The organism is Pseudosporangium ferrugineum, assembly GCF_003002065.1.
GTDB lineage: Bacteria > Actinomycetota > Actinomycetes > Mycobacteriales > Micromonosporaceae > Actinoplanes > Actinoplanes ferrugineus_A.
This window is the reverse complement of sequence record NZ_PVZG01000007.1, coordinates 1-55,790: the sequence shown is the minus strand read 5'-3', so window position 1 is coordinate 55,790 and position 55,790 is coordinate 1. Positions and strand designations below refer to the sequence as shown.

Annotated in this window: 61 protein-coding genes (1 of these 61 running past the window's edge); 23 read left to right on the top strand and 38 right to left on the bottom strand. The window is 71.1% G+C overall.

Annotation, left to right across the window (positions count from 1 at the left end; all coding sequences use genetic code 11):
* On the bottom strand, positions 1-36 hold the 5' end (the start) of the coding sequence (locus CLV70_RS41050; protein ID WP_158277771.1) for a hypothetical protein. 357 nt of this gene lie to the left of the window's left edge; 36 of the gene's 393 nt are visible here — the first part of the coding sequence; its start codon is at positions 34-36; its stop codon lies beyond the left edge, outside the window.
* Positions 37-111: 75 nt separating this feature from the next.
* Here CLV70_RS41050 and CLV70_RS41045 point away from each other — a divergent pair, with 75 nt between their 5' ends.
* Entirely contained in the window at positions 112-939 is an 828-nt protein-coding gene (locus tag CLV70_RS41045) for an EI24 domain-containing protein (RefSeq protein ID WP_245908276.1), read from the top strand.
* A 15-nt stretch (positions 940-954) separates the two neighbouring features.
* Here the strand turns inward: CLV70_RS41045 and CLV70_RS16330 are convergent, their stop codons facing one another.
* The 3 genes from CLV70_RS16330 to CLV70_RS16320 all read right to left on the bottom strand — a co-directional run bounded on the left by CLV70_RS16330 (position 955) and on the right by CLV70_RS16320 (position 4,343).
* On the bottom strand, positions 955-1,971 hold the full coding sequence (locus tag CLV70_RS16330) for a LacI family DNA-binding transcriptional regulator (RefSeq protein ID WP_106127372.1): 1,017 nt from the start codon (positions 1,969-1,971) through the stop codon (positions 955-957).
* Positions 1,972-1,975: 4 nt separating this feature from the next.
* Positions 1,976-3,403, bottom strand: coding sequence for a GH1 family beta-glucosidase (locus CLV70_RS16325; RefSeq protein ID WP_106127371.1), 1,428 nt, complete (start codon positions 3,401-3,403; stop codon positions 1,976-1,978).
* 178 nt (positions 3,404-3,581) lie between these two features.
* Complete coding sequence (locus tag CLV70_RS16320) at positions 3,582-4,343, bottom strand: maleylpyruvate isomerase family mycothiol-dependent enzyme (protein ID WP_106127370.1); 762 nt, start codon at positions 4,341-4,343, stop codon at positions 3,582-3,584.
* A 66-nt stretch (positions 4,344-4,409) separates the two neighbouring features.
* Here CLV70_RS16320 and CLV70_RS16315 point away from each other — a divergent pair, with 66 nt between their 5' ends.
* Positions 4,410-5,498 carry a UDP-N-acetylmuramate dehydrogenase gene (locus tag CLV70_RS16315; protein ID WP_106127369.1) on the top strand — a complete coding sequence of 363 codons (1,089 nt, stop codon included), beginning with the start codon at positions 4,410-4,412 and terminating at the stop codon, positions 5,496-5,498.
* A gap of 10 nt (positions 5,499-5,508) precedes the next feature.
* Here CLV70_RS16315 and CLV70_RS16310 read toward each other — a convergent pair whose 3' ends face one another.
* Entirely contained in the window at positions 5,509-6,021 is a 513-nt protein-coding gene (locus CLV70_RS16310; protein WP_245908275.1) for a CAP domain-containing protein, read from the bottom strand.
* Between the two features lie 98 nt (positions 6,022-6,119).
* Complete coding sequence (locus tag CLV70_RS16305; protein WP_106127367.1) at positions 6,120-6,812, bottom strand: sensor histidine kinase; 693 nt, start codon at positions 6,810-6,812, stop codon at positions 6,120-6,122.
* 191 nt (positions 6,813-7,003) lie between these two features.
* Here CLV70_RS16305 and CLV70_RS16300 point away from each other — a divergent pair, with 191 nt between their 5' ends.
* From CLV70_RS16300 to CLV70_RS16255, 10 genes are all read left to right on the top strand, one after another.
* Positions 7,004-7,702, top strand: coding sequence for a response regulator transcription factor (locus CLV70_RS16300; RefSeq protein WP_106127366.1), 699 nt, complete (start codon positions 7,004-7,006; stop codon positions 7,700-7,702).
* Positions 7,703-7,789: 87 nt separating this feature from the next.
* The gene (locus CLV70_RS16295; RefSeq protein WP_106127365.1) at positions 7,790-10,180 is read left to right on the top strand and encodes a chemotaxis protein CheW; all 2,391 of its coding nucleotides are present in this window, start codon (positions 7,790-7,792) and stop codon (positions 10,178-10,180) included.
* 1 nt (position 10,181) lies between these two features.
* On the top strand, positions 10,182-10,619 hold the full coding sequence (locus tag CLV70_RS16290) for a chemotaxis protein CheW (RefSeq protein WP_106127364.1): 438 nt from the start codon (positions 10,182-10,184) through the stop codon (positions 10,617-10,619).
* Positions 10,619-11,491: a hypothetical protein gene (locus CLV70_RS16285; RefSeq protein WP_106127363.1), complete on the top strand. Its 873-nt coding sequence runs from the start codon at positions 10,619-10,621 to the stop codon at positions 11,489-11,491. Before CLV70_RS16290 ends, CLV70_RS16285 begins: the two co-directional genes overlap by 1 nt.
* A gap of 16 nt (positions 11,492-11,507) precedes the next feature.
* Positions 11,508-12,686: a protein-glutamate methylesterase/protein-glutamine glutaminase gene (locus CLV70_RS16280; RefSeq protein ID WP_106127362.1), complete on the top strand. Its 1,179-nt coding sequence runs from the start codon at positions 11,508-11,510 to the stop codon at positions 12,684-12,686.
* Positions 12,683-13,528 (top strand): CheR family methyltransferase, encoded by an 846-nt coding sequence (locus CLV70_RS16275; protein WP_106127361.1) that lies wholly within the window; start codon positions 12,683-12,685, stop codon positions 13,526-13,528. The genes CLV70_RS16280 and CLV70_RS16275 overlap by 4 nt, the downstream gene beginning before the upstream one ends.
* 15 nt (positions 13,529-13,543) lie before the next feature.
* Complete coding sequence (locus tag CLV70_RS16270) at positions 13,544-13,921, top strand: response regulator (RefSeq protein ID WP_221478700.1); 378 nt, start codon at positions 13,544-13,546, stop codon at positions 13,919-13,921.
* Positions 13,918-14,400, top strand: a complete 483-nt coding sequence (locus CLV70_RS16265) for a chemotaxis protein CheX (protein ID WP_106127360.1) — start codon at positions 13,918-13,920, stop codon at positions 14,398-14,400. The genes CLV70_RS16270 and CLV70_RS16265 overlap by 4 nt, the downstream gene beginning before the upstream one ends.
* Entirely contained in the window at positions 14,397-14,759 is a 363-nt protein-coding gene (locus CLV70_RS16260; RefSeq protein WP_106127359.1) for a response regulator, read from the top strand. Before CLV70_RS16265 ends, CLV70_RS16260 begins: the two co-directional genes overlap by 4 nt.
* Before the next feature lie 7 nt (positions 14,760-14,766).
* Complete coding sequence (locus tag CLV70_RS16255) at positions 14,767-15,249, top strand: hypothetical protein (RefSeq protein WP_106127358.1); 483 nt, start codon at positions 14,767-14,769, stop codon at positions 15,247-15,249.
* Between the two features lie 40 nt (positions 15,250-15,289).
* Here the strand turns inward: CLV70_RS16255 and CLV70_RS16250 are convergent, their stop codons facing one another.
* The 30 genes from CLV70_RS16250 to CLV70_RS16105 all read right to left on the bottom strand — a co-directional run bounded on the left by CLV70_RS16250 (position 15,290) and on the right by CLV70_RS16105 (position 43,021).
* A complete protein-coding gene (locus CLV70_RS16250; protein WP_106127357.1) occupies positions 15,290-16,312 on the bottom strand; it encodes a sulfotransferase family protein in 1,023 nt (340 codons plus the stop codon).
* A gap of 71 nt (positions 16,313-16,383) precedes the next feature.
* Complete coding sequence (locus CLV70_RS16245) at positions 16,384-16,629, bottom strand: hypothetical protein (RefSeq protein ID WP_106127356.1); 246 nt, start codon at positions 16,627-16,629, stop codon at positions 16,384-16,386.
* A 3-nt stretch (positions 16,630-16,632) separates the two neighbouring features.
* Positions 16,633-18,186, bottom strand: a complete 1,554-nt coding sequence (locus CLV70_RS16240; protein ID WP_211303789.1) for a hypothetical protein — start codon at positions 18,184-18,186, stop codon at positions 16,633-16,635.
* Positions 18,176-20,218, bottom strand: coding sequence for a flagellar biosynthesis protein FlhA (locus tag CLV70_RS16235; protein WP_106127354.1), 2,043 nt, complete (start codon positions 20,216-20,218; stop codon positions 18,176-18,178). The genes CLV70_RS16240 and CLV70_RS16235 overlap by 11 nt, the downstream gene beginning before the upstream one ends.
* Before the next feature lie 69 nt (positions 20,219-20,287).
* Positions 20,288-21,379, bottom strand: coding sequence for an EscU/YscU/HrcU family type III secretion system export apparatus switch protein (locus tag CLV70_RS16230; protein ID WP_106127353.1), 1,092 nt, complete (start codon positions 21,377-21,379; stop codon positions 20,288-20,290).
* Positions 21,380-21,382: 3 nt separating this feature from the next.
* Positions 21,383-22,150, bottom strand: coding sequence for a flagellar biosynthetic protein FliR (fliR, locus tag CLV70_RS16225; RefSeq protein ID WP_106127352.1), 768 nt, complete (start codon positions 22,148-22,150; stop codon positions 21,383-21,385).
* Complete coding sequence (fliP, locus tag CLV70_RS16220; protein ID WP_106127351.1) at positions 22,147-22,998, bottom strand: flagellar type III secretion system pore protein FliP; 852 nt, start codon at positions 22,996-22,998, stop codon at positions 22,147-22,149. The genes fliR and fliP overlap by 4 nt, the downstream gene beginning before the upstream one ends.
* A gap of 1 nt (position 22,999) precedes the next feature.
* Positions 23,000-23,383 carry a flagellar biosynthetic protein FliO gene (gene fliO, locus CLV70_RS16215; RefSeq protein ID WP_106127350.1) on the bottom strand — a complete coding sequence of 128 codons (384 nt, stop codon included), beginning with the start codon at positions 23,381-23,383 and terminating at the stop codon, positions 23,000-23,002.
* A 2-nt stretch (positions 23,384-23,385) separates the two neighbouring features.
* Complete coding sequence (gene fliN / locus CLV70_RS16210; RefSeq protein WP_106127349.1) at positions 23,386-24,138, bottom strand: flagellar motor switch protein FliN; 753 nt, start codon at positions 24,136-24,138, stop codon at positions 23,386-23,388.
* Positions 24,135-25,073, bottom strand: a complete 939-nt coding sequence (locus CLV70_RS16205; protein WP_245908274.1) for a flagellar motor switch protein FliM — start codon at positions 25,071-25,073, stop codon at positions 24,135-24,137. Before CLV70_RS16205 ends, fliN begins: the two co-directional genes overlap by 4 nt.
* 114 nt (positions 25,074-25,187) lie before the next feature.
* A complete protein-coding gene (locus tag CLV70_RS16200) occupies positions 25,188-25,652 on the bottom strand; it encodes a flagellar basal body-associated FliL family protein (protein ID WP_106127347.1) in 465 nt (154 codons plus the stop codon).
* Positions 25,653-25,675: 23 nt separating this feature from the next.
* Entirely contained in the window at positions 25,676-26,695 is a 1,020-nt protein-coding gene (locus tag CLV70_RS16195; protein WP_106127346.1) for an OmpA/MotB family protein, read from the bottom strand.
* Positions 26,696-26,697: 2 nt separating this feature from the next.
* Positions 26,698-27,489 (bottom strand): motility protein A, encoded by a 792-nt coding sequence (locus tag CLV70_RS16190; RefSeq protein ID WP_106127345.1) that lies wholly within the window; start codon positions 27,487-27,489, stop codon positions 26,698-26,700.
* Positions 27,489-27,776 (bottom strand): flagellar FlbD family protein, encoded by a 288-nt coding sequence (locus tag CLV70_RS16185; RefSeq protein ID WP_106127344.1) that lies wholly within the window; start codon positions 27,774-27,776, stop codon positions 27,489-27,491. Before CLV70_RS16185 ends, CLV70_RS16190 begins: the two co-directional genes overlap by 1 nt.
* 196 nt (positions 27,777-27,972) lie before the next feature.
* The gene (locus CLV70_RS16180) at positions 27,973-29,190 is read right to left on the bottom strand and encodes a flagellar hook protein FlgE (protein WP_106127343.1); all 1,218 of its coding nucleotides are present in this window, start codon (positions 29,188-29,190) and stop codon (positions 27,973-27,975) included.
* A gap of 3 nt (positions 29,191-29,193) precedes the next feature.
* Entirely contained in the window at positions 29,194-29,715 is a 522-nt protein-coding gene (locus CLV70_RS16175; protein WP_106127342.1) for a flagellar hook assembly protein FlgD, read from the bottom strand.
* A gap of 95 nt (positions 29,716-29,810) precedes the next feature.
* Complete coding sequence (locus tag CLV70_RS16170; protein WP_106127341.1) at positions 29,811-31,697, bottom strand: flagellar hook-length control protein FliK; 1,887 nt, start codon at positions 31,695-31,697, stop codon at positions 29,811-29,813.
* 27 nt (positions 31,698-31,724) lie between these two features.
* Positions 31,725-32,678: a transglycosylase SLT domain-containing protein gene (locus tag CLV70_RS16165; protein WP_106127340.1), complete on the bottom strand. Its 954-nt coding sequence runs from the start codon at positions 32,676-32,678 to the stop codon at positions 31,725-31,727.
* On the bottom strand, positions 32,675-33,373 hold the full coding sequence (locus CLV70_RS41040) for a flagellar export protein FliJ (RefSeq protein ID WP_245908273.1): 699 nt from the start codon (positions 33,371-33,373) through the stop codon (positions 32,675-32,677). Before CLV70_RS41040 ends, CLV70_RS16165 begins: the two co-directional genes overlap by 4 nt.
* Before the next feature lie 285 nt (positions 33,374-33,658).
* The gene (locus tag CLV70_RS16155) at positions 33,659-34,966 is read right to left on the bottom strand and encodes a FliI/YscN family ATPase (protein WP_106127339.1); all 1,308 of its coding nucleotides are present in this window, start codon (positions 34,964-34,966) and stop codon (positions 33,659-33,661) included.
* Complete coding sequence (locus CLV70_RS16150) at positions 34,963-35,637, bottom strand: FliH/SctL family protein (protein WP_245908272.1); 675 nt, start codon at positions 35,635-35,637, stop codon at positions 34,963-34,965. The genes CLV70_RS16155 and CLV70_RS16150 overlap by 4 nt, the downstream gene beginning before the upstream one ends.
* On the bottom strand, positions 35,621-36,646 hold the full coding sequence (fliG, locus tag CLV70_RS16145) for a flagellar motor switch protein FliG (RefSeq protein ID WP_106127337.1): 1,026 nt from the start codon (positions 36,644-36,646) through the stop codon (positions 35,621-35,623). The genes CLV70_RS16150 and fliG overlap by 17 nt, the downstream gene beginning before the upstream one ends.
* 32 nt (positions 36,647-36,678) lie before the next feature.
* Positions 36,679-38,280 carry a flagellar basal-body MS-ring/collar protein FliF gene (gene fliF / locus CLV70_RS16140; protein WP_106127336.1) on the bottom strand — a complete coding sequence of 534 codons (1,602 nt, stop codon included), beginning with the start codon at positions 38,278-38,280 and terminating at the stop codon, positions 36,679-36,681.
* A 1-nt stretch (position 38,281) separates the two neighbouring features.
* Positions 38,282-38,599 carry a flagellar hook-basal body complex protein FliE gene (fliE, locus tag CLV70_RS16135; RefSeq protein ID WP_106127335.1) on the bottom strand — a complete coding sequence of 106 codons (318 nt, stop codon included), beginning with the start codon at positions 38,597-38,599 and terminating at the stop codon, positions 38,282-38,284.
* 2 nt (positions 38,600-38,601) lie between these two features.
* A complete protein-coding gene (locus CLV70_RS16130; RefSeq protein ID WP_106127334.1) occupies positions 38,602-38,997 on the bottom strand; it encodes a flagellar basal body rod protein FlgC in 396 nt (131 codons plus the stop codon).
* Between the two features lie 5 nt (positions 38,998-39,002).
* Positions 39,003-39,350, bottom strand: a complete 348-nt coding sequence (gene flgB / locus CLV70_RS16125; RefSeq protein WP_106127333.1) for a flagellar basal body rod protein FlgB — start codon at positions 39,348-39,350, stop codon at positions 39,003-39,005.
* A 189-nt stretch (positions 39,351-39,539) separates the two neighbouring features.
* Positions 39,540-39,863, bottom strand: a complete 324-nt coding sequence (locus CLV70_RS16120) for a hypothetical protein (protein ID WP_106127332.1) — start codon at positions 39,861-39,863, stop codon at positions 39,540-39,542.
* A gap of 6 nt (positions 39,864-39,869) precedes the next feature.
* On the bottom strand, positions 39,870-40,262 hold the full coding sequence (gene fliS, locus CLV70_RS16115; RefSeq protein WP_245908271.1) for a flagellar export chaperone FliS: 393 nt from the start codon (positions 40,260-40,262) through the stop codon (positions 39,870-39,872).
* A 17-nt stretch (positions 40,263-40,279) separates the two neighbouring features.
* Positions 40,280-41,731: a flagellar filament capping protein FliD gene (gene fliD / locus CLV70_RS16110; protein WP_106127330.1), complete on the bottom strand. Its 1,452-nt coding sequence runs from the start codon at positions 41,729-41,731 to the stop codon at positions 40,280-40,282.
* Positions 41,732-41,881: 150 nt separating this feature from the next.
* Complete coding sequence (locus CLV70_RS16105) at positions 41,882-43,021, bottom strand: flagellin N-terminal helical domain-containing protein (RefSeq protein ID WP_106127329.1); 1,140 nt, start codon at positions 43,019-43,021, stop codon at positions 41,882-41,884.
* Positions 43,022-43,274: 253 nt separating this feature from the next.
* Between CLV70_RS16105 and flgN the strand changes: the two genes are divergently transcribed.
* From flgN to CLV70_RS16065, 8 genes are all read left to right on the top strand, one after another.
* A complete protein-coding gene (gene flgN, locus CLV70_RS16100; protein ID WP_106127635.1) occupies positions 43,275-43,760 on the top strand; it encodes a flagellar export chaperone FlgN in 486 nt (161 codons plus the stop codon).
* Positions 43,760-45,142, top strand: a complete 1,383-nt coding sequence (gene flgK, locus CLV70_RS16095) for a flagellar hook-associated protein FlgK (protein ID WP_106127328.1) — start codon at positions 43,760-43,762, stop codon at positions 45,140-45,142. The genes flgN and flgK overlap by 1 nt, the downstream gene beginning before the upstream one ends.
* A gap of 11 nt (positions 45,143-45,153) precedes the next feature.
* Complete coding sequence (locus CLV70_RS16090) at positions 45,154-46,071, top strand: flagellin N-terminal helical domain-containing protein (RefSeq protein ID WP_106127327.1); 918 nt, start codon at positions 45,154-45,156, stop codon at positions 46,069-46,071.
* Between the two features lie 41 nt (positions 46,072-46,112).
* Positions 46,113-46,511: a flagellar assembly protein FliW gene (gene fliW, locus CLV70_RS16085; RefSeq protein ID WP_106127326.1), complete on the top strand. Its 399-nt coding sequence runs from the start codon at positions 46,113-46,115 to the stop codon at positions 46,509-46,511.
* Positions 46,512-46,591: 80 nt separating this feature from the next.
* Positions 46,592-46,834 (top strand): carbon storage regulator CsrA, encoded by a 243-nt coding sequence (gene csrA, locus CLV70_RS16080; RefSeq protein WP_106127325.1) that lies wholly within the window; start codon positions 46,592-46,594, stop codon positions 46,832-46,834.
* Between the two features lie 40 nt (positions 46,835-46,874).
* A complete protein-coding gene (locus tag CLV70_RS16075) occupies positions 46,875-48,452 on the top strand; it encodes a methyl-accepting chemotaxis protein (RefSeq protein ID WP_106127324.1) in 1,578 nt (525 codons plus the stop codon).
* 96 nt (positions 48,453-48,548) lie between these two features.
* Positions 48,549-49,301, top strand: coding sequence for a hydrolase (locus tag CLV70_RS16070; RefSeq protein WP_106127323.1), 753 nt, complete (start codon positions 48,549-48,551; stop codon positions 49,299-49,301).
* Between the two features lie 74 nt (positions 49,302-49,375).
* On the top strand, positions 49,376-50,242 hold the full coding sequence (locus CLV70_RS16065) for an SRPBCC family protein (RefSeq protein WP_245908270.1): 867 nt from the start codon (positions 49,376-49,378) through the stop codon (positions 50,240-50,242).
* Between the two features lie 7 nt (positions 50,243-50,249).
* Here CLV70_RS16065 and CLV70_RS16060 read toward each other — a convergent pair whose 3' ends face one another.
* Together CLV70_RS16060 and CLV70_RS16055 are read right to left on the bottom strand one after the other, a co-directional pair.
* Positions 50,250-52,055: a PAS domain-containing sensor histidine kinase gene (locus CLV70_RS16060; protein ID WP_106127321.1), complete on the bottom strand. Its 1,806-nt coding sequence runs from the start codon at positions 52,053-52,055 to the stop codon at positions 50,250-50,252.
* Between the two features lie 77 nt (positions 52,056-52,132).
* Positions 52,133-52,357 (bottom strand): DUF7455 domain-containing protein, encoded by a 225-nt coding sequence (locus CLV70_RS16055; RefSeq protein WP_106127320.1) that lies wholly within the window; start codon positions 52,355-52,357, stop codon positions 52,133-52,135.
* A gap of 232 nt (positions 52,358-52,589) precedes the next feature.
* Between CLV70_RS16055 and CLV70_RS16050 the strand changes: the two genes are divergently transcribed.
* The 3 genes from CLV70_RS16050 to CLV70_RS16040 form a co-directional block, all read left to right on the top strand.
* Positions 52,590-54,182 (top strand): S8 family serine peptidase, encoded by a 1,593-nt coding sequence (locus CLV70_RS16050; protein WP_106127319.1) that lies wholly within the window; start codon positions 52,590-52,592, stop codon positions 54,180-54,182.
* Positions 54,183-54,255: 73 nt separating this feature from the next.
* Complete coding sequence (locus CLV70_RS16045) at positions 54,256-54,657, top strand: response regulator (protein ID WP_106127318.1); 402 nt, start codon at positions 54,256-54,258, stop codon at positions 54,655-54,657.
* Between the two features lie 234 nt (positions 54,658-54,891).
* On the top strand, positions 54,892-55,790 hold an 899-nt coding region (locus CLV70_RS16040), incomplete at its 3' end, for a CBM96 family carbohydrate-binding protein (protein WP_245908269.1).

The window sequence follows — 55,790 nt, the reverse complement described above, 5'->3', positions numbered from 1 at the left end:
CTTCGACCCGCCGACCAGCCCCGCGCCGGTGGGCACCTCGGACGGCCCGGCTCCGGCGTCCTCCGGGCTCGCCGGTGGCGGCCTTTTCCGGAGGTCCTAAGCTCGCGGACCGTGGGAGACTCTCAGCTGCGATCCGCCGCCGACCGGGGCGCGACCGCCACCGCCGGCGCCGCGCGTGACTTCTTCGCCGGGGCCGGCCTGCTCGCCCGGGGCCTCGGCCTCGTGCTGCGCAGCCCCCGCCTGCTGGGGCTCGGCCTGCTGCCCGCGCTCCTCGCCGGCCTGCTGTACGCCGCAGCGGTGATCACCCTCATCGCCTTCGTCGACGACCTCGCCGCCGCCGTGACCTGGTTCGCCGACGACTGGTCCGCGTTCTGGCGCGGGCTCGTCCGGGTGGTGGCCGGCGCCGCGTTGCTCGGCCTGGGCGGGCTGCTGTCCGTGCTGACCTTCACCGCGGTGACGCTGCTGATCGGCGACCCGTTCTACGAGAAGATCTCCGGGCTGGTGGAGCACCGGTACGGCGGCGTACCCGACGAGGTGGAGGTGCCGCTGCTCGCCTCGCTCGGCCGCAGCCTGCGGGACTCGCTGCGGCTGATCGGCCTGTCCGTCCTGCTCGGCCTCCCGCTCTTCGTGGCGGGCTTCATCCCGGTGGTCGGCCAGACGGTGGTGCCGGTGCTCGGCGGCGCGGTCGCCGGTTGGCTGCTCGCGGTGGAACTCACCGGCGTGCCCTTCCAGCGGCGGGACAAGCGGCTCCGGGACCGCCGGGCGGCGCTGCGGGCCCGGCGGCCGCTCGCGCTCGGCTTCGGGGTGGCGGTGTTCGCGTGCTTCCTGATCCCGCTGGGCGCCGTGCTGCTCATGCCGGCCGCGGTCGCCGGCGGCACGCTGCTGTCGCGCAAGGTGCTCGGGTTGCCCACGGAGGTCGTCACCACGCCGTCGCTGTAGGCGGCGCCGGCGGCCTCAGGCGGAGGCGCGGACGACCAGCTCGGTCGGCAGGACCACCGCGGCCGGCACGTCGGCGCGGTCGTCGACCAGCCCGAGCATCTGGCGGGCCATGGTCCGGCCCATGTCCACGATCGGCTGGCGGACGGTGGTCAGCGGCGGGTCGCTGAGCCGGCTGATCTCGAAGTCGTCGAAGCCGATCACCGCCACGTCCCCGGGGATGCGCCGGCCGGCGTCCTTGAGCGCCTGGAGCGCGCCGTGGGCCATCATGTCCGACGCGACGAAGACCGCGTCCAGCCCCGGGTCGTCGGCGAGCAGGCGGTGCATGGCCTGGATGCCGGACTCCCGGGTGAAGTCGCCGACCGCCACGTGCTCGGTCAGGCCGGCCTCCTGCAACGCCGTCCGGTAGCCGGTCAGCCGGTCGATGCCGGCGATCATGTCCTGCGGGCCGGCGATCGTGGCGATCCGGCGGCGGCCGATGCCGAGCAGGTGGCGTACGGCCGCCACGACCCCGCCGATGTGGTCCACGTCCACGTACGGCACCGGCAGCTCGGCGGGGGTCATCGGCCGGCCGCTGCACACCACCGGGATGCCGAGCCGGGCCAGCGCGCCGGGCAGCGGGTCGGCGCCGTGCATGGAGGCGAACATGACGCCGTCGACGTGGCCGGCCATCGCGTACCGCTCGACCCGGTCGTGGCTGGCCGCGGAGCCCGCCATCATGAGCACGAGCTGCTTGTCGGCGGCCTCGAGCTCGACGCTGACGCCGCGGATGACGGCCGGGAAGAACATGTCGTCGGAGAAGACCCGGCTGGCCGTCTCCGGCAGGATCAGCGCTATCGACTCGGTGCGCTGGGTGACCAGGCTCCGGGCCGCCTGGTTGGGGACGTACCCCAGCTCCTCGACGGCCTGGTTGACCGCGTCGCGGATGCCGACCGCCACCGTCGTCGAACCGTTCACGACGCGGGAGACGGTCGCCCGTGAGACACCGGCCCGTCTGGCCACCGCCTCGAGTGTCGGCCGCTCCCGCGTCACCATCAGCTCACTCCCCGATCCGGCCCTGGTCGCTCAGACCGTTGCGCCGGATCACCTCCCGATACCACTTCGCGCTGTCCTTCGGGACCCGCTGCTGCGTGGTGTAGTCCACGTGCACGATCCCGAAGCGCATCTTGTAGCCCTCGGCCCATTCGAAATTGTCCATCAACGACCATGCGAAGTATCCCCGAAGGTCAACGCCGTGGGAAATGGCGTCCAGGCAGGCCCGCAGGTGGCCGTCGAGGTATTCGATGCGGTTGGTGTCGTGGACCTCGCCGGAGTCGCCGGACGGGCCGTCGGGGTACGCCGCGCCGTTCTCGGTGATCATCATCGGCACGCCGTAGTCCTGGTGGAGGCGGTCGAGCAGCCGGGTGAGCGCCGCCGGCTCGATCTGCCAGCCGATGTCGGTGATCGGCCCGACCGGGGGCCGGAAGGCGATGCCCTCGGTGCCCGGGTTCTCCGGGGAGGCGGGGTGGCCGGGCTTCGCCGACACGTACGACGGCGTGTAGAAGTTGACGCCCAGCACGTCGATCGGCGCGTTGATGATCTTCTCGTCGCCGTCCTGGATGTGGCTCAGGTCGGTGAAGCGCGCCATGTGCTCGCGCATGTCGTCGGGGTACGCCCCGCGCAGCAGCGGGTCGAGGAAGATCCGGTTGTGCAGCCCGTCCACGATCCGGGCGGCGTCGACGTCGGCCGGGTTCTGCGGGTCGAGCGGCGAGACGGCGGCCGGGTTCAGCGTGATGCTGACGTTCTGCGCGCCGGCCGAGCGCAGCGCCCGCGCCGCCAGGCCGTGCCCCAGGAGGAGGTGGTGCACGGACTTGAAGACCGCCGCCGGGTCCTGGATGCCGGGCGCGTGCCGGCCGCTGCCGTAGCCGAGGTACGCGGAGCACCAGGGCTCGTTCAGCGTGGTCCAGGTGCGGACCCGGTCGCCGAGGCGCGCGTGCACGATGGCCGCGTACTCGGCGAAGGCCTCGGCGGTCTCCCGCACGGTCCAGCCGCCCCGGTCCTCCAGCGTCTGCGGCAGGTCCCAGTGGTAAAGCGTCACGACCGGGTCGATGCCCTTGCCGATCAGCTCGTCGGTCAGCCGGTCGTAGAAGTCCAGGCCGCGGGTGTTGACCGGGCCGGTGCCGTCGGGCTGCACGCGCGGCCAGGCGATCGAGTACCGGTACGAGCCCAGCCCGAGGTCCGCCATCAGCGCCACGTCCTCGACGTAGCGGTGGTAGTGGTCGCAGGCCACGTCGCCGGTGTGGCCGCGGTACACCCGTCCCGGCGTACGGGAGAAGGTGTCCCAGATGGACGGGCCCCGGCCGTCCTCGTTCGCCGCGCCCTCGATCTGGTACGACGCCGTCGCCGCTCCCCAGATGAACCCTTCCGGGAATTGGACTCCCGAAGCCAGGGGTTCGCCGCTCGATTCCACCTCGACGGTTGCCGTCATGCCGTCACCGCTCCCTGCGTATTGCCGCCGCCTGCCGGGCCGCGCCGACCGGCGTGATCAGCGGCGGAGATGTCGAGGACAGCCGTGGCCGTCCGCACTTAACCGGTACAGCGTAAAGCCATTCACAGTTACGGGAGCTATCCGAAAGTTGCGGAACCGCGCCCGGATGGTGAGACGGTCAACCGGCGCGCAGCGCGCTGATCAAGCGGAGGTCACCGGTCGTGGTCAGAATATCCGGTTTTACCCGCCCCATCAGCATGAGCAGAAGATCGCTCGCCGTTCCCGTGGCCTCGGCGCGCGGGTGGTGGTCGTGGGTGTCGAGGATCGTGCCGGTGTCCAGCAGTGCCAGGCCGGCGCCCCGCAACCGGACGAACCACTCATAACTCGCATCGGTGGCGACCAGGTGCACGACGCCGTGCAGATCGGTCGGGCCCTTGCGGCGGCCGGCGGGCAGCCAGGTGTCCAGCACCTCGTTGACGCCGTCGGCGGCGAGCTTGGTCTCGATCGGCATCGCGCGCCCGGCGGCGGCCTCGGCGTCCCACCGGTGCACGGAGACCTCGTGGGCGAGCCGGCGCTGCCAGAACCCGGCCTTCTTCGCCTGCGCCGGCCAGGTCCAGGCGGGCAGGTCCGGGTCGAGCGCGTCCAGCGTCTCGATCGTGCCGGTCAGCTCGCGCCGGAGGCCGTCGAGCGCCTCCGGCCACGCCGGGCGTGGCTCGGGCACCACGCGGGCGGCGGGCTTGTCGGCCACGCCGCGCGGGGCGAGCTCGCGCACCCACCGCAGCACCGAGGTGAGGTGCTCGGTGAGGTCGGCGACCGTCCAGCCCGGGCATGCGGGCACGACGGCATCGGGTCCGGACTCGGCGACCGCGTCCTGCAGCGCCGGTCCGTCGGCGCGCAGTGCTGCCAGCCAGAAGTCCTTCGTCGCGTTGAGCCTGTTCATCAGCTTCTCCCGCTCGAGGAGGACCGCCTGTGCATCCCCCGTCGCCCGTCGGCCTAGGGTGAACCAGTGCCTGACGTTAGTGCTGATCCACCCGCCACCGCACCTGCAGCGCATGCCAGTTCGCTGGGGGCGTACACGACGCTACGCCTCGGCGGCCCGGCTGACACGCTCACCCCGGTGTCCGAAACGGACGAAGCGGTCGCAATGATGCGGTCCGCCGCCCGCAAGGGGTACCGGGTGCTGGTCCTGTCCGGCGGCAGCAACGTCGTCATCGGCGATGCGGGATTTCCGGGGCCGGTGCTGCTCATGCGCACCCGTGGGGTCACCGAGGTGGAGCGCGACCACCGCGGCGTCCTGCTGCGGGTCGCGGCGGGCGAGCCGTGGGACGAGTTCGTCGCCCGGACGCTCGCCGGCGGGCTCTCCGGCCTCGAGGCGCTGTCCGGCATCCCGGGCTCGGTCGGTGCCACGCCGATCCAGAACGTCGGCGCGTACGGCCAGGAGGTCGCCCAGACGATCGAGGCGGTGCACGTCTACGACCGGGTGGACGATGAGGTGAAGGTGCTGTCGCTGCCGGAGTGCGGGTTCGCGTACAGGTCCAGCATCTTCAAGCACAACGACCGGTGGCTGGTCCTGGAGGTCGACTTCCGGCTCGCCGTCTCCGCCGCCTCGGCGCCGATCCGGTACGCCGAACTGGCTCGCCACCTCGGCGTCGAGGCCGGCGAGCGGGTGGCCGCCGAGCGGGTCCGCGACACCGTGCTAAAGCTGCGGGCCGGCAAGGGCATGGTGCTCGACCCGGACGACCCCGACACCCGCTCGGTGGGCTCCTTCTTCACCAACCCGGTGCTCTCCGCGCAGGAGTGGGCCACGGTGCAGGACCGGCTGGCCGACGCGGGCGAGCCGCCGAGCTGGCCGGCGCCGAACGGCACGGTCAAGGTGCCGGCCGCCTGGCTGATCGAGAAGGCGGGCTTCACCAAGGGGTACGCCGGCCGCGACGGCGTCGCCATCTCGGCCAAGCACACCCTGGCGCTGACCCACCGCGGCGGCGGGACGACGGCCGCGCTGCTCGACCTCGCCCGGGAGATCCGCGACGGGGTACGCGACCGGTTCGGAGTCGTCCTGCACCCCGAACCGGTACTCGTGAACTGCTCGCTGTAGCGGTCGCGGCTCAGCGCCAGCCGAACACCTGGGTCCAGTACAGGGTGCCGTTCGCGGCGCGCTGCACGCCGGCCCCGAAGGACCGGGCCTCGCAGTTGAGGATGTTCTCGCGGTGGGACGGGCTGGCCATCCAGGCCTCGACCGCCTCGGCGGCGCTGGAGTAGCCCCACGCGATGTTCTCGGCGGCCACCTCGTGGTACCCCACGGCCCGCGACCGGGACTCGAAGGTCGAGCCGCGCCAGCCGATGTGCCCGAAGTCGCCGGTCGCGGCCATGTAGTGGCTCTGGCGTACGGACGCGACCATGAGCTCCTGCTCGACCTCGAGCGGTGCGCATCCGGCCCGTGCCCGCTCCGCGTTGGTCCGGTCGATCACGTCCACCATCAGGTCCGACGCGGTGGTCGGGCCGGCGGTGGTGGCGGCCGACGCCGGCGTGGCGGTCAGCGCGAGCAGTGCGGCCGGGGTGGCCGCGGCGAGGGCGATACGTCGTACGAGTTCGAACACGGTTCTTGCCTCCCGGTCCACGGCCGGGCTCCTGTTCGCCCGGCAATCGCAATGGGACCCGGCATCTCGGCGTTACGTCTTATCTTTGGGCGTTTCCGACGGTAGAGCGCGGTTCTGTGTCAGTCTGGGGGGATGCTCGACGGGAGCCGGATCTCCGCTCCCGCCCCCACGCCCGGGTCGTACGTCAGCTCCACCGAGCCGCCGTGCCGGGTGGCGATCGCCTCCGCCAGGAGCATCCACAGCGCCGTGCTGCGGCGCCGGTACGGCGGATCCGGGTCGGCGAGCATGCCGGCCATCAGGTGCTCGTCGGTGAGCCGCTCGGACTGCCGCGCCACGACGGTGATCCGCCAGCCGTCCGCGTCCGCCTCGGCGTCGACCGTGGCGGAACGGTCCTCGGCGCCGCTCGCGACGGTGCCGATGACGGCGTAGAAGAGGTCGCGCAGCAGCGGGCCGTCGGCGGAGAGCGGCGGCCCGTCACCCGCGCGTACGGCCGCCGCGGTGTACGGCTCCCGGCTCGCCAGCAACTCGGCGACCTCGTGGATGAGCGGCCCCGGGTGCACGGTCGCGGGCCAGAGCTCGAGGTCGCCGGTCTGCAGCCGGCTGACCACCATCAGGTCCTCCACGAGCGCCAGCATCCGCTCGGTGTTGCGCCGCACGGCGGCCAGCGCCACCGAGCGTTCGGCCGGGGCCAGGTCGTCGGTGTCCAGGCTCTCGGTGAACGACGCGATGGTGGTGAGCGGCGTGCGCAGCTCGTGGGAGATCACGGCCAGGAAGCGAGCCTGGAGCGCGAAGACGTTCGTGGGGGTTCGCACGCTGAACTATAACTTTCCGTATACGGACGGATACGTCACGCTATCGTGGTTTTTGACATTTCATCTTCGCCGTCCGCGATCGCGGGGGGCAGGGGCAAGACGCTGATCCGAACCGGTGCGTGCCGCGCCGGCCGGGCAGTCGCGTCCGGTGGCGCGCGGGGGGCGGAGGCGGAGGGCATGGTGACGAGCTCATGAGCAGGCTGCTCGTGGTCGAGGACGACCCGGACATCGCGCTGGCCCTGCGGCTGCTCTTCAGCCGCGCCGGCTACGAGGTGGCGCACGCCGGGGACGGGCGTACCGGGCTGAAGGAGGCGTACGCCGAGCACCCCGACCTGGTGGTGCTGGACGTCGGCCTGCCGGAGATGGACGGCTGGCAGGTCCTCGAACGGCTGCGGGACGTGTCGGACGTGCCGGTGCTGGTCCTCACCGCGCACGGCCAGGAGGCCGAGAAGGTACGCGGCCTCCGCGGCGGCGCGGACGACTACCTGACCAAGCCGTTCGCCAACAACGAGCTGCTGGCCCGGGTGGAGGCCCTGCTGCGCCGCTCCTCCAGCGGCCAGAACAGCTGGGCCAGCCAGATCTACGACGACGGGTTGGTGCACCTCGACCCGACGAAGCGCCGGGTCTACGTCAAGGGGGACGAGAAGCGCCTGACCCCCACCGAATTCCGGCTGCTCAACGCCCTGGTCCGGCACGCCGGCGCGGTGCTGAGCCCCAACCAGTTGCTGACCCAGGCGTGGGACGACCCCACCGGCATCGGTCAGGAGCGCGTCAAGTTCGCCGTGCTGCGCTTGCGCCGCAAGCTCGGCTGGTCGGATCCCGACGAATCCCCGATCGAGTCCGTACGCGGATTCGGTTACCGCTACCGGCGGCCGGGCGGTGACAACTGAGCCGCAACCGGTAGCGCTTCGGGTGTCCTCAGATGAGGACCCGGTGGGTCGATGAGGGACTTGGGAAACGAGCAGGAGGTAAGGGCGTTGGAAGACCTTGGCGAGATCGTCGGCGAATTCCTGATGGAGAGCCACGAGAACCTGGATCAGATCGACCGGGACCTCGTGGCGCTGGAGCAGGACCCGTCGTCGCGTGACCTGATCTCCCGCATCTTCCGGGCGATCCACACGATCAAGGGCACGAGCGGCTTCCTGGCCTTCACCCGGCTGGAGACGCTGGCCCACGCCGGCGAGTCGCTGCTGTCGCGGCTGCGCGACGGCGTCCAGCCGGTGACGCCCACCACGATCACCACGCTGCTGGCGACCATCGACGGCGTCCGCTCCCTGCTCGAGTCCATCGAGCAGAAGGGCAACGAGGGCGAGGTCGACGTCGAGAGCATCATCACGGCCGTACACGCCCAGATGAACGCTCCCGGCGACGTCACCGCCGGCCCGGCCGCCGCAGCCGCTCCGGCTGCTCCGGCCGCCGCGCCCGCGCCCGCTGCTGCCGCCGCCCCGCCGCCGGCCGAGAAGCCCGAGCCGCTCGCGGAGATGCCGGCCCGCCCGGCCCCGGAGCCGGTCGAGGGCCAGCGCCGCCCGCTCGGCGAGATCCTGGTGGAGACCGGCGCGGCCGAGCCCGCGGACGTCGGCTCGGCGCTGCAATCGCAGCTCGAGGGCGACGAGCGCAAGCTGGGCACGATCCTGCTCGAGGAGGGCAAGACCCAGCCGTCCGCGGTCAGCGACGCCCTCCAGGCGCAGACCCCGAAGCGCAGCGTCGCCGACAGCGCCATCCGGGTCGACGTCGACCTGCTCGACAGCCTCATGAACATGGTCGGCGAGCTGGTCCTGGCTCGTAACCAGCTGGTCCGTGGCGTGATGGACATCGGCGACTCCGGCCTGGTCCGCAGCGCCCAGCGGCTCGGCATGATCACCTCGGAGCTGCAAGAGGGCATCATGAAGACCCGCATGCAGCCGATCGAGCACATCTGGTCGAAGCTGCCCCGGGTCATCCGGGACCTCTCCAACTCGCTCGGCAAGAAGGTCGAGCTGGTCATGGAGGGCAAGGAGACCGAGCTCGACCGCAGCCTCCTGGAGGCGGTCAAGGACCCGCTGACCCACCTGGTCCGCAACGCCGTCGACCACGGCATCGAGGAGCCCGAGCGGCGCTCGGCGGCCGGCAAGAACCCCGAGGGGACGCTGACGCTGCGGGCGTACCACGAGGGTGGGCACGTCGCGGTCGAGGTCGCCGACGACGGCGCCGGCATGGACGTCAGCCGCATCGCGCAGAAGGCCGTGGAGAAGGGGCTGCTCCGCGCCGAGCAGGTCCCGAACATGGACAAGCGCGAGATCATGGCGATGGTCTTCCAGCCCGGCTTCTCCACCGCGACGAAGGTCACCAACGTCTCCGGCCGCGGCGTCGGCATGGACGTGGTCAAGACCAACATCGAGCGGATCGGCGGCGCGGTCAGCGTCGACTCGACGCTGGGCCAGGGTACGGTCTGGCGCCTCACCATCCCGCTGACGCTGGCGATCATCCAGGCGCTGACCGTGGACTGCGGCGACCAGCGCTACGTGGTGCCGCAGGTGGCGGTGCTGGAGCTGGTCTTCATCGACGGCCAGTCCACCAAGATCGAGTACGCCTCGGGCGCCCCGGTCTACCGGCTGCGCGGCAAGCTGCTCCCGCTGGTCCGCCTCGACCGCACGCTCGGCCTCGAGCCCGGCGGCGACCAGGGCGTCTACATCATGGTGCTGCAGGCCGACGGCCGCCGCTTCGGCCTGGTCGTGGACCGCGTCCTGAACACCGAAGAGGTCGTGGTCAAGGCGCTGAACAGCAGATTCAAGGACATCGGCCTGTACGCCGGAGCCACCATCCTGGGCGACGGCAAGGTCGGCCTGATCCTCGACGTCTCCTCGCTGGCGCGCCGCTCGCACCTCGCGGTCGACTCGGAGCGGGAGAACCTGGTCGGCACCTCGCGGGCCACCGGCGGCGCCGGCACCGGCGAACGACTGCTGATCACGGCGGTCGGCGAGCGCCGGGTCGCGATCCCGCTCGACACCGTCACGCGGCTCGAGGAGTTCCCGCGGGACCGCATCGAGCACGCCGGCTCCCGCGAGGTCGTGCAGTACCGGGGGCAGATCCTGCCGCTCGTGCGGCTGTCGCACCTGCTGGGGGCGTACAGCGAGACGGAGGAGGGCGACACCGTCTCGGTGGTCGTCTACAGCGAGGGAGGCCGCAGCGTGGCGCTGGTCGTGGACCGGATCGTCGACATCGCCGAGAACTCGACCACCGCCCGCCGCGACGCGGAGGAGGACGGCCTGGTCGGTACGGCCGTCATCCAGCAGCGCGTGACCGAGCTGCTCGACGTCCGCCGCGCGATCCTCGCCGCCGACCCGAACTTCTACGCCGAGATGTCCGACGAGATGCTGGTGGAGGCCTGACATGGCGAGCCGCCAGTTCGCCACCTTCGAGGTGGCAGACCAGCTCTTCGGGGTCGAGGTCCACACGGTCCAGGAAGTGCTGTCGTACAACGAGTACACGCCGGTGCCGCTCGCGCCGCCGGCCGTGGGTGGCCTGTTCAACCTGCGCGGTCAGGTGATCGCGGCGGTCGACCTGCGGGTCCAGCTGGGCCTGGCCCGGCAGGCGCTGCAGGGCCCCGTCATGAACGTGATCCTGCGTGGCGACGGTGAGCCGGTCAGCCTGCTCGTCGACCGCATCGGCGAGGTCGTGGACCTGGACGACGACGCGTTCGAGCCGCCGCCGGACACGCTCAGCGGCCCTACCCGTGAGCTGGTGGTCGGCACGTTCAAGCTGGACGGCCGGCTGATGCTGGCGCTCGACGTGAACCAGGCCGTCGACACGTACCGAGCCACCACCTGATGTACAGCCTGGTCAGCGCCCCCGTTCTCGGCTTCGACCTGACCCGCCTCGGGGGCGGGTCGGCCACCGCCGAGGTGCTGTTGCGCGCCCTGCGCCTCAGCGTCGGGGACCTGCCGGTCCTGGCCGAGCGGCTGCCGGACGAAGGGGTCCGGGGGCCGCTCTGGGTGGAGGTGGAGAGCGCCGCGCGCAAGATGCCGTCGCTCAAGGGCATGAAGGCCGACGACCCGGCGAGCTCGCTGGCGCTGGTCGAGCGGGCGCCGATCGGGTCGGTCGACGCCCTGCTCACCTGCCTGCGCTACGACGTGATGGCGTGGACCTGGGTGGGCAAGGGCCGCGACGCCACGCAGGACCCGACGGCCGCCGCGGCGACCGCCCTGCTCTGCGACGCCGCGGTCGCCAGCTACCTGCGCGAGGTGCTGGACGACACGACCCGCCGGATGCTCGGGGCCGGCTGGGTGGCCGCGCTGCGCAAGCTGCCGGCCGGCAAGCCGATCGACCTCGGACCGCACCACTACGCGGTCTCGGCCCTGCTCGACCGGCTGCGCTCGATCACCCCGAACGATCTGGCCCGGCTGGCGCAGTCGGCGGAGGACGCCCGCAAGAACGCCGGCGGCTGGTCCCCGGCGGTGCACTCGGCCTCGTGGGCGGCGTACCTGTCGGACCGGGTCCGCACGGCGGCGGCGGCCCAGATGCTGCTCGTGCAGGCGATCGACACGGCCGCCATCCCACTGGCGGAACGCGCCGGCGGCGTCTGGAACATGCTCAGCGGTGCGGTCCAGGCGCTCGTCGTCCGGGACCTGCTGGACACCGCGACCGCGCACCGGCTGCTCACGCCGGTCGTCGCGGCGCTCGGACCGGCGTGGCTCGGATGAGGGACGGAGGACAACGATGATCAGAGTGCTCGTCGTCGACGACTCCGTGGTGGTCCGCCGGCTCATCGTGGACTCGCTGACCGGGGCGCCGGGCATCGAGGTGGTCGGCACGGCCGCCAACGGCCTGCTGGCCCAGGCGAAGATCGACAGCCTGAAGCCCGACGCCATCACCATGGACATCGAGATGCCGCAGATGGACGGCATCGCGGCGGTCCGGGAGCTGCGCAAGCGGCACAAGCACCTGCCGGTGATCATGTTCAGCACGCTCTCCGCGGCCGGCGCGAGCGCCACGCTGGAGGCGCTGGCCGCGGGTGCCACGGACTATGTGACCAAGCCGAGCAACGTGGGTTCCATCGGCGAGTCCATCGCGGCGGTGCGGGAGCAGCTCGTACCGAAGATCCACGCGCTGGCCGGCCGCCGGCCTCCCGGCGCACCGCGCCCGGGTCTCGGCCCCACGAAGCGCCCGGGCCTGGCACCGCCGGTTACCGGGCGTCCGGCCGCGCCGGGCCGTCCCGGCGCGCTCACCGGCCGGCCCGCCGGCAAGCTGCCCGCCGCTCCGGCGCGACCGCTGCGGCGCATGCCGCACGGCCGGGTCGACATCCTGGCGATCGGGTCGTCGACGGGCGGGCCGGACGCGCTGACCAAGGTGCTCCAGGCGTTGCCGTCGGACCTGCCGGTGCCGGTCGTGGTGACCCAGCACATGCCGCCGGTCTTCACCCGGATGTTCGCCGAGCGTCTCGACCGCAGCACGCCGCTGCGGGTGGTCGAGGCGGGCGACGGCATGGAGCTCACCCCGGGGACCGTCTACATCGCTCCCGGCGACAAGCACCTCGTGCTGCAACGCCGCAACACCGCGACGCTGACCCAGCTCAGCGGCGCGCCGCCGGAGAACTCCTGCCGTCCGGCGGTCGACGTGATGTTCCGCTCGGTCGCGTCGCTCTACGGGGCGGCGGCGTTCGCGGCGGTGCTCACAGGCATGGGATACGACGGACGAGGTGGTGCGAAGGTGCTGCGTGACGCAGGCGCGGAGATTCTGGCGCAGGACGAGGCGAGCTCGGTGGTGTGGGGAATGCCCGGAGCGGTGGTCGGCGCGGGGCTGGCCGACGAGGTGCTCCCGCTCGACCGGATCGCTTCCGCCCTGGTCCAGCGCCTCCAGGTGGGCCGGGCCCCGCGGGCGACGGCGGTGACTCGATGAGCCTGTCCCAGTCGGACTTCGCGTTCGTCTCCACGCTGGTCCGGCGAGAGGCGGCGATCGTGCTCGCCCCCGGCAAGGAGTACCTGGTCGAGGCCCGGCTGATCCCGGTGGCCCGGCAGGTCGGCGCGGGCAGCGTGGCGGAGTTCCTGGCGAATCTGCAGCGCAAGCCGAACCCGGCGGACCAGCGCCGGATCATCGACGCGCTGACCACCAACGAGACCTCGTGGTTCCGCGACCGGGAGCCGTTCACGGCGCTGACCGACGTCGTGCTGCCCGACCTGGTCAAGAACCGCGCCTCGCAGCGCAGGCTGCGGCTGTGGTCCGCGGCGAGCTCGAGCGGGCAGGAGGCGTACAGCCTGGCGATCACGCTCCAGGAGGCGCTGCCCACCGGGTGGGGGTACGAGATCATGGGCAGCGACATCTCCACCGAGATGATCAAGCGCGCCGAGGCGGCGGAGTACAGCCAGGTCGAGGTCAACCGCGGCCTGCCGGCCACCCAGCTGGTGCAGTACTTCGAGCGGGTCGGTGCGCACTGGCGGATCGCCCCGCACCTGCGGCGCAACGTGTCGTTCAAGCACATGAACCTGACGGCGCCGCTGCCGGCGATCCCGCCGTTCGACGTGATCTTCCTGCGCAACGTGCTGATCTACTTCGACGTCGCGACCAAGAAATCGGTGCTGCGTAACGTCGCCCGGCTGCTGCGGCCGGACGGCTGGCTCTTCCTCGGTGCCGCCGAGACGACCATCGGCATCGACGACAACTACGAACGGGTGGCGGCCGGCCGGACCTCTGCCTACCGGGTACGAAGCGCGGTGCCGGCCGGCGCCGTCAGGAAGGGGTGAGTTGCGGTGCGGGCCATGGTGATCGACGACTCTCGCGCGATGCGCATGATTCTCAAGCGCATCGTCGCGAAGCTGAACTTCGAGGCGATCGAGGCGGGTGACGGCCAGGAGGCGCTGGACCTGCTCGCCACGATGACCGAGGTGCCGGAACTGGCACTCATCGACTGGAACATGCCGAACATGAACGGGCTCGAGTTCGTGACCAAGGTGCGCGCCGAGCCGCGGCTGCGGGAGATGACGCTGGTCATGGTCACGACCGAGAGCGAACAGAGCCAGATCGTCCGGGCACTCGCCGCGGGCGCCCACGAATACGTGATCAAGCCCTTCACCGAGGGCGCGATGATCGAAAAGTTGGCCCTGCTGGGCCTGGTACCGACCGGAGCGAACTCATGAGCGTCGAGACCGTGGTGAGCGAGGGTGACCTCGCCGAGATGGTGGAACAGGTCTGGGTCTCGTACCTGGATCCGGAAGGCGTCAGCCCGCTGTTGGTGACGGGCGACGACGGGCAGGCGACCGAGGTGCACTCGACGGTGTCGATCACCGGCTCGTGGCACGGGCACCTCGTCTACGCCTGCTCGCTGAAGGCCGCGCGGAGGTCCGCCGCCGCCTTCCTGGCGATGGAGGAGGACGAGGTCAGCCAGGAGGACATCTCCGACGTGCTGGGCGAGCTCGCCAACATCGTCGGCGGCAACGTCAAGGCGATGCTCCCGGCGGGCTGCTTCCTGTCCCTGCCGACCGTGGTGCTGGCACCCGACACCGCCTCGTACTACCCGGCGGCCGAGCGGATCAGCGGCCTCTACGGCCTCTGGGACGCCGAGCCGGTCTCCATCTCCATGTGGCAGAGCGTGAAGCAGCAGGAGGCGACGGCATGAAGATCCTCATCGCGGACGACAGCCGGGTCATGCGCCAGATCGTGACCCGCACCCTGCGGCAGGCCGGCTTCGAGGGTCACGACCTGGTCGAGGCAGCCGACGGCGCGGAGGCCGTGGAGAAGGCCGAGGCGGAGAAGCCGGACCTGATCATCTCGGACTGGAACATGCCGGAGCTGACCGGGATCGACGTGCTGCGCAAGCTGCGGGCGGCCGGGAACGACGTCAAGTTCGGCTTCGTGACGTCCGAGTGCACCGAGGAGATGAAGACCGCCGCGGAGAGCGCCGGCTCCGCGTTCTTCATCGTGAAGCCCTTCACTGCTGAGCAATTCGATGAGGTCTTCTCTCCTATTTTGGGATGATATAGCCATGTCAGACACCTCGGTCGTTCCCGCCCCGCTTGCCGTCCGTAACCTCTTCGAGGACCTCCTCGGCCGGGACGTGAACGTCTCTCCCGGCGATCCCATGACCGCCGAGGATCTGCCCACCGGCCTGATGGCCATCTACACCGACACCTCACGCCTCTACGCGGTGCTCGGCATGACGCTGAGCCTCGCGGCCAACGCGGGCGCGGCGCTCGGCCTGCTGCCCGCGGGGGCGGCGGAGGACAGCATCGAGGAGAAGAAGCTCTTCCCCAACCTGGCGGAGAACGTCTTCGAGCTGTGCAACGTCTTCACCAGCCTGCTCAACCGGGAAGGCGCCCCGCACGTCAAGCTCTACCAGGTGATCTACCCGGGCATGGAGCTGCCCAACGACGCCCGGGCGCAGTTCCTCGCCCTGGGCAAGCGGCTCGACCTCTCCATCGAGGTCGCCCGCTACGGCAAGGGGAAGTTCTCGCTGTCCCTCGTCTGACCGTGGGGCCCGCCCCCGCACGCCGTGCGGGGGCGCGGCTTCAGGCCTGGCCGGCGTCGGCCTCCGAGGGCGTCCGCTGACTCACCACGGGCCGGTGGGCGACGTCCGGGCGGCGCAGCACCCGGTCGGCCGCCCGGCTCAGGCCCCGGCGCGCGGGGATGAACCGCTGCGGCGCCGCCGACCATCCGTAGCGGAGCAGCTCGGCGGCGGCCGGGCGGACCGCGCCGGACAGCTCGTACCCGTTGGCCACCAGCCGGCTGCCCAGGGCGGCCTCGCAGAGCGCGATCTCCTCGGCGGTCAGCCGCGTCTGCCAGCTCTGCACGCGCTGGGTCGTGACGGGGGTGTGCGTACGCGCATGCCAGGTCTTGAACGACGGCACCGCCACCCGCGCGACCGCCGACGGCTCCGCCATGGCCGGCTGGTACTCCTCGCCCAGGTACGCGCACAGCTCCGCGAGCCGCCCCTGCGGATCCGCGACCAGGTCCTCGTAGCGCAGCTCGTACCACTGGGAATCGCCGAGGCGCCGGGCCGCACGCCGGGCGTCGTCGACGGCACGGGCCCACGCGGCCACGGTCGCGTAGATGTCCTTGCGGTGCCAGGACATCTCCTTCAGCGACGCCACGCAGTCCCGCCCGTCGCGGACGATGTTGATGAACTGCGCGTCCGGGAACAGCCTCAGCAGCAGATCCACGTTGTGCAGGTACGCCGGCCGCTTGTCGCCCCAGCGGGGTTTGCCGAAGCGGGCCGCGTACAGCCGGAAGACCGTGCCGAGCACGGACCCGAGTGTGCCGTCCGCGGCCACGATCGCCTCGACCGTCTCCTCGGGGTCGAGGCCGAGGTCGCAGAAGCGGGTCTCGCGCCGGTCCACGATGCGACGGGCCAGCGCGCGCCGGTTGGCGGCCACCGCGAGGTCGCCGAACTCGCGACGTTCCCGGTACGCCGCCAGCACGAACCTCGTCTCCGGCGGAATCGCGATGCGCGCATGGGCGTGCAGCATGAGTTGCAGCATCGTCGTGCCCGATCGGGGGCAGCCGACGACGATGATCGGACGGTCAGTGGGCACCGTTCACCTCCGGTGGGCAGTCGCTCACCGGAGGTAATATAGTGGCAAAACGGTCAAATGTTAACGAAGTATCAAGGCGTGTCGGGGTCCGTCTCCCGGCCCGTGTCCGGGGTCGGCGTGACCGGGGTGCCCGGCTCCTCCGTCCGGCCGTACCCCGACGTGATGAACCGCAGCCCGGCGAGCAGGATCGCGGCGATCGGCACGGCGATGAGGAACCGGATCAGCACCTCGGCGATGTCGATCTCGTCGAGCACGTAGCGATACAGCGCCGGCGCGCTCATCAGCAGCGCGAACAGCAGGACGGAGGGCCGGATCACGGATCAGCCCCGGCGGGCCGGCCGGCGGGGGAGGGCGGCCATCGGCACGACGTCGGCGGCGATCCGGGCACAGAGCAGGGCCGCCCAGGAGTGCGGCGTGGCGGGCTTGCCGTCCAGCGAGAAGATCGGCAGGTCCAGGCCGAGCACGGTGGCCGGGTCCGAGGTGAGGTCCACGTTGTGCACCACCAGCGCCTCGACGTCGCCGAGCGCCCGCAGGTGCTTGGCGGAGTCCCGGGTCTTGCGGGTGGCGTCGACGACCGCCCACATCGCCGTGGCGCCGAGGGCCTCGCACATGTCGTTGATCCGCAGCGGATCCGTCCGCCCGACCCCCGCGTCGACCACCACGATCCAGGCGTGGTCGGCACTCTGCAACCGGTCGGCCTTGGCCGCCGCGGCGGGCGGGTCGCCGAGCACCCGCGACGAGTGCAACCCGGTGCCGGCCGCGGTCGGGCCGCCGAGCAGCAGATGCGCCTGGTCCAGGCCGGCCAGGTCGCACAGCTGCCGGCCGATCGGGAGGGCGTGGTCGAGGTCGCCGGCCAGCACCAGGATCTCGCCGGGCGCGTCCGGGACGGCCGGCGCCGACGGGCGCGAGGCCAGCACGCTGAGCACACCCGCGTACGTGTCACCGCCGACGATCTGCGCGACCATCTCCTCCGGCATGCCGACCCGCAACAGGTTCTGCTGCACGGTGTCGTAGTGGTGCGGCCGGATCGGGTGCGGCGTCGCCGTGGTCACGTGCGCCGTGGCGCCGGGCATCGACGACGGGTGCGGGAGGTCCAGCCCGAGGCCGCCGAGCGACTCGGCCAGCGACATCGCCGCGGGCGCCGGAGAGGTCGGCGCCAGGCCGTACGCGGCGGCCGGGGTGCGGGGTGGCGCCGGGTTCTGCGCGGCCCGGTTCGCCGCCGCGTTCGGCGGGAAGACCGGGGCGTCGTTCACCCCGAGACCGCCCATCAGCTCCGCCAGCGACGGTACGGGCGGCAGCGGCCGTACCGTGCCCGCGGACCCGCCGTTGACCGGTGAGCCGGTGGCCTGCGCGGGGCGGAACGGCCGTACGGCCGGGCTCTCGGGCTCCTCGGGCCGGGTGTCCGGAGGCCGGGGCGACGGCCGGTTGTACGCCTCCGCCCGGTCCAGGTTGGCCATCAGCTCGGCGAAGGCGGAACCCGGGTCGGCCAGGCTCCCGCCGCCACCCCTCGGCCCGGCGAGCCCCCGCCCACCCACCGCGACGTCCGCGTCGCCGATGCCGGCGTCCCGCCCGGCCGCCCGGTCGCCGCGCGGCGGCCCGTCGGGGGGCGCGATCCGGTCCCGCGACTCGGCCTGGGCCAGCAGCTGCTCCAGCGTCTGCGGCCCGTCGTCGGCCGGTGCCGGCCGGCGCGGCGGTGGCTCCGTGCGCTCGTCGGGGTCCGGGACCTCGACCGACAGTTCGTAATGTTGCTTGGCGAAGAACCCGCCGAAGCCCCCGGTCCGGACCTTGTCCGCCGAGATGATCCGCACCGAGGAGCCGTATTCGTCGCGCACCTGCGCCAGCAACGGCTCGATGGCCGGACCCTCAAGCAGCACCCGCGTAGGCACCGTTCACCACCCCCATAGTTTCAATCTGTGCGGTGGAACCTGAGATTTCCGAGTAGGACAGCACCTGCACGCGGCGTGAACCGGCGCGCAGGAGACGCATGAGCGGCAGCCGCAGCTGCGGGGAGCAGGCCAGGACCGGCGTGATGCCGGCCTGCTCGGCGGCCTCCACGAGCCGCCCGGCCTCGCTGACGATCGCCTCGGCGCGCAGGCCGTCGATCGCCATGAAGGCGCCCGTCTCGCTGGGCCGCAGGGACTCGAGCAGGCTCTGCTCGAGCACCGGCTCGAGGGTGATGACGGTGAGCCGGCCGTCGGCGGCGTACTGGGCGGCGATGGCCGGGCCCAGCGCGGCGCGGGCCGCCTCGACGAGGCCGTCGTGCTCGACCGAGACCTTGGCGCGCAGCGACAGCGACTCGAAGATCCGGACCAGGTCGCGGATCGGTACGCCCTCGTCCAGCAGCGCCTGTAGCACCCGCTGGATCTGGCCCAGGCTGAGCAGGGTCGGGGTCAGCTCCTCGACCACCACCGGGTGGGTGCGCTTGACCATCTCGGTCAGCGACCGGACGTCCTCGCGGCCGAGCAGCCGGCTGGCGTTCTGGCGGACGATCTCGGCCAGGTGCGTGATGATCACCGAGGCCCGGTCGACCACCGTCGCGCCGGAGAGCTCGGCCTGGTAGTGCAGTTCCGCCGGCACCCACTTGCCGGCGAGGCCGAACACCGGCTCCACGCCCGCGCGGCCCGGGAGCGCCTGAAGGCCGTCGCCGATGGCCAGCACCGTGCCGGGGGGCGCCTGGCCGGCACCGGCGTCGACCCCGGAGATGCGGATCGCGTACGACGACAGCGGCAGGTCCAGGTCGTCCCGGGTCCGTACGGGCGGCATGATGATGCCCAGCTCCAGGGCCATCTTGCGGCGCAGGGCGCGGACCCGGTCGAGCAGGTCCCCGCCGTTCGTGTCGACCAGGTCCACCAGGTCGGGCGAGAGCGCCAGCTCCAGCGGGTCGACCCGCATCTCGCCGAGCAGCTGTTCCGGCGAGTCCGGCGAGGGCCGGTCCACCTCGGCCACCGCCGCGGCCTCGGCCTCGGGTTCCGGGTCCTTCAGCCGCTGGGCGATGATCAGGGTGATCGCGCCGATCAGCAGGAACGGCAGCTTGGGCAGGCCGGGGATGACGCAGAGTCCGAGGGCCGCGCCGCCGGCGATCCGCAGCGCCAGCTTGTTCTGCCCGAGCTGGGCCGTGACGCTGCTGCCCATGTCGCCGGAGGTGGCCGAGCGCGTGGTGATCAGACCGGTGGACACCGACAGCAGCAGCGCGGGGATCTGCGAGACCAGGCCGTCGCCGACCGTCAGCAGGCTGTACTGGTTCATCGCGTCGGCGGGGGAGAGGCCGTGCTGGAGGATGCCGACCGTGAACCCGCCGACCAGGTTGATGACGGTGATGATGATGGCGGCGATGGCGTCGCCCTTGACGAACTTCGAGCCGCCGTCCATCGCGCCGTAGAAGTCGGCCTCCGCGGCCACCTCGGCCCGCCGGCGCCGCGCCTCGTGCTCGTCGATCAGGCCGGCGTTGAGGTCGGCGTCGATCGCCATCTGCTTGCCCGGCATGGCGTCGAGGGTGAACCGGGCGCCCACCTCGGCGACCCGCTCGGCGCCCTTGGTCACCACGACCATCTGCACGATGATCAGGATCAGGAAGATGACCAGGCCGATGACCAGCGAACCGCCGACGACGAAGTCGCCGAAGGCGTGGATGACCTTGCCGGCGTCGCCGTCGCGGAGCACCAGGCGGGTGGCGCTGATGTTGAGCGCCAGCCGGAACAGCGTCATGACCAGGAGCAGGGCCGGGAAGACCGAGAAGTCGAGGGGCTTCTGCACGAACATCGACACCATCAGGATCAGCAGGGCGCCGGTGATGTTGGTGGCGATCAGAAGGTCGAGCAGGAAGGTCGGCAGCGGCACGACCATCATGACGATGATGCCGATGACCCCGACGGGTACGGCGAACTTACTGAGGTTGCGGCTCTTCACGGCCCCCCTTCCACCTGCTGATGGTGCCGCAGGAACGGCCGTGATGTGAGGAAATCTCCCAGATTATGACTATGCTGCCGCGGGCATTGGGTTCGGGTTCCGATGCACCCCCGCGGCAGACCCACGGGACTTCAGGCTCATCACGAAGGCCAGGACCTTCGCGACCGCCCCGTAGAACTCGGCGGGGATCTCCTGCCCCACGTCCACGCTCTTCTCCAGCGCCCGGGCCAGCGGCACGTCCTGCACCATCGGGATGCGGTGCTCGGTCGCCAGCTCCCGGATCTTCTGCGCGATGGCGCCCTGGCCCTTGGCGAGCACCCGCGGCGCGCCCTTCTCCGGGTCGTAGCGCAGCGCCACCGCCACGTGGGTCGGGTTGACCAGGATCACGTCCGCGGTCGGCACGTCGGCCATCTGCCGGTTGCGCGCCATGGCCATCTGACGGGCCCGGATGTGGCCCTTGACGTGCGGGTCGCCCTCGGTGTTCTTGTGTTCCTGCTTGACCTCCTCCTTCGACATCCGCAGCTGCTTGTTGGTGCGGCGGCGGACGACGAAGTAGTCCGCGGCGGCCATCACGATGCCGGCCGCCGAGGCCGCCCGGATGAGGTTGAGGGCGGCGTCGTTGACGACCCCGAGCAACGAGCCGATCTGCAGGCGCCCGGCCGTCATGAGCAGCGGCACGATGTCCTTCATCGTCAGGTAGAGCACCCCGCCCAGGACCGCCGTCTTGACCAGGGCCTTCGTGCCCTCCCAGAGCGACTGGGGGCCGAACATCCGCTTGATGCCGGGCAGCGGGTTGAGCCGCTTGAACTTCGGGATGAACAGCTTCGTGGCGACCCGGATGCCGCCCTGGGCGCCGGCCGCCGCGATGCCCACCGCCATCATGGTCAGCGCCAGCGGCAGCACGGCCCAGCCGGCGCTCATCATGCCGTCCTTGAGGATGCCCAGCGCGATGTTCGGATCCGGATCGGCGATGACGTCGGGGATCTTCGCCATCAGCTCGCGGGAGTGGTCCATCGCCGACTCCATCGTGCGCGGCAGCATGATGCTCGCGGCCAGCATGCCGAACCAGGCGCCGACGTCCTGGCTGCGCCCGATCTGGCCCTCCTGCTTGGCCTTCTTGAGCTTCTGCGGTGTGGGCTGTTCGGTCTTCTCCCCGGACACGGCTCACCCCCCGCCGCTGAGGTGGACCACCGCGCGGACCGCGTTGTCGATGATGCCGTCCAGCGCCCGCGGCAGGATCGCGATGGCCGTACCGGACAGGGTCAGCACCAGGAAGATCTTCGCGGGAAAGCCCAGCTGGAACGCGTTGAGCGCGGGCGCGACCCGGTTGAGCAGGCCGAACGCGACGTCGGTGAGGAACAGCACGGCGATCAGCGGCCCGGCGATCTGCAGCGCGGACACGAACATCTCCCCGATGCCCTCGGTCAGCAGGCGGCTGAACGTCTCCATCGAGAAGCTGGCGTCCAGCGGCAGGGTCTTGTAGGACTCCATGAACCCGCGCAGCACGAGCTGGTGCCCGTCGCTGGCGAACAGCAGGGTCGTCGCGACCAGGTTGTAGAACCGGCCGAACACCGAGCTCTGGTTCTGCGACATCGGGTCGTACGCGGTGGCCAGCGTGAAACCGCCGAAGACGTCGATCATGTCCCCGGCCGCCTGCACCGCGGCGAACAGCAGGTAGGTGATGAACCCCAGTGCGGCGCCGACGAACACCTGGAGGGCGGTCGCCGCGATGATCGCCGACGTCTCCGTCGAGGGCAGGGTCCTGGTCAGGTACGGCGCCATCGGCAGCGCGATGCCCACCGACAGCAGCACCTTGACCTGCCCCGGGATCAGCCGTGAGCTGAAGGGCGGGCAGAGCATCAGCCACGCGCCGGCCCGGGCGGCGCCCAGGAAGATCGCCACCAGCTCCGCGATGGGGACCTCGGCGTTCACCGGTACGACCCCACGAGCGCGGTGATGATCAGCCCCCAGCCGTTGACCAGCACGAACAGCAGGAGCTTGAAGGGCATGGAGACGGTGACCGGCGGCAGCATCATCATGCCCAGCGACATCAGCGACGCCGAGACCACCATGTCGATGATGAGGAACGGGATGAAGATGACGAAGCCGATGATGAAGGCCGCGCGCAGCTCGGACAGGACGAACGCCGGGATGAGCGTGGTCAGCTCCACGTCGTCCGGGGTGGCCGGCTTCTCCTGACCCGACACCTTGATCAGCAGGGCCAGCTCGTCCTCGCGGGTGCTCTTCAGCATGAACGTACGCAGCGGTTTCACGCCGTCGTCGAACGCCTGCGACTGGGTCTTGTCCCCGGCGAGGTACGGCTGCACGCCCTGCTCGTTCACGTCGGACAGGACCGGGCCCATGATGAAGAGGCTGATGAACAGCGCCAGCCCGGCCAGCACCTGGTTCGGCGGCATGCTGGTCAGGCCCAGCGCGTTGCGGGTGATGCCGAGGACCATGAACACCTTGGTGAACGCCGTACAGAGCAGCAGGAGCGCCGGGGCCACCGACAGCAGGGTCAGGCCCAGCACGATCACCAGGGACGTGGCGGGCTTGCTGCCGTCGGGATTCGTGCCGTTGATGTTGACGCCGATCGAGCCGCCGCCGCGGGGCGTCACCGTCGGGGCCACCGGCGCGGCCGGCGGGGTGGGCGCGGGCGCCCGGGGCAGCTGATACTGCGCCACGGCCGCGGGCACCGGCTGCGGGGCGGCCTCGGCGGCGGCTGCCGGGACGAGCGCCCCGAGCAGGAAGAACAGGATCACGAGGGTACGCCGGGCCATGTCAGCGCCTCGCCGTCCGGTCGCGCAGGAAGTCCAGCGTCGACGTCCACGTACGCGGCGACAGGATCGACCCGTCCAGCTTGCCGCCGTGGTGCGGCAGCACCAGCGCCTCCGGCCCCCGCACCGCTTCCTCGGCGAAGGCCGACAGCTCCGTCTCGCCCAGCAGGCTGACTTGGTTGTCCGTCACGCCGAGGATGAGCGCCCGATCCGCCACCTGCACCACCGCCACCGACGAGCCGCGGCTGAGCGACTGCCTGTTCAGCACCGAGAGGCTGCCCGGCCCGCGCTTACCGAGGCCGCCACGGCGGGCGACCCGGGCCAGTCCCCACATCAGGCCGAAGACGACCAGCAGGGAGAAGCCGATGCGCAGGACCAGCTCGAACACGGCTACTCCCGTTCGCTGCCGGGCGAGATGATCTCGGTGATCCGGATGCCGAAGTTCTCGTCGATCACGACGACCTCGCCCCGGGCGATCAGCCGGCCGTTGACCAGCAGGTCGGCAGGGCTGCCGGCGGCCCGGTCGAGTTCGACGATCGCGCCCGGGCTCAGCGACAGCAACTCCCGCACGCTCATCCGGGTGCGGCCCAGCTCCGCCGAGACCTCCATCTCGACGTCGTGCAGCATGTCGAGGCCGCCGCGCAGCGGCGCCGCGTCCGAGGCGCCGCGCCGGGCGATCCCGCCGAGCGCCGGGTCGGCCGGCCACGGCGTGAGGGTCAGCGCCAGGACGGCCCGGATGTCGCCGCCGTCCAGCAGCGGTACGGCCACCGCGTCGCTCTTGGCGGCGATCGCGCTCAGCGCCACCCCGGGCTCCATGAGCTGGCCGGGGTCGAGGACGACGGGACCGAACGCGCGGGCGGCGGCCTCCAGCGCCGGGCGTACGGCGGCGGTCAGGTCCAGCTCGCCGAGCGGGCTCTCCTTGAGGGCGTCGGCCAGGTCCTGCCCCACCACGACGACCACCTCGCCGGTCGCCGCGCCGCTGAACCTGGCGGTGATGGCCTGCCCGGTGGTCAGCATGTCGGCGGACGCCGACACCGGCGCGCCCACCGAGAGCTCCCGGCTCGTGGGGAGCACGGCGAGGGCGGCCTCCGCGGCGGCGCGAACCTGGGCGAGCTGCGGCTCGGTGATCGTGGGAGCGGTCATCGACGTTCTTCCTCCTTGGGCGACGGCACGACGAGACAGGCGAGCCGGGCGCCCTGGTTACCGGGGACTGCATGTGCAAAAACGGTCTCGTTGACGGTCACCTCCAGCGGCATGCTGGTCGGGTGCCCCAGCGGCACTACGTCGCCGGGGCGTAGATCCACGATGTCATCGGTACGCATCCGGATGGGCTGGAATCGGACAGCTACGTCAATCGGCGCCGCGGAAAGCCCGGCCGTCAGCTTGCGCAGGGAGGTCTCGCGTACCAGCCGCTCGGCCGGCGTGGGCTCGATCGTCTCCTGCTTCTCCAGCACCGGCAGGATCGTGTTGAAGGGCAGGCAGATGCTGGACACGCACTCCTCGGTGCCGATCTTCATCTCGAACGAGGCGATCACCACCGCGTCGCCCGGCTGGTGGGCGCGCAGGAACTGGGCGTTGTACTCGATCTCGCGCAGCTTCGGCTGGATGTCCACCAGGGTCTCGAAGCCGTACCGCAGCTCGCCCAGCATCCGCTCCAGCAGGCCGCGCAGCAGCGGCATCTCGACCTCGGTCAGCGGACGTTCCGGCTGGGCCCCGCCGGGACCGCCGAGCATGTGATCGATGGAGGTCATCACCGCGGAGGTGGCGATCTCCAGCAGGACCGTGCCGGGCAGCGGGTCGATGGACACCACGGCGATCACGGTCGGGTTGCTCAGCGAGGCGACGTACTCGTCGTAGTTCAGCTGCTCGATCGAGACCAGGGAGACGCTGCTGACCGTGCGCAGGCGGGTGGTCAGGAGGGTTCCGCAACTGCGGGAGAACGTCTCGAAGGCGATCTGGAGCGTGCGTACGTGCTCCCGGGACAGCTTGATCGGCCGGCGGAAGTCGTACGTGGTGGGCCCCGCGCTCCCGCCTCGGCGGGACATCTTTCCGGGGGATCGGGTCGGAGACGTCGTCACGTCGTCCTCATCGGCTCGGTTGCGCGACCGCTGAGCCGTGGGGCGTGCTATCGCCCCGCACGCGAAGGATGGGCGGATCCGCGCCGTGCGGACCCGCCCATCGGAATCGCTGAGCTATTGCGTGACGAACGAGGTGAAGTAGAGCCCCATCACCAGGTGCTTCTTCTCGACGTTGTACGCCTTCTCGATCTTCTCCAGCAGCTCCGACTTCGCCGTCTCGCGGCCCTTCTCCGTCTCCAGCTCACCGATCTTCATGCCGGTGTACTGGTCGATGGCGAGGTTCTGCGCCTCGGAGGTGTCGATCTCCTCCTCGCCGGCCTCCTCGGTCAGCTGAAGGGCGAAGCCCATCTTGAGGTAGTGGCCGTCGGAGAGGTTGATGGTCAGCGGGGTCTCGATCGGGACCACCATCCCCTTGACCGGCTCCTTGGCCTCGGCCGCGTCCCCCTTGAAGAACATGAAGTACGCCCCGCCGCCACCGCCGAGCAGCACCACGGCGAGCACGATGATCATGAGCATCTTCTTGGACTTCTTCGGCGCTTCCGCCGCGCCGTCCTTCGTGTCCTTCGCGTCCTTTGCCATCGGAACTCCTCCTGTCTGTCGTGTCAGTCGGTGGTGGTGGGCGCCGGGGTGGACCCGGAACCTGATTCGGTCGCACCGGCCGCCGCCTTAGCGTTGGCCTCGGCGGTGGTCTCGCCGGTGTGCAGCTTGCTGTCCGCGCCGGACGCGGCCGGCAACAGCGCCGCCTGCTCGGCGTTGAGCGTGGTCAGCACGACCACGTCCACCCGGCGGTTCATCGTGATGGACCGCGGGTCCTTCGGGTCGATGAGCGGCTTGGTGTCGGAGAAGCCGACCGCGCTCATCCGGTTCTTGGCCAGGCCGTGGTCGACCAGGTAGCGCACCGTCGTCGAGGCGCGGGCCGCGGACAGCTCCCACCCGCTCGGGTAGTAGCTCACGGTCGCCTTGAGCTGGTTGGTGTTGCCGTCCACCTCGATGTTGTTGGGCAGCTTGACGAGGGTCGGTGCGATCGCGTCGAGGATGCGCCGGCCACCCGCCTGCAACTCGGCGCGGTTGCCCGCGAAGACGACCTCGTTGGTGACGATGGTGACGACCAGGCCGCGCTGGTTGATGGTGAACTTGACCTGGTTGAGCAGCTTCGCCTTGGCCAGCGCGTCGGAGATCTTGTGCTCGATCTCCTTGAGGTTCTCCGCCTCCTTGGTCGCCGCCTTGGCGTTGGCGGACGCCAGCTTGCGATCCTCGGCCTGCACGGCGCGCTGGATGGCCTCCTTCTGCTCCTTGGTCATCTTGTCCGTGCCGTCGATGTTCTTCTCGCCCGGGTTCGCCCCCGGGTCGATCGGCACGACGGTGGAGGCCTCGCCCGCGCCCTCGAGGGGCGCCCGGCTGCCCTGGAACGCCGCGCTGGACGCGCCGAAGCCCTCGGACAGGCCGGCCGCCAGCTCGGCGAACTTCGCCTTGTCGACGTTGCTCATGCTGTAGAGCACGACGAAGAGCACGAACAGGAGGGTGAGCATGTCGGCGTACGACACGAGCCAGCGCTCGTGGTTGACGTGCTCCTCGTGCTCCTCGTGACCGCCCTTCTTGCGGCGTCCGCCCCCGGAACTCATGACTATGCGGCCTTCTTGTTGGTGGCGGCGGCCTCGGCGGCCCGGGCGGCGTCCGGCGGGAGCAGGCTGCGCAGCTTCTGCGCGACCAGGCGCGGGTTCGAGCCGGCCTGGATGGCCAGCACACCGTCGATGACCAGCTCCATCTCCTCGGCCTCGATGCCGGAGAGCCGGGTCAGGCGGGCCGCGAGCGGCAGCCAGATGACGTTGGCGCTGAGCACACCCCAGAGCGTCGCGACGAAGGCCGCGGAGATGGAGTGGCCGAGCGTCTCCGGCTTGTTCAGGTTCTCCAGCACGTGGACCAGGCCCATGACGGTGCCGATGATGCCGATCGTCGGGGCGTAGCCGCCCATGTTCTCGACGATCTTCATCCCGGCCTTGTCCGCCTTCTTCTTCGCGGCCACCTCGGCGTGCAGGATGTCGTGCAGCTCCTCCGGGTCCGTGCCGTCGATCGCCAGCTGGAGGCCGCGCTTCAGGAACGGGTGCTCGACGGTCTTGACCGCGTCCTCGAGCGCCAGCAGGCCCTCGCGGCGGGCCCGCTCGGCCAGCTTGACGATGTTGTCGACGAGCATGTGCGGCGGCGACACCTTGGCCAGGAACGCCTTCCGCAGCAGCTTGCCGAGGCCGATCGTGTCCTTCATGACGCCGCCGGCCATGCCGGCCGCGAGCGCGCCGCCGAACACCAGCAGCATCGACGGGATCAGGATGATCGAGGCAGGGCTGCCGCCCTCCAGGATCTGCACGGTGAAGACGATCACAAAGGCGACGCCGATACCAATGATGGTGGCGAGGTCCATCAGCGGTCCTTCCTGTGCAGCGGCAGCACGGTCGCAGAGGTCTGCGGCGCCTGCTCGTCCTCGGTCGCGGTCATGAGGGCCGGCTCGGCCTCGATGCGGCTCGCCTGGGCGATCAGGGAGGCGCGGTAGTGGCGCACCGAGTCGATGAACTCGGGCACGGATTCGGCGATGACGTACTTGGTGCCGTCCACCAGCGTGATGACCGTGTCGGGCGTGCAGTCGGCACGCTCGACGAGGTCCGGGTTGAGGGCGAAAACGGCTCCGTTGAGGCGGGTTACGAGAATCACGACATCCGTCCTTGGGGCGTCATATCGGCTGGTGGGGCCATCCGTGGCCCGTCACTGGACCATTCGGCGGAGTGCCGGTTGCTGATGAGCGCACTCCGGTCTCTTTACGGGTGCTGACCGCGCCGGATATGGAGAAGCCGGGGCGGGCCGTTGGCCCGTCCCGGCTTCCGCCGGCCTTGCGGCGTACCGCGGTCTATCAGCGCTTCAGGTTGACGAGTTCCTGGAGGATCTCGTCCGAGGTGGTGATGATCCGGCTGTTCGCCTGGAAACCACGCTGGGCGATGACCAGGTTGGTGAACTCCTGCGCCAGGTCGACGTTCGACATCTCCAGCGCGCCGCTGGTGATCAGGCCGAGACCGGCCGAGCCGGCCGAACCGACCTGGGCCAGGCCCGAGTTCACCGTGCTGCGGAACATCGAGTCGCCGATCTTCTCCAGACCGTTGACGTTGTTGAAGTTCGCGAGGGCGAGCTGGCCCAGCGTCTGCTTGAGGCCGTTCGAGAACACGCCCACGATCTGCCCGGTGTTGGAGACGGTGTACGAGTTCAGGATGCCCGCCGCCGAACCGTCCGACGCGCTGACCCGGGCCTCGGTGTTACCGGCGTACGTGGTCAGGTCGTGGATGTCGATCTCGTAGCCGTTCATCGTGATCTTGCCGGTGTCCACGCCGGCGACGAGCGTGCCCTGTGCGCGACCGCCGGGGAACGGGATCGTCTGCGCGGGTACGGCCGGCAGCACGTTCGGCATCGTGATCGTCCACTGCTCCACGCCGGCGATCGGGGCCGCCTTGGTGAGGACCACCTCGAGCGTGCCGGACTGCCCGTTGGCGTCGATCGTCGGGATCGGGATCGTCTTGGCGCTGGTGGCGCCCACCGGGGCCTCGTACGACAGGTTGCCGGTCAGGGTGAACGCGGTGGTCTGCTCCGGCGCCAGGCTGATGCCGATCGGCAGCTTGATGTCGCCCGGCGCGCCGGCGGTGTTGACCACGCCGTTCGTGTCCGCGCTCCAGCCCTGCACGATCTGGCCGTTCGGGGTGGTCAGCGAGCCGTTAGCGTCGAACGTGAAGGAGCCCGCGCGGGTGTAGACCGTCTCGCCGCCGCTCTTGGTGATGAAGAACCCGTCACCCTGGATCATCATGTCGCCGGCCTTGCCGGTGGTCTGCGCGGCGCCCTGGCTGAAGTTGGCGTTGACGCTCGCGGTCCGCACCCCGAGGCCGACCTGGGCCGGGTTCGTACCACCGGAGCCGTTCTGCGGGGCGCCGGCGGCGTTCACCATCTGCGACAGCGTGTCCTGGAAAACCGTCTGGCTCGACTTGTAACCGGTCGTGTTCACGTTGGAGATGTTGTTGCCCGTCACGTCCATCATCTGCTGGTGCGCGCGCAGGCCGCTGATGCCGGAGAAAAGGGAACGCAGCATAGGTCAGTTGTCCTTCGTGGTAGCGGAATCGGAGGCGGTGTTCGGGGTAGCGGTCTGTCCGGTGCCGGCCGCGGGCTGCGGCGCCGGCGTCTGCTGGACTTCCGTGACCTTCGACAGCTGCACATCCGTGTTCCCGACCACGAGCGTCGGTTCGCTGTCTCCGTTGAGCTTCGTGCGGGTGACGACGCCCGTCTGGCTGACGCCGTTGGCGTCCTGGTAGGTGACCGTGCGGCCGACCAGCGCGCTCGCGCCGATCAGCTGCTGGGCCTGCATCATCTCGGCGATCTGCCCGAGCTTCTCGACCTGGGTGAACTGGGCGGTCTGGGCGAGGAACTGGGTGGAGTCCGCCGGGTTCGAGGGGTCCTGGTACTTGAGCTGGGCGACCAGCAGCTTCAGGAAGGTGTCCTGGTCCCCGACCGACTTGCTGCCGGCGTCGACCTTCGTCTTGTTCGTGTACATCGAGGTCGCGGACGCGCGCTTGTCGTCGTACGAGCTGCTCACGAAACCGTTGATCGGCGAAGTCATGCGACCGGTCCTCCTGAACCTTCGGTGGTGACCCTCGCACTCAGGTTCGGCGGGCGCGGCGATTCGCTTAGCCCCAATTTTCGCGGTCGCGGAGCTTAAGCCCGCACGTCCAGCCGGCTGGTGCCGCCGGGGCTGCCGGGCACCGGTGGGGCGGTCTCGGCCGGCGCGGCGCCGGCTCCCTCGTCCGTACGCCCCTCCCGGCCGTTGCCGCTGTTCCGGTTTCCGTTGTCGTTGCCCAGGAAGCCGAACTGCTGCCTCGCCTGGTCCTGCCCGGAGCCCTGCCGCAGGTCCAGCGACGCGTTGCCGAACCCGGACTGCTGCAACTCGCGGCGCAGATCGTCCATCGCGTCCCGCAGCGACTCGTGGCCCGCGCTCGTCGAGCTGGACAGCTGCATGCTGATCTCGCCGTTACGGATCTCCGCGACGATCTGCACCGGACCCAGGTCGGCGGGGTGCAGGTTGACGGTGAGCCGGTGCACGCCGTCGGCGTCGAGGCGCAACGGGGTGATCCGGGCCGCGAGCTGCATCGCCACGGGACCCGGAAGCGGAGGCGCCGCGGCCGGTGCGGCCACCGGGGCCGCGGGTGCCGCCGGGGCGGCCGGTGCTGCCGGGGCCACCCCTGCCAGGCCGACCGGCGCATCCTGGGCGGTGCCGGCGGTCTGCGCCGGAGCGGATTGGCTCGCCGGCGGAGCGAATCCGCCTTGGCCGCCGGTCCCGCCTTGGCCGCCGGTCCCGCCCTGGCCGCCGGTGTTGCCGGGGTCCCCGGGGTCTCCGCCCGCGCCGGTCTGCGCGGTGTCGCCGGCCGGGCTGGTCGCGTCGCCCGGGCTGGTCGCGTCGCCGGGGGCCTGGCCGTTGTCGCCGCCGACCGTGCGGGTGTCGGCCTGTCCGCCTTGGGCGACGGCCCCGGTGCTGGTCTGCGCCGCCGGGGCAACGGTGGGCTGGTCGGCGGTGGTGGCCGGGGCCGGTGTGGGTCCGGCCGGGGCGGCGGGGTCGGTGCTGCTGGCGGTCGTGGCGGTTGGCGTCGCCTCGGGAGCGGGTGCCGGTGCTGCGGTCGTGGCGGTCGTGGCAGACGCGGCGGACGCGGAGGTTGTGGCCGTCGTGGCTTGGGAGGCGGACGGGTCCGGGGTCTCGGCGGGCGGGGTGACTGTCGGCTGCGTGACGGCCGGCTGGGTCGCGGTGGCCTGAGCAACGGCCGGCTGCGTCACGTTCGACGGTGCGGCGCCCGGCTGCGCCCCTGTCGGCTGCGCCCCTGTCGGCTGCGTCGCGGTCGGCGGGGTCGCGGTCGGCTGCGTCGCGGCCGGTGGGGTCGGGGCCGGTGGGGTCGCGGCCGGTGGGCTTGGCTGTGCCACCGTGGGTTGTGTCGGCGTCGGCGGTGCGGTCGGGAGCTCCGGGACGGGTGCGGTCGTGGTGCCCAGGGCCGGCGAGCCCTGGGGCGCGGGGGTGTTTCCGGCCGGGACCGGCGTCGCCGGGGTGGGCGTCACCGTGGTGAGGGCGACGACGATCGGGGTGGGCACCGGGACCGCGGCGTCCTCGGCGGGGTGTTCCTCGACGTCCGGGAGCGATGCCGGATCGGTGTCCTCGGTCGGCACGACGGCGGCCTCGGCGGCGACGCTCGCCTCGGCGTTCCTCGGGTCCGCGCGCTGGGCTGTGGTGCGGTTCGCCGCGGCTTCGGCCTGGGAGGCCCGCTGCTGCTCCGCGGCCCGCAGCTGGAATCCGCTCGCCGCCGCCTGCTCGGCGGCTCGCTTCGCCTCGCTGCGTGCGAACGGGGCGCGTTCCGGGGAAGTGGGGCGCGGGCCGGCGTTCCGGTCGCGTTCGGGGTGCCGGGAGCGGTTGTCGGGGGTGCGTGGCGGGCGGGCCGGGGCGCGGTCGAGTTCGGCGGACAGGGCCGCGCCGAACGCCTCGCCGGCGTCGGGGCGGGAGCCCGTGCGGCGGCCGGCGTCCGGGGCCGGTTTGCGGTCCGGGCCGGTGACGGAGCTGGTCATGGTGTGTCTCCTCGTCGCCGAGCCGCCTCAGCCGAGGGCGGCCAGGGCCTTCTGCACCTTCGGCACGTACGCCTGGGTCTCGGCGAACGGCGGGATGCCGCCGTACCTGTGCACGCTGCCGCCGCCGGCGTTGTACGCGGCCAGCGCCAGTGGAAGCGACTTGAACTCCTTCAGGTGGCTCTTGAGCAGCTTCGCGGCACCGTTGATGGCCTGCTGGGGGTCGAACGAGTTGTCCACGCCGAGCCCGCGCGCGGTGGCCGGCATGAGCTGCATGAGTCCCTGCGCGCCCGCCTTGCTCACCGCCCGGGGGTCGTAGCCCGACTCCACCTTGGCGACCGCGGCGAGCAGTTTCGGTGAGACGCCGTACTTGGCGCCCGCCTGCACGAACATGTCGGCGTACGGGACGCCGGACAGCGACGTGGGGTTCTGGAGGCTGGCGGGGCGTACGGCCGTGGTAGCGGTGCCGGGGGTGGCCTCCGCGGTGCCGGCCACCCGGCGGATGTGGGTCGGGGTCTCGTACACCGGCTGGATCTTGACGTGGTCGCCGGGCTTCGGCGCCGCGATCATCCTGTTGCCGCCGAGGTAGATGGCGACGTGGTCGACGGGTGAGTCGAACGCCAGGATGTCGCCCGGCCTGGCGTCGGCGAGGCTGTCCACCTTCGTGCCCACCCGGGCCTGCTCGCGCGAGGTGCGCGGCAGATCAACGCCGAGATCCTTGTACGCCCGCTGCACCAGCGCCGAGCAGTCCAGCCCCTTCGCGGGATCGGTGCTGCCGAACACGTACCGGGTGCCGAGGTACTTCTTGGCGGCGTCGACCACGGCCTGCCCGGTGACACCGGTGCTCCTGGTGCCCTTGGCGTCGGCGAGGGCGCTGGCGAACGACGTGCCGGACGGGGCGGTCGCGGTCGTGACGGGCGGGGCGATACCGAGCTGGGTCTGCAGCTCGGAGATGCGGGACAGCACTCCCTGAACACCGATCATGCGCGGCTCCCGTGGTCGTCGTCGGCGCGTCCTTCGTCTTCGAGTTCGGCCGATGCCGGGGAGCGCTTAGCGCCAAGGGACATCCGGGTACGGGCGGCGTCGATGGACTGCCGGGCGTCGGCGAGGTCGAGCCGGGGGCGCCGGGCGGCGACCGAGTTGGCGGCCTCGCGGGCGGCGTCCTCGCGGGCGGCGGCCGAACGGCGGTCGGCGATGCTGCCGCCGCCGTGGCGCAGCGAGCTGGCGCGTTCCTCGCCGGTGGCGGCGATGCCCCGGGCGGCGTTGCGGGCCTTCGCGGTCACCGCCATCTCGTCGATCGCGGTCTGCTCCACGCCGAGGTCGTGCCGGCGTACGGTCTCGGCGTGCCGTTCGGCGAGCATCTCGACCGCCCGGTGGCGCTTGGCGGCGTCGGCCAGCTCGGCGACCTTCTCCCGGGTGCGGTCCTCGGCGTCGGTGACCATGCGGTGCGCACCGGAGAGGGTGGCTGCCATCGACTGCCGGGCGACGAGCGACGCGACCATGGCGCGCGCGGTGCCCTCGGTCGGGGCGTCCGCGCCGGCCAGTTCGAGCTGGCGACGCTTGACCAGGGCCTGGGCGTCGCGGATCTCCTGGCGGGACTGCATCACCGCGCCGCGGGCGGCGTCCTCCTGAGCCTTGCGGGCGCGCAGCACGGGGCCGAGCCGGAACAACCGATTCACGGGACCTCCCAAAAGAACTCTCACTCACCCGGTCGGCGCGGACCCGGGACCGCTGAGGCCTGCACCCGACATGCACCCTGCGAGCGGCGCGAGCCCCGGGGCCCGGCCCGGCTCGGCGCGCGCCCGGGGCCCGGCGGTCCGGCCGGAGCGGGCCCGGCAGCTCGGCCCGGCGCGGGCGCAACGGCCTCGGCCCGGCAGCTCGGCCCGGCGCGGGCGCAACGGCCTCGGCCCGGCAGTGGGTCGCCGGGTGCCACGGTCGCGGTGCGGTGGCCGTACCGGAAAGGGTCAGGACGCCGCGATCAGCTGGCGCAGTTGCGCCCAGGCCTGGTCCGCGGGGACCTTCTCGTCCAGGCCCTGCCGCAGGAAGGAGGTGATCTGCGGCCAGATGGCCGTCGCGCGGTCGGCCTCCGGGTTGGTGCCCGGCACGTAGGCGCCGATCTCGACCAGCTCGCGGATCTCGCGGTGGGCGGCCATCATCCGGCGCAGCTCGGTGGCGTCGTGGCGCTGTTCCGGGGTGGTGATCCGGTTGGCCACCCGGGAGATCGAGTCGAGGGCCTGGATGCTCGGGAAGTGGCCGGCCGTGGCGAGCTTGCGGTCCAGGACGATGTGGCCGTCGAGGATCGAGCGGGCGGCGTCGGCGATCGGCTCGTTGTGGTCGTCGCCCTCGACGAGGACCGTGTAGAGGCCGGTGATGCTGCCGCGTGCGCCCGGCCCGGCGCGTTCCAGCAGCGAGGCGAGCATGGCGAAGACCGACGGGGGATAGCCGCGGGTGGCCGGCGGCTCGCCCACGGAGAGGCCGACCTCGCGCTGGGCCATCGCGGCGCGGGTCACGCTGTCCATCATCAGCAGGACGTCGCCGCCCTCGTCGCGGAAGTATTCGGCGATCCGGGTGGCCACCGCGCCGGCGCGCAGGCGCACCAGCGGGGGCGTGTCGGAGGTGGCGATCACCACCACCGAGCGGGCGAGGCCCTCGGGGCCCAGGTCGTGCTCGATGAACTCGCGGACCTCCCGGCCGCGCTCGCCGACCAGGGCCACGACGTTCAGCTCGGCCGTGGTGCCCCGGGTGATCATGGACATGAGCGTGCTCTTGCCGACGCCCGAGCCGGCGAAGATGCCGATGCGCTGGCCGCGGCCGCAGGGGACGAGGGTGTCGAGCACGCGTACGCCCAGCGGCATGGGCGCGTCGACGAGCTGCCGGTCCATCGCCGAGGGCGGCGCCGCGTCGATGCTGACCAGGTCGCCGCGCAGCGGGGGCCCGCCGTCCATGGGCCGGCCGAGCCCGTCCAGGATGCGTCCGCGCAGGTCCGGGCCCACCGCCACGCGCAGCGGCCCGCCGGTGGAGATCACCGGGGTGCCCGTGCTGAGGCCCGCGATCGGGCCGAGCGGCAGGCAGGACAGGCGCTCGCCGTCGAGGGCCGCGACCTCGGCCAGGACGGCGTCGTCGCCCTCGCCCATCCGGAGCAACTCGCCGACCCGCGCCTCCAGCCCGCTGACCGTCACGCGCAGGCCCACCGCGCCGGTCACCTTGCCCCGGGTGAGCGGCTGCGCGGCGAGCAGGGCGGCGTTGATGCGGTTGCGGAAGACGTCGGTCACAGGCGCAGGGCTTCCTTCGCTCGGGCGACGGCGGCGGCGATCGAGGCGTCCACCGTGGTCGTGCCGGTCTCGGCCACGGCGTCGCCGGGCCGCAGGGCCGGATCGGGGCGCAGATGCACCGGCCGGCCCTCGTAGTTGTAGTCGGCGTCGGTTGCCGCGCCGACCAGATTGCGGAAATCGTCGGGATGCAGGCTGACCACGATGTCGCCGTGCTCCGGCGCGGCGTTCATGGCCCGCCGCAGCGCCGCCGCGGCCCGGCCCTCGGGGTCGTCCATGGCCCGGCCGACGATCGCCTCGGCCAGCTCGAAGGCCTGGGCGAGCACGGCCTCCTGCAACTCGTGCAGGGTCGGCATGAGCTGCGTCTCCAGGCCGGTCACGGCCCGCCCGAGCGCGTTGACCGCCTGCGCGAGCGCGGCGGCCCGGCGCTGGTCGTGCGCCTGCTCGACGGCCCGGGCCCGCTCCGCGGCAGTCCGGGCGTCGAGCGCCGCAGCCCGCCGGCCCTGCGCCCATCCCTCGGCGTAGCCGGCCGTACGAGCCTCCTGCTTCGCCCGTTCCACCGGGGCGCTGTCCGCGGGTACGCCGCGCCGCAGGTCCACGCCGAACCGCGCGGCGGCGGCGGACTCGGCCACCGAACCGCGCAGCACCGGCTTGTCCTCAGGCGATGAGCTCATCGACCTCGCCGCCACGCTGGATCTCGATCTGGCCGGAGTCCTCGAGCGAGCGGATCACCGAGACGATCTTCTGCTGGGACTCCTCGACCATGCGCACCTTGACCGGGCCCATCAGGTCCATCTCCTCGAGCAGGTTCTCCCGGCCGCGCTCGGACAGGTTGCTGGTGACCTTGTTGCGGACCTCCTCGTTGACGCCCTTGAGCGCGGTGGCGAGGTCGGCGGGCTCGACCTGGCGCAGCACCAGCTGCACCGAGCGGTCGTCGAGGTTCACGATGTCCTCGAACATGAACATCCGCCGGCGGATCTCCTCGGCGATCTCCGGGCTGCGCGCCTCCAGCGCCTCCAGGATGAGCCGCTCGGTGGTGCGGTCGGCGCGGTTGATGATGTCGACCAGCGGCTGGAGCCCGCCGACCGTGGACAGCTCGTCCGGCTGGAGCACCGTGGAGAGCTTGCGTTGCAGCGCCAGCTCCACCTGCCGGATCACGTCCGGCGAGGTCCGGTCCATGACCGCGATCCGGTGCGCCACGTCCGACTGCACCTCGGGCGCGAGGCCGGACAGGATCGAGGACGCGAGCGCCGACGGGATGTGCGCCAGCACCAGCGCGATGGTCTGCGGGTGCTCGTACTGCACGTACGACAGCAGTTGCCGGGGGTCGGCGTGGCTGAGGAAGTTGAACGGCATGTCGGTCATCGACGCCTGGAGCCGGTCCAGGATCAGTTGTGCGCGTTCGGTGCCCAGCGACGCCTCGAGGAGTTCGCGGGCGTACGCCATGCCGCCGGCCCCGGCGTGCTTGGTGGTGGCCATCGCGTAGAACTCGTCGATGACGTCGCCGACCACCTCGGGTTCCAGCTTGCCGAGCCGGGCGATCTCCGCGGAGAGTTCCTCCACCTCGCTCTCGTTCATGCTCGCCAGTACCCGGGTCGAATACTCCTTGCCCATCCGTACCAGCAGGATGGCTGCCTTGCGCAGGCCGGTCATCGACGTCGTGGTCAGTGCCGGTGAGGTCAACGCGGTTCCTCCTTGAACCCAGGGGGTGGTGATCAGCGGCCGGCGCCGAGCCAGCCGCGCAGCAGGGCGGCCATCTCCTCGGGCTGGTCCTCGACCATCTGCTCGATCTCGCGCTGCCGTTCCTCGAGCGCCTCGTGCACGATGTTCGCCGCCTCGATCGCCGGCGAGGGGATCGCCGCGTTCAGCTCGGCCAGGCGCTGCGCCTCCAGGGCGGCCTGCATGTCCTCGAGGTGCTTGAGCTCGGCCGGGGTCAGCGCCTTGCGCTTCTTCGCCTTCCGGCTCCAGCGCCAGGCCAGGAAGATCAGGAAGAGCACCACCAGGGCCATCGCCGCGGTCTTGATCATCGCGGTCTGCTTGGCCGCCTGTTCGGCGGCGGCGGAGGCGGCCAGGGCGTCCTTGGCGGCGGTCGCGGCGCTGGTGTCGAACGCCATCGCGCTGACCGCGACGGTGTCGCCCCGGGTCGGGTCGATGCCGGCCGCGGCGCTGACGAGCTGCTGCACGTCGGCCTGGTTCACCGCGCCGGCCGTGGTGGCGTCGAGCAGCACCGCGACGTTGAGCCGCTTGATGGTTCCCGGCGCGCGGTTGCGCTCCTCGGTGACCTTGTCGACCGGGTTGTTGCGGGTGGTGTTGGAGTTCTCGTACTGGCCGTTCCCGCCGCTGGCCCCGGTGCCGTTCGGCACCTGGATGTTGTCCGGGCCGAGCACGCCGCCGGCTCCGGTGCCGTTGCCGTTGTACGCCTCCCGGCTGATGCTCTCGGACAGCGCCGCGACCGACGGGTTCGACGAGTACTTCTCCGACGTGGTGCGGGTCTGGTCGAAGTCGAGCTCGGCGGTGGTGGTGATGACGGCGTGGCCGGGGCCCACGACCGCGTCGAGCATGTTCTGCAGCGACGCGTTGAGGCGGTTCTGGAAGGCGACCGTCTGCGAGTCGGCGCCGCTCTCCGCGCCGGTGCCCAGCGGCTGGCCGCCGCCGCTCGAGAGGATCTTGCCGTCAGCGCCGACCACGGTGACGTTGGTCGGGTCGAGGCCCTCCACGCCCGACGCGACGAGGTTGACGATCGCCCCGACGGTCTGGGTCGACAACGGCTTGTTGGGGGCGGACTGCACCAGCACGGAGGCGGTGGTCTTGTTCGCGTCGTCGGCGAAGACGTCCTTCTGCGGGAGCACCAGGTTGACCGTGGCCGCCTCGACGCCGTCGATCGACTTGATCGTGTTCGCCAGTTCGCCCTGCAAGGCCCGCTGGTAGTTCGTGTGCTGCATGAAGTCGCTGGTGGTGATGCCCTGCTGGTCGAGCAGGGCGTAGCCGGTGTCGGAGTCCCCGGGCAGGCCCTCGCCGGACAGTTGCAGGCGCAGGTCGTACACCTTGTCCTGGGGCACCATGATCGTCGTGCCGCCGTTGGCCAGCTCGTACGGCGTGCCGGTCTTCTGCAGCGACTCGACGATCGCGCTCGCGTCCTTGCTGGACAGATTGCTGAACAGGGCGGAGTACGACGGCTTCGCGGCCCACGTGGCGAAGAAGTAGCCGCCGATGACCAGGGCGAGCACCGTCGCGATCGTGACGGCCTTCTGCCCCGGGGTGAAGGACTTGAAGCTGTCGCCGACCTTGCGTACGGGCGCGGGGAGACGGTCCGTCATCTTAGGCCTGCATCCTCATGATCTCCTGGAAGGCCTCCACGGCCTTGTTGCGGATCGCCATGGTGAGCTGGAGGCCGAGGGCGGCCTCGGTGGACGCCATCGTGTACTGCGCCGGGTCCTGGAGGGTGCCGTTGGCCACCTGCACGGCCAGGTCGCCGGCCTTGGACTGGGCCGTCTGCACGCTCTCCAGCCCCTGCGACAGCATCGAGGCGAAGTCGGTGTTCGGCCCCTTGACCTGCTCGGTGCCGGAGAGACCGCTGACCGGGGTCAGGCCGGAAACGCCGCTGACGGCCCCGATCGCGCCGATCGGTGAGGTCATGATCAGGCCTTCCCGAGGTTGATCGCGGCCTGGTACGAGTCGCGCGCCCGGTCGACCACGGACAGGTTCGCCTGGTACGACCGCTGCGCCATCATCATCTGCGCCATCTGGGTGCCGAGGTCGATGTCGGGGCGGCGTACGTAGCCCTCGGTGTCGGCCAGCGGGTTGTCGGGCTCGTAGGAGAGCCGGCCCTCGGCGCTGCCGTAGGCGATCCCGCCGACCTGGGCGCCGTTGCCGTCCTGCGCCTCCTGGGCCACCACGTAACGGGCCTGGAAGGCGTTCTCGGAGGTCCGGGTGACGTTGTCGATGTTGGCGATGTTGTCCGACACCGCGTCGAGCCACTTGCGGTACACGGTGACCCCGGTGGTGGCCACGCCGATCGCGTTGAAGGTGCTCATCTGGTTCAGGCCCCCTTGATCGCGTCGCGGATGAGTCCGTACTTGCCGTCCAGGGCACGGATCGTCAGCTGGTAGCGCATCGTGGTGTCGACGTGTGCGAGCGTCTCCTCGTCCAGGTTGACGTTGTTGCCGTTCAGGCGCGTCGGCTCCAGCGAGTTCTGCACGCTCGGCGAGACCGTCGAGGGCGACTGGCCGTGAGCGACGGCGCTGCTCAGCGCCTCCTCGAACTTGACCTTACGAGCCCGGTAGCCGGGGGTCTCGATATTCGCGATGTTGTTGGCGATGGCGTTCTGCCGGGCGGACAGGCCGGCGACTGCGACGCGGAGCGAGGACGATGCGACGTCATCGAACACGGCGGCGATTCCTTCCCAGTGGTGCGAGGGCGCCGGTCCTTGGCTTGCGGGTACGGGCAATCCATTGCTCGTACCTTTCGCTTCGGCCCGTCGCCGGATCCGCTGAGCGTGGAACGGTTGCTGCCCGGTTGCACGCAGAAACCCGGCACCCGCGCGGGGTACCGGGTCTCTCCGGGTGTTGCTCGTGGGTCACATGGCGCAGTCGATGTAGGTGGGAACCTGTTTGCCGGCCGTGCCCACCTCGACCCGTGCGGCGAAGGCGGTCTGCCGGCGGTTGGCGGTGATCGCCATCGCGGCCGCCTTGGCGGCCTCCAGCTGCCGGGTCAGGATGAAGTCGGCGCGGGGCCGCAGGTCCAGCGGCAGCGGGCCGATCCCCGAGGGCGGCTCCCACGGCGTCGCGGTCGCCAGCTCCTGGGCGCGATGTTCCTCCGTGATCATCCGCTCGACGGCCTCGACGTCCGCTTCCAGCTCGTCGAGCGCCTCGATCCACGCCTGCCGCCACTCGTCGGCCATGACGTCTCAGCCCTCTGCCGCCGCGACAGCCATCGCCGCCTCACGCCAGGTGTCGCGCAGCGGCTCCATGAGCCCCCGGATCGCGGCGACCTTCGGGGCATCACCCTGCACGTTCGCGTTCACCAGCTCGGTCTCCGCGAAGGTGTAGATCGCGGCCAGGCCCGTCGCGCCCTCCCACGCGTCCATGTTCAGCGACACGTGCAGCTCGGTGACGATGTCCTGGGCGTGCTTGAGGTGCGTGTTGGCCTCGGGCCGGTTGCCCACCTCGAGCGCCTCCTGCCCCCGGGTGAGGTCCAGGATGAGCCGGTCGAAGAGCATCAGGAGCAGCTTGGCCGGCGACGCCGTGGCGACGGAGTCCGCGATGTAGCGGGCCCGCATGGCCGGTGAGGAGTTGTTCATGGAAGGACTGGCTCCGCTCAGGCAAGGCCGGCGAGCTGACCCGCCAGCCAGGTGGACTGCTGCTGCATCTTGCCGAGGGCGACCTCGAGGCCGGAGAACTGCTTCTCCAGGGCGCTCTTGCGCAGATCCAGCCGGATGTCCCACTCGCTGACCTGGTCGTTGAGCAGTTTGATCGAGCTGGTGTTGCGCTGGATGAGCGCCTGCATCGTGCCCAGCTTCGCCTTGGTGGGGTCGGTCGGGTCGATCACGCCCTCGCTGGCCACCAGCGAGACGGCCTCCAGCTTGCGGCCCAGGCCCACGGCGACGTCGAAGCCCGGCTCGAACTTGCCGGCGACGCCGCCGGGCTTGTCGGTGTACGAGTCGAAGAACTTCTGCGTACGCGCCGGGTCCGCGTTGTACGCGTCCATGAACTTGGCCTTGTCGAAGGTGAGCTTGCCGCTGCGGTCGACCGAGACGCCGACCTCGCTGTAGCTGGCCGTCACGCCGTTCTTGCCGAGGCCCGCGGCGCCGGACGAGATCGTGCCGAGGAGGTCCTGGCTGAGCTTGCGGATGGCGCTGTCGCCCACCAGCGGGCCGGCCGCGACCTCGGAAGTCTTGATCTTGCTCTGGGAGGCGATCTCGCTGAGCGCGGTGTTGGTGTTGTCGACCAGCGCCTGGATCTTGGCGGCGATGCCGTCGGCGTCCGCGCCGACGTTGACGGTGACGGACTCGTCGACGGCCTGGGCCTTGGTGGCCGTGACGGTCACCCCGGGCATCACGCCGGTGAAGGTGTTGGTGGCGGAGGTGATCGAGTACGGGTTGGTCGTGCCGACCTTCAGCTCGGCGTCCCCGCCCTGCACGGTGATCGAGGCGGCGCCCAGGCTGAGCCCGGTCGGCACGCCGGCGGTGTCGAACTTGTCGGCGGCGGTCTGGCCGCTCTCCTTCGCGGTGAGCTGCAGGGTGTACTTGCCCGGCCCGATCTGCACGGCGGCCGCCTTGTAGGGCACGTTCTGCTCGCCGTTGATGGCGGCGACCACGGCCTGCAGCGACTTGTCCGACGGCGTGAGCTGTTTCGTGGTGCCGTCGTTGAGCGTGACGTCGAACGTGCTGCCCGCGATCGCCGGCGACCCCGTCGCGTCGGTGGCCGAGGTGACCGAACCGGCGGCGAACGTCATCACGTGGGTCGCGGCCAGCTTCTCCACCCGGAAGCTCATCGAGCCCGCGGCCGCGCCCGACTGGGCGGAGACGACGGCGGCGGTCGAGTTCGAGGTGGCCTTCATGGCGCCCCAGGTGTCCGCGCTGCCCGCGGCCTTGGCCGCGGAGGCGATGCTGGACAGCCGGCTGTTCACGCTCTGGTACGCGGACACGACCTTGTTCGCCGTGGTGATCTTGGCCTTGAGCGCCGTCTGCGGGGCTGCCTCGACCTTCATGAGCTGGTTGATGGTGTCCGTGGTGCTCATGCCGGTGATGAGGCCGTCAATGCTGGCCATGAGGCGATCCCTCCGTCGGTCGGGCTGGAACGGAACGGGCGGCCGGCAGTGACGCCGACCGCCCGTCTATTCGGTTGTCTGTGCGGTGGACTGAGCCATTCCAGGAGTGGTGATCCTTGCTACGACGAGCGCGGATCACCACGCGCCGGGTCAGCGCAGGAGGGAGAGGACGCCCTGCTGCGACTGGTTGGCCTGGGACAGCATCGCCGTGCCGGCCTGGGTCAGGATCTGCGACCGGGTGAAGGACATCATCTCCTGAGCCATGTCCGTGTCACGGATCCGGCTCTCCGACGCCGACAGGTTCTCGATGGCGACGTTGGTGTTGTTGATGGTGTGCTCGAACCGGTTCTGGTAGGCACCGAGGCTCGCACGAGCGGTCGAGATGGTGGCGATCTGCTGGTCGATCACGTCGATGGCGTTCTGCGCACCGTTCGCGGTCGAGAAGTCCAGCGCACCGGTCACCGCCGTACCGTTCGTGGTGATACCGGTACCCGGTGCGGCCGCCGTGGCGGCGACACCACCGGTGACGGTGCCTCCGGTCTTCGACGTCACGACAAGTTCGTTCTTCGAGTTGACCTGCGCGTTGAAGGTCTTCTGGAAGTTGGTGTCCTTGTTGAGGGCGTCGGCGACGTCCTGAACGGTGTTGTACGTGCCGGCCGCGCCGAGCGTCACGTCGACGTCGACCGTGCCGTTGGTGAACTTCTGCGAACCGGTGACCAAGGTCGGGGTGTCGACCTTGAACATGGCGCCGGTGCCGCTGGTGTCGAGGGCGTCCGCGACGGCCTTGACGTTGGCGGTGCTCAGGTCCACCGAGATCTGGCTGTTCGGGTCGCCGTCCGCGCCGACCTGGAACTTCATGGTGCCGGCGGTGCCGTCGAGCAGCTTCTTGCCGTTGAAGTTCGTGGACTGCGAGATGCGGGTCAGCTCGTCCTTGAGGCTGGAGACCTCAGTGGCGATGTTGCTCCGCGCGTCGGCGTTGTTGGAGTCGTTACCCGCCTGCACGCCCAGGTCACGCATGCGCTGCAGGATGGAGTGGACCTCGTTCAGAGCGCCCTCAGCGGTCTGCACGACCGAGACGCCGTCCTGTGCGTTCCGGGTGGCGACCTTGAGGCCACCGACCTGGCTGCGCAGGCCCTCGCTGATCGCCAGGCCGGCGGCGTCGTCCGCGGCCCGGTTGATCCGGAAGCCCGACGACAGCTTCTCGAGCGACTTCGACATCTGGTTGTCGGAGACCGAGAGGCTGCGGTAGGCGTTCTGGGCAGCGATGTTCTGGTTGATGCGAAGACCCATGTGAAGTTCCTCCTTGAGTGGGGTCTCTGGCCGGCCCGTCCGTGAGCCGATTTGCTTACGCCACTAGTGATCGGCCGGGCTCCGCCGGCCTTGAGCAGTATTTGAGATTTCTTCGGGATATGTCCGGCGAACGCGGAAACCTGCGTGGCACCGATCTGCAACCGGGCCCGCGTCAACCCTCAGGGACACCCATCGGTTGCCGACTGGTCCGGTGAAGCGGAGATCCGCCTCGCGAGTGAAGACGGAGGAGCCGGTGAGCCTGACCGACCTGTCCAGCGTCCTGTGGCGCTCCCGGGAGCTGCTGGAACTGTTGCTGTTCAAGCTGGAGGAGGAGCAGTTGCTGCTCGCCTCGAACCGTTCCCGCTGGCTCGCGCACGCCACCCGCGAGGTGGAAGTGGTGCTGGACCAGATCCGGCAGACCGAGGTGGCGCGGGCCGCGTACGCCCAGGCGGTCGCGCAGGAGCTGGGGCTCAACGTGGAGGCGTCGCTGGGCGAGCTGGCGGACGCCGCCCCGGCGCCCTGGTCCGACCTGCTGCACCAGCACCGCAAGGCCTTCCTCACCCTGACATCCGAGATCAGCGCCATGGCCGAGACCAACCGCGACCTGCTCACCGCGGGACAGCGGGCGGCTCGCGAAACCATGCTCGCGTTCGCCGGAACCGTGGAAACGTATGGCCGGCAGGGCCAAACCGTCACGGGCGGCGTACGCCGCCCCAGTCTGGTGGATGAGGCGATCTGATGGGCAGCAGCTTCGGCGGCATCAACACCGCATTGACCTCGTTGTACGCGCAACGCCGCGGGCTGGACGTGGCCGGTCAGAACATCGCGAACGCGAACACCGAGGGATACACCCGGCAGCGGGTGAACATGAACTCCCAGGTCGGCTCGCTGTCGGCGGCGATGTACGCCCGCACCGACGGCCTCGGCACCGGCGTGGCGGTCACCGCCGTGCAGCGCCTGCGCGACGAATACCTGGAGAACCGGGGACGCTCGGAACACGCCGCGAGCTCGTACCTGTCGAGCCAGAGCACGGCGTACGTGGCGATCGAGGACACCTTCGCCGAGCCCGGTGACACCGCCCTTGCCGCCCAGCTGCGCGACATGTGGGGCAGCTGGAACGACGTGGCCAACAACCCGCAACTCGCGGCGCCCCGCTCCGCCCTCATCCAGCAGAGCTCCACGGTGGCCGATCAGCTCAACGGCGCGCACGAGGCGCTGGCGCGGCAGTGGAAGCAGAACGAGACCCAGATGAGCGCGTACGTGGACGAGATCAACACGACGGCCCGGTCGGTGGCACAGCTCAACGACAGCATCGTCAAGGCGAGTGCGTCCGGGCTGACCGTGAACGAGCTCCAGGACCAGCGCGACGTGCTGGCCATGCGGCTCGCCGAGCTCACCGGCGCCACCGCGGCGAAGCGCGAGAACGGCGGCCTGGACGTCTTCATCGGCGGGCAGACGCTGGTCAGCGGCACCCTGGTGCGCGACGTGGAGTTCGTCGGCGCCAGCCGGCTCGAGGACCAGGGAGTCGACCCGGTCCGGCTGCAGTGGGTCGACATCAAGCAGCCTGCCCAGGCCGGCGGCCGGGTGGGCTCGGCCATCGACACGATGACGACCATCATCCCGAACCTGTCGGACGACCTCGACTCGGTCGCCAAGAACCTGGTCGATTCGGTGAACGCCAAGCACGCCAACGGTTTCAGCGCCGACGGCAGCACCGGGCTCAACTTCTTCAGCGGCACCACCGCGGGCACCATCAAGGTCCTCATCAAGGACCCCGACAAGGTGGCGGTGTCGGCCACCGCCGGGACCCGCGACAACTCCGTGGCCGACGCGATCGCCGACATCGGTGACTCGGCGACCGGCCCGGACCGCGAGTACCAGGGCATGATCGGCCGGCTCGGGGTCGCCTCGCAGGGCTCCGCCCGGCGCGCCGAGATCCAGGCCGTCGTGACCGAGCAGGTGGACGCCGCCCGCGAGGGCGAGGCCGGCGTCAACCTCGACGAGGAGATGACGAACCTGCTCACGTACCAGCGGGGCTACGAGGCCGCGTCCCGCGTTCTGACCACGATCGATTCGATGCTCGACCAGCTCATCAACCGCACCGGTCTGGTCGGAAGGTAAGGAGTAGAACCATGATTGGCGGCGGCAGGGTCACCGAGCGCAGCATCCACACCCGGGTGCTGGCGAACCTTCAGCGCAACCTGGCCAAGGGCGGCCAGCTCCAGGATCAGCTGTCCAGCGGCAAGCAGATCAACCGGCCGTCCGACTCGCCGGCCGGCACGGTCTCCGCGCTGCAGCTACGCAGCGAGACCCGCACGAGCGAGCAGTACACCCGCAACGCCGACGACGGCCTCGGCTGGATGGGCACCCTGGAGGACACGCTCACCAGCGCGTCCAGCCTGGTCAACCGGGCCCGCGACCTCACCGTGCAAGCGATGAACCTGCAAACGAACGGCGTGCAGGCCAGCGAGGCGCTCGCCCAGGAGATCGACCAGGTCCGCAGTGGACTGATCTCGTACGCCAACACCCGGTACCTGGACCGTCCGGTCTTCGGCGGCAACACGCCCGACCCGGTCGCGTACGACCAGAACGGCGTCTTCACCGGCAATGCGTACGACCCGAACAACGCCTCGACCACCAGCGTGTCCCGTACCGTCGGCTCGGGTGTGAAAGTGCGCGTGGACCTCACCGGCCCGGAGGCATTCGGTGACGACACCACGGGTTTGTTCAAGGTTTTGGAGAACATTTCCGCGAGCGTTCGGGCCGGCGACAGCGCGAAACTCACGACCGACCTCCAGGAACTGGACAAGGCGGGGAACAACCTGAAATCGGCCATTGCGGAGGTCGGATCTCGATACAATCGGATCACGCAGATGAAGGAATCCGCGCAGGACCGGTTGTTGTCCGTGACGTCGCAGCTGTCCGACATCGAGGACATCGATCTGCCGAAAACCATCATGGAAATGCAGCTTCAGCAGACCTCGTACCAGGCCGCCCTGGCCGCCGGGGCCAAGGTGGTCCAGCCCTCGCTCATCGATTTCCTGAGGTGACCATGAGTACTCGCACCGCGTCCCGTCCGATTGGGGCAACCATGACCGACACCGCGCTGGACATGCCGATCATCGACATGGCCGTGCCTATGCCGGGCTTCCCGGCGCACCGGCAATTCGTGCTGGTCCGGCTCAACGAGGAGGGCCTCCTCTTCGCGTTCACGTCCATCAAGGACCCGAACCTGCGGTTCCTGGTGGCACCGCCCGAGCCGTTCTTCCCGGATTACGCTCCGGAGATCGAGAACGACGTCCTGGCGGCCCTCAACACCAAGGACCCGGACCGCCTGCTGGTCATGGTGGTCATCACCGCCGGCGTCAACGAGACCACCGCGAACCTTTTCGCCCCCATCATCGTGGACCGCGACACCCGTCGCGCCATGCAGGTCGTTCTCAACGGCAGCAACATGCCGGTCCGTGCCGTCATGCGCAGGACCTACTGACGGTTTCCGCCCCGGTCGCGTGACAGCTCGCGACCCGGTTGCTACATGTCCTGTCCACGGATGGAGAAGGGGCAGAAACGATGCTGGTGCTGACCAGGAGGGCCGGCGAAAGTGTGATCATCGGCGATGACGTCGTCGTGACCGTCCTCGAGGCGCGCGGCGACGTCATCCGCATCGGTATCAAGGCCCCACGCGACGTGCAGGTGCACCGCGAGGAGGTCTACAACGAGTTGAAGGCCGCCAACCGCGAGGCCGCGTCTCCCGACGACGACGCGGTGCAGGCCGTCTCCGACATGCTGCGCCCGGCCGCCCAGCCCGACTGAGGCCGGAGCACGGGGCTCGGGCCGCTCAAAGGAGAGCTTCATGTCCCGATTGATGCAATTGGGTATCGCCAAGCGGATCGGCCTCATCGTCGTCGCGGGCATGGTCGGGCTGCTGGTCCTCGCGATCGGCTCCTGGGCCAGCCAGTCGACGTTGGTCGAGCAGGCCGACCGGGTTCGGGGCCTCGAGGCGGGCATGGGCGCGCTCAACCATCTCGACACCCGGCAGAGCGAACTTAAGGTCGACGCGTACCGGGCGGCCCTGGGCCAGGACGTCACGCAGGACGTCGCCGACGATGTGGTGTCGGCCACCGAGGCCGCGGACGCGGTGGAGAACGCCGGGCTGCCGGCCGATCTGGCCGCCGAGTTCGGGCAGATCCGCCCCGAGGTGACCGCGTTCGGCGCGTTCATCTCGGACTTCGTCAAGCAGGCGGGTGCGGGCGGTGCGAACGCGACGGCGAACATCGACCAGATCGCCGAGCGGAACCACGCGGTCGACGACAAGCTGGGTGCCCTCAACGAGAAGGTGGACGCGGCCATCGGCCGGGAGCGAGCCGACATGGACGCCACCGTGACCGGCGCCCGTACGGCCACGGTCATCGTGGTGCTGCTCTGCCTGGCGCTGCTGCTCGCGCTGGCCGTACCGCTGGCCCGGTCGATCCTCCGGCCGGTCCGCCGCCTCGGCGAGGTGGTCGACGCGATGGCGGACGGGGACCTGACCCGGCGTACCGGCATCACCAGCCGCGACGAGATCGGCCGGATGGCGGCCGGGATGGACCGGGCGACGGAGGCGATCCGCCGGTCGCTGAGCACCATCAGTCAGAACTCGGAGACGCTGGCCAGCGCGGCCACCGAACTCTCCGCCGTGGCCGCCCAGATCGCCGACGCGGCCCACGAGACGGATGCCCGGACGTCCGCGGCGTCCGCCGAGGCCGAGGAGATCTCGCGCAACGTGCAGACGGTGGCCGCCGGTTCCGAGGAGATGGGCCTGAGCATCCGGGAGATCTCCCGCAACACCAGCGAGGCGGTGCGGATCGCCGCCGTCGCGGTGGCCGAGTCGGCCCAGGCGACCGGCACCGTCCGGCAGCTGGGCGAGTCCTCGGCCGAGATCGGCAACGTGATCAAGCTGATCACGTCGATCGCCGAGCAGACCAACCTGCTGGCGCTCAACGCGACGATCGAGGCGGCCCGCGCGGGCGACGCCGGCAAGGGGTTCGCGGTGGTCGCGAGCGAGGTCAAGGACCTGGCCCAGGAGACCGCGCGGGCGACCGAGGACATCGGTGCGCGGGTGAACGCGATCCAGGCCGACACCGCCGGGGCGGTCGAGGTGATCAGCCGGATCAGCGAGGTGATCGGGAAGATCAACGAGTTCCAGACCACCATCGCGAGCGCCGTGGAGGAGCAGACCGCCACCACCGGGGAGATGAGCCGCAGCATCAGCGAGGTCGCCTCCGGCAGCGGCCGGATCGCCACGAACATCGCCGATGTCGCGCGGGCCGGTTCGGGTGCCGTGCACGGCGTCACCCAGAGCCGGCTGGCCAGCGAGGAAGTCGCCCGTACCGCGGAGGAGCTGCGCAACCAGGTCGGCAATTTCCGGCTCGAGGCGGCCGCGCACCCGTAATGCACCTGGTGCGGCCCCGGTCCACAACACCCGCACCGCACAGTTTTCCCCAAGGACGGGAGGCACTCGTCCGGTGGACGGCGTCGGGGAGACATCGTGGGTGCAGAGCGCGAATCGATCATGGACGGCACCACCCTCGCCGCGCCGGCGTCCGCCCTCGATCTGCGGGCCGACGCCCACGTGCACACCGGCTTCGCGGCCGGACGGGACAGCGTCGGCGTGGTGGTCTCCGCCGCGGACCGGGCCGGCCTGACCGCGCTGACCTTCGCCGACCAGGTGGGACCCGACACGACGTGGCTGCCCGCGTACGCGGATGCGGTGCGCCGGGCCCGGCGGCGTACGGAGATCACCCTGCGCGTCGCCGCCGAGGTCGAGATCGTCCAGCAGGACGGCTGGCTGGCGTGGCCCGCCGACCTGGGCAACCTCGAGGCGGTGTCGGTGGCGATCTCCCGGCTGCCGCTCGCCGACGGCCCGGCCGGCGCCCGGGAGGTGCGCGCGCTGCTGACCGCGGGCCGGCTCGTGCCGGAGCAGGTCGCCGAGATCGTCGTGACCGCCACCATCAGGGGCGTCGAGCGGGCCTCGCGCTACGCGCCGACCCAGCTCGCCCGCCCGCTGAGCCTGCTCGCGCACGTCGGCATCGACGATTCGGCGGTCACCCCGGAGATCCTCGGCGCGCTCGCCGAGGCCTGCCGGTCCACGGGTACGGCCGTCGAGATCAGCGAGGCCTGGCGCAGTCCGTCGCCCCGGGTGATCGCCATGCTGCGTGAGGCCGATGTGGCGATGGTGGCGGCCAGTGACGCGCGGTACGCCGCCGAGGTCGGCCACTGGCAGTACCTGCGCCGAGTCTGACGGGAAACCGGACGCCGACTGTAGTCATCTACGTACGCTCTGTCATGCCAGCACTTCAGCATGGGAGAGATGCCATGAGTATGGTCCAGCAGGCCGTCGAGATCAGCGCACCGCTGCACGCCGTGTACGAGCAGCTCGCCACCTTCGAGAACTACCCCCGCTTCATGACCGGTGTGGAGCAGGTCATCCCGGTCGGCGAGGGCCGGACCCACTGGGTCATGGACGTCGAGGGGCGCCGCCAGGAGTTCGACGCCCGGATCGTCGAGTGCTCCCTCGACGAACGGGTGGCCTGGGCGACCGTCGACGGCCCTCGGATGGCCGAGACGATCACCCTGCGGCCGATGGGCGAGACGCGTACCCAGATCGTCGCCCAGCTCGAGGCCGACGCGGCGTTCCTGCTCCCGGGGGACCGGCACGGCGAGGACGCGCTGAGCCGCCGTCTCAAGGCCGACCTGACCACCTTCAAGGGCCTGATCGAGACCGGCAAGCTGGGCACCGGCGGCCACCTGTCCGGTGCCAGCTCCAAGAACCTCACCGGTAGCGCGTACGCCTCGCCCGCCTCGGTGGCGGGCCGCGCCCGCGGCGGCCGTCCCGGACCGGGCGCCGGCTGGGGTACGAGCGCCGGCGAGTTCAGCAACGCCCACGACGACGGCCTCGGCACCCTGCGCCCGAACGCGGGCACCGCCGCCCTCGGCACCCCGAACGCCGGGACCACGGTCGACATCACCTCGGCGCCCGGCATCCGCAGCGCGCACGACCTCGACGACGTCCTCGCGCCCGGCCGCCGCATCGTCGGCGCCCCGTCCGTCCGCGGGGGTGCGGCCGGCACCCGGCCCGCCGGCCAGAGCTCGGCCGCGGCCCGGATGGGCGGCAAGGCGATGGGCGCGCGCGACGGCCGCGGCGACGGCGTCATCCACGAGGAGGAGCGCGGCAGCTGGTAGCCCGCGCTCAGAGGGAAGCCGCCTCCCAGGTCACGATCAGGCGCGCACCCCGGGGCTCGGCCCGCTCGTAGCGGACCGAGCCCCCGTTCGCCTCCACGAGATGGCGCACGATGAACAGCCCGAGCCCGGCGCCGCGCATGAAGCGGTCGAAGAGGTTGGGCAGCAGTTCCTCGGGGATACCGCCGCCGCGGTCCTCGACGATCAGCACCACCGACTCGGCGTCGCGTCCGGCGCGGATCTCGATCGGCGACTCGCCGTAGGTGAGCGCGTTGGACAGCAGATTGCGGACGACGTGCCACACGTGCTGACGGTCGGCGAGCGCCGAGACGTCGTCGTCCGCCGCGACCACGACGTCCGCCGTGCAGCCCAGCTCCTCGGTCACGGCCGCGACGACCTCCCGGACCGGCACCGGGGTCCGCCGGGCGGTGACCGCGCCCGTGTCCAGCCGGAAGAGCAGCTGCAGGTCGTTCATCATCCGGATCAGCCGGTGGGCGTTCTTGTCGATCTTCGACGCCAGCTCGAGCCGGATGTCGTCGGGCAGGTCCGCCCAGTCGGCGTGCAGCAGCTCGGCCAGGCTGGCGATCGAGCTGATCGGCTGCGCGACGTCGTGGGTCAGCATCGAGGTGAGGTCGTTCTTGAAGGCGAGCGCCGCCGCGAGCCGCTCGTTGCCCGCTTCCAGCTCGGCGGCCCGGCTGCTCAGCTCGTCCTCGGCGCGCTTGCGGTCGGTGATGTCGACGTACGTGGCGACGTAACCGCGGGGGCGCCCGGCGCGGTCCGGGATCGCCGCCATCGTGGCGAGCACCGGCACCTCGGTACCGTCGGCGCGGCGGATCACCCAGTCCCGGGTGCCGGCCGGGGGCAGGGTGGACTCGGCGCCGTCCTCGCCGGAGTCCCGGCCGGTCAGCTCCCGCCAGCGCCGGTTCACGTCGATGACGCGGTAGTTCGCGTCGAGGACCATCACCGCCTCGTGCATCGACTGGAGGAGCGTGTCCGCGAAGTCGCGCCGCTCGTGCAGCTCGGAGACCAGCTCCCGCTGCTTGCGGTCGGCACCCTCCAGCGAGCGGACCAGGAACCCGACCAGACCGATGAGCGCCAGCCCGGCGAGGACCGTGCCGGTGCTGACGGCGGCGGCCGGCCGGCTGATTCCCGTACGGACGGCGAGCGCGCTGGCCAGGGCGGCGATGACGGGTACGGCGACGACGGCCGGCAGCATCCGGCGGACCTTCACGCCCGGCCCGGCCGCCGCGGCGGTGCGCAGCGGTCCCGCCTCGGGCCGGGCCAGCACCATGCCGACGGCCAGGGCGAACAGCGCCCCCGCGTGGTACGCCGACATCAGGCTCTCCGGCGGCGGCCCGTCCGGGAACGTCGGCGCGAACATCCGTGGCACGAGCGCCACCAGCGCGATGACGGCGCTGCCGGCGAGCAGGGGATCGGCGACCCGGTAGCGCACCGGATCGCCGGAGCGGCGTTCGACCCGCAGGTCCAGGCAGGCCAGGGCGAGCCCGCTCAGCATGGTGGCGACCCCGGCCGCGGGATGCCGGGGCAGCACCGCGGCACCCAGCGCCACGGAGACGCCCGCCAGCGCGTACGCCAGAACCCGCGCCGCCCGCCCGGTAGCCGGCGGCGCCAGCAGGAAGAGCGCGAGCCCGGCGGCCATCAGGGCGGCTGCCGGGCTCGTCGTCAACGCTTCGGAATAGGTGGTGCCGGCCCGGGAGAGGGCCAGGCCGAGGGTGCCGGAGAGGGCGACGGCGACGCCGGTGCCGCCGGCGGCGAGCCGGGACAGCCTCCCCACGTTCTGCGCCGCGATCTGCACCGGAACCCCTCTAAAGATGGGCTTTTCCGGCCCAAGTGTGAGGGAGTGATCATATCGCGGCGGATGGGATCAAGTGGTCACGCCGGGTGAGACTGCCCCGCCCAGGCGAAGCCGTTCTCGACCGCTGCCTTGACCGACACCGGCGCGAGCTGACCTGCGTACTTGTTCGCGTGGTGCCCGCAGAACGCCAGGCCGCCGCCGCCCGCCAGGCTCAGTTCGAGCTTCGCCGCCGCGCCGCAGCGGTCGCAGCGCTCGGCCAGCGAGTCGACGACGACGATCTCGGGCGACATCACTGTGGTCATAGCGCTCTCCTTGCTCGGTGGCGGTGCAAGCGGTCCTGACAGCGGGTACTTCGGCCCGCCCGGGGGACGACTTAGCCTTGCGGCCCCGGACGCCACCGCTGCAACCCACCGGCAACCTCCGAGGTCCCGGGGCGGCTCCGCCCCTTCCCGAGCATTTCCCCCCAGACGCCGCCGGCATGCCTGTTCCGCTCCGGTGATGTCCGACGCTGTCCGTACCAGGAGGGACCCGAGTATGACGAGCAACCACGGGCGGCGCCGGGCCGCACGCTTCGCGCTGACCGCCGCCCTGGCGACCGCCGCGGTGGTGACCGGCGCGGCGGGGAGCGCCCTCGCCGGGACGCCGGGCGCGCTGCCCCTCGGCACGGTCCGCGCGGCCGGTGCCGGAGCCATCCCGGGCAGCTACATCGTGGTGCTCAAGGCCGGGGCCACCGAGGTGCCGGCCGTCTCCCGCGCGCTCACCTCCCGCTACGGCGGCCGGGTGCTCGCCAGCTACACCTCAGCCGTACGCGGCTTCCACACCGGCATGACGCCGCTGGAGGCCCGCCGCCTCGCCGCCAACCCCGCGGTCGACTACGTCGAGCAGGACGCGGTCGCCACGCTCGCCGACACCACGCAGGCGAACCCGGTGTGGGGTCTCGACCGGCTCGACCAGAGGGCGTTGCCGCTGTCGAAGAGCTACACGTACCCCTCGGCGGCGGCCGCGACCGCGTACGTGCTGGACACCGGCATCCGGATCGGGCACGCCGAGTTCGGCGGCCGGGCGAGCTACGGCCGGGACTTCATCGACAACGACGGCACCGCCCAGGACTGCAACGGCCACGGTACGCACGTGGCCGGCACCATCGGCGGCCGGACGTACGGCGTCGCCAAGGACGTCAAGCTCGTCGGCGTACGGGTGCTGAACTGCAAGGGTGCCGGCCCGTACTCGGCGATCATCGCGGGCATCGACTGGGTCACCCGGAACGCGGCCAAGCCGGCCGTGGCCAACATGAGCGTCGGCGGTCCGGCCAGCTCCGCCGTGAACGCCGCGGTGGCCAAGTCGATCGCGTCGGGCGTCACCTACGCCGTCGCCGCCGGCAACGACAGCAGGAACGCCTGCGGCTATTCGCCGGCGTCCGCCCCGGCCGCGATCACGGTCGGCGCCACGGACAGCACCGACACCCGCGCGTCGTTCTCGAACTACGGCTCGTGCCTCGACGTCTTCGCCCCCGGCGCGAAGATCACCTCGGCCGGCTCGTCGTCCGACACCGCGACGGCGATCATGAGCGGCACCTCGATGGCGACGCCGCACGTGGCCGGTGCCGCCGCCCTGGTGGCCGCGGCGCACCCGGAGTGGACGCCGGCGCAGGTCGGCGCCGCGCTCACGGACAACGCGACGGCCGGCAAGGTGGCGGCCCGGGGCACGGGCTCGGTGAACAAGCTCCTGTACACCGGTTTCCTCTCCACGGCCACGACCACCCCGCCGGTCACGGGAGGTGCCTGCGGACCCTTCGTCATGGGTATGGACGTCCCGGTCGGCAAGAAGTCCACGGCCACCAGCGTCAGGACCGTCTCGGGATGCACCGGGCCGGCGTCCTCCGCGTCGACCGTGGCGGTGACCGTGCGGCACGCGTACCGGGGGTCGCTGGCCGTGGCGCTGACCAGCCCGGCCGGGGTCACGTACACGCTCAAGGCGGCGGTGAAATCCGACAGGCGGGCCGACATCGTGCACACGTACGCGATCGACCTGTCCGGCACCGCCCGCAACGGTAAGTGGACGCTGCGGGTCAAGGACACCTACGGCACCACCAGGGGAACCCTGGACCGGTGGAAGCTCACACTCTGATTGTGCGGAAAGCGGCAACCAGGGCCGGTGCCCGCGGATAGCGTGAATGTCTCACCTTTGCCAGGAGGCTCTCATGACGGAAGTTCCGGAGGAGCGTCCCACCGTCCTCGTCGTCGACGACGAGGAGGATCTGCGTGACATCATGCGCCGGATGCTCGAGCGCCGGGGCTTCGCGACCCTGGTGGCCGGCGACTCCGACCAGGCCCTGACGGTCTGCCGGGAACACCCGGGGGACATCGACGTCCTCGTCACCGACCTCGGCCTGCCCGGCGTCTCGGGCGGCGAGATGGCCCGCACCTGCACGCAACTGCGCCCCGACATGGGCGTCGTCTACATCTCCGGCCTGCCCAAGGACATCGCCGTCACCAAGGGGCTGATCAACGAGGACTCGCTCCTCGTGAAGAAGCCGTTCACCGCGGACCTCCTGCTGGAGGCGCTGCGGGTGATCCTGGCCGAGAAGGCACCCACCACCTGACCGATCCACAGCACGCCCGAAGCGCCGCCGGACCTCCGTCCGGCGGCGCTTTCGTCTGTCCGGACGGTGCCGTGGTTCCGGCCGGAAAGCCCTTCATCCGCGCCGCTCCCTGCCGCCCGGCCCCCATCCGGTGGAGCGGCACCTGGGCTGCACCCGAACGCAAGCCGGACCAGCACCCGCCCCTGTCGAACCTGGTGTCAGACAGCGATTCATCGACATACAGGGGGACCGGACGTGACTGCCAGGCGGGGGAAGATCGGCGTTGCCGTGACAGGCGTGGTCGCCGTGAGCGCGGGCTTCGCGCTGGCGGGCACCGCGAACGCCGCGACGGCCACCACGACGGTGAGCGTGCTCAGCAGCGACGACACGTACACGTCGAGCACGCGCCGCAGCGTCAACTTCGGCCAGGCCGACAAGCTGGTCGTCGGCAAGGAGGGCGGCGAGACCCGGGTCTCCTACCTGAAGTTCGCGCCGAAGCTCGCCGCCGGCGTGACCGTGCGGCGCGCCGAGCTGCGGCTGCCGGTGGAGAGCAAGCCGGTCGCGGCCACCCTCACCGTCTACCCGGTGGCGGCCACCTGGTCGGAGAAGAGCATCACCGCGGCGAACGCGCCGGCCACCGGCAAGGCCATCGCCTCGATCAAGCCGAAGGCCACCGACAAGACCCTGACCTTCGATCTGTCCAAGGTGGTCACCAGGTCGGGCACGTACGCGTTCGCGCTGAAGTCGGCGTCCACCACGGCCGTCACCCGGCTGCGCTCGCTCGAGCAGGGCGACCCGGCCACCGGCGGCCCGGAGCTGCGGCTCACGGTCGTCAGGACGACCACCCCGGCCACGCCCACCACCCCGCCGACCACGGCCCCGGTCACCACCCCGCCGACCACGGCGCCGGTCACCACGCCACCCACGACCACTCCGCCCACGACCACTCCGCCGGTCACCACGCCGCCCACGACCGTGCCGCCGACCACGACCCCGCCGGGCGGGTGCGTCACGGACGCGATGCTGGTGCCCTCCTGCGGCGTGCTCTGGGGCGCGGCCGCCGGCGGCTTCACCGACACCCCGCGTGACCAGGCGCTGAAGGCGTGGGAGCAGACCACCGGACGGACCGCCGCGATCTTCCACGCATACCACAA

Excerpts from the sequence above, each read along its gene's own strand:
- CLV70_RS16330 (WP_106127372.1), bottom strand. The coding sequence starts at position 1,971 with ATGGTGACGCGGGAGCGGCCGACACTCGAGGCGGTGGCCAGACGGGCC.
- CLV70_RS16325 (WP_106127371.1), bottom strand. The coding sequence starts at position 3,403 with ATGACGGCAACCGTCGAGGTGGAATCGAGCGGCGAACCCCTGGCTTCG.
- CLV70_RS16320 (WP_106127370.1), bottom strand. The coding sequence starts at position 4,343 with ATGAACAGGCTCAACGCGACGAAGGACTTCTGGCTGGCAGCACTGCGC.
- CLV70_RS16300 (WP_106127366.1), top strand. The coding sequence starts at position 7,004 with ATGAGCAGGCTGCTCGTGGTCGAGGACGACCCGGACATCGCGCTGGCC.
- CLV70_RS16290 (WP_106127364.1), top strand. The coding sequence starts at position 10,182 with ATGGCGAGCCGCCAGTTCGCCACCTTCGAGGTGGCAGACCAGCTCTTC.
- CLV70_RS16285 (WP_106127363.1), top strand. The coding sequence starts at position 10,619 with ATGTACAGCCTGGTCAGCGCCCCCGTTCTCGGCTTCGACCTGACCCGC.
- CLV70_RS16280 (WP_106127362.1), top strand. The coding sequence starts at position 11,508 with ATGATCAGAGTGCTCGTCGTCGACGACTCCGTGGTGGTCCGCCGGCTC.
- CLV70_RS16275 (WP_106127361.1), top strand. The coding sequence starts at position 12,683 with ATGAGCCTGTCCCAGTCGGACTTCGCGTTCGTCTCCACGCTGGTCCGG.
- CLV70_RS16270 (WP_221478700.1), top strand. The coding sequence starts at position 13,544 with ATGGTGATCGACGACTCTCGCGCGATGCGCATGATTCTCAAGCGCATC.
- CLV70_RS16265 (WP_106127360.1), top strand. The coding sequence starts at position 13,918 with ATGAGCGTCGAGACCGTGGTGAGCGAGGGTGACCTCGCCGAGATGGTG.
- CLV70_RS16260 (WP_106127359.1), top strand. The coding sequence starts at position 14,397 with ATGAAGATCCTCATCGCGGACGACAGCCGGGTCATGCGCCAGATCGTG.
- CLV70_RS16255 (WP_106127358.1), top strand. The coding sequence starts at position 14,767 with ATGTCAGACACCTCGGTCGTTCCCGCCCCGCTTGCCGTCCGTAACCTC.
- fliP (WP_106127351.1), bottom strand. The coding sequence starts at position 22,998 with ATGGCCCGGCGTACCCTCGTGATCCTGTTCTTCCTGCTCGGGGCGCTC.
- fliN (WP_106127349.1), bottom strand. The coding sequence starts at position 24,138 with ATGACCGCTCCCACGATCACCGAGCCGCAGCTCGCCCAGGTTCGCGCC.
- CLV70_RS16200 (WP_106127347.1), bottom strand. The coding sequence starts at position 25,652 with ATGGCAAAGGACGCGAAGGACACGAAGGACGGCGCGGCGGAAGCGCCG.
- CLV70_RS16195 (WP_106127346.1), bottom strand. The coding sequence starts at position 26,695 with ATGAGTTCCGGGGGCGGACGCCGCAAGAAGGGCGGTCACGAGGAGCAC.
- CLV70_RS16190 (WP_106127345.1), bottom strand. The coding sequence starts at position 27,489 with ATGGACCTCGCCACCATCATTGGTATCGGCGTCGCCTTTGTGATCGTC.
- CLV70_RS16180 (WP_106127343.1), bottom strand. The coding sequence starts at position 29,190 with ATGCTGCGTTCCCTTTTCTCCGGCATCAGCGGCCTGCGCGCGCACCAG.
- CLV70_RS16175 (WP_106127342.1), bottom strand. The coding sequence starts at position 29,715 with ATGACTTCGCCGATCAACGGTTTCGTGAGCAGCTCGTACGACGACAAG.
- CLV70_RS16170 (WP_106127341.1), bottom strand. The coding sequence starts at position 31,697 with ATGACCAGCTCCGTCACCGGCCCGGACCGCAAACCGGCCCCGGACGCC.
- CLV70_RS16165 (WP_106127340.1), bottom strand. The coding sequence starts at position 32,678 with ATGATCGGTGTTCAGGGAGTGCTGTCCCGCATCTCCGAGCTGCAGACC.
- CLV70_RS16150 (WP_245908272.1), bottom strand. The coding sequence starts at position 35,637 with ATGAGCTCATCGCCTGAGGACAAGCCGGTGCTGCGCGGTTCGGTGGCC.
- fliF (WP_106127336.1), bottom strand. The coding sequence starts at position 38,280 with ATGACGGACCGTCTCCCCGCGCCCGTACGCAAGGTCGGCGACAGCTTC.
- fliE (WP_106127335.1), bottom strand. The coding sequence starts at position 38,599 with ATGACCTCACCGATCGGCGCGATCGGGGCCGTCAGCGGCGTTTCCGGC.
- CLV70_RS16130 (WP_106127334.1), bottom strand. The coding sequence starts at position 38,997 with ATGAGCACCTTCAACGCGATCGGCGTGGCCACCACCGGGGTCACCGTG.
- CLV70_RS16120 (WP_106127332.1), bottom strand. The coding sequence starts at position 39,863 with ATGGCCGACGAGTGGCGGCAGGCGTGGATCGAGGCGCTCGACGAGCTG.
- fliS (WP_245908271.1), bottom strand. The coding sequence starts at position 40,262 with ATGAACAACTCCTCACCGGCCATGCGGGCCCGCTACATCGCGGACTCC.
- fliD (WP_106127330.1), bottom strand. The coding sequence starts at position 41,731 with ATGGCCAGCATTGACGGCCTCATCACCGGCATGAGCACCACGGACACC.
- CLV70_RS16105 (WP_106127329.1), bottom strand. The coding sequence starts at position 43,021 with ATGGGTCTTCGCATCAACCAGAACATCGCTGCCCAGAACGCCTACCGC.
- flgK (WP_106127328.1), top strand. The coding sequence starts at position 43,760 with ATGGGCAGCAGCTTCGGCGGCATCAACACCGCATTGACCTCGTTGTAC.
- CLV70_RS16090 (WP_106127327.1), top strand. The coding sequence starts at position 45,154 with ATGATTGGCGGCGGCAGGGTCACCGAGCGCAGCATCCACACCCGGGTG.
- fliW (WP_106127326.1), top strand. The coding sequence starts at position 46,113 with ATGACCGACACCGCGCTGGACATGCCGATCATCGACATGGCCGTGCCT.
- csrA (WP_106127325.1), top strand. The coding sequence starts at position 46,592 with ATGCTGGTGCTGACCAGGAGGGCCGGCGAAAGTGTGATCATCGGCGAT.
- CLV70_RS16075 (WP_106127324.1), top strand. The coding sequence starts at position 46,875 with ATGTCCCGATTGATGCAATTGGGTATCGCCAAGCGGATCGGCCTCATC.
- CLV70_RS16065 (WP_245908270.1), top strand. The coding sequence starts at position 49,376 with ATGAGTATGGTCCAGCAGGCCGTCGAGATCAGCGCACCGCTGCACGCC.
- CLV70_RS16055 (WP_106127320.1), bottom strand. The coding sequence starts at position 52,357 with ATGACCACAGTGATGTCGCCCGAGATCGTCGTCGTCGACTCGCTGGCC.
- CLV70_RS16050 (WP_106127319.1), top strand. The coding sequence starts at position 52,590 with ATGACGAGCAACCACGGGCGGCGCCGGGCCGCACGCTTCGCGCTGACC.
- CLV70_RS16045 (WP_106127318.1), top strand. The coding sequence starts at position 54,256 with ATGACGGAAGTTCCGGAGGAGCGTCCCACCGTCCTCGTCGTCGACGAC.